Annotated in this window: 55 protein-coding genes, 1 tRNA gene, 1 rRNA gene and 1 riboswitch; of the genes, 39 read left to right on the top strand and 18 right to left on the bottom strand. The window is 45.1% G+C overall.

Annotated elements, in window-relative coordinates:
- The first annotated feature begins 28 nt into the window (after positions 1-28).
- Together rrf and L1D60_RS22845 are read left to right on the top strand one after the other, a co-directional pair.
- Positions 29-144: ribosomal RNA gene (rrf, locus tag L1D60_RS22850) — 5S ribosomal RNA — on the top strand.
- 41 nt (positions 145-185) lie between these two features.
- A tRNA-Asp gene (locus L1D60_RS22845) sits at positions 186-262 on the top strand.
- A 632-nt stretch (positions 263-894) separates the two neighbouring features.
- On the opposite strand, the gene L1D60_RS22840 is transcribed toward L1D60_RS22845, so the two are convergent.
- The 5 genes from L1D60_RS22840 to hemC all read right to left on the bottom strand — a co-directional run bounded on the left by L1D60_RS22840 (position 895) and on the right by hemC (position 5,440).
- Positions 895-1,218 carry a cytochrome c gene (locus tag L1D60_RS22840; protein ID WP_239843113.1) on the bottom strand — a complete coding sequence of 108 codons (324 nt, stop codon included), beginning with the start codon at positions 1,216-1,218 and terminating at the stop codon, positions 895-897.
- A gap of 131 nt (positions 1,219-1,349) precedes the next feature.
- Positions 1,350-2,531, bottom strand: coding sequence for a heme biosynthesis HemY N-terminal domain-containing protein (locus tag L1D60_RS22835; RefSeq protein ID WP_239843112.1), 1,182 nt, complete (start codon positions 2,529-2,531; stop codon positions 1,350-1,352).
- A complete protein-coding gene (locus tag L1D60_RS22830) occupies positions 2,531-3,751 on the bottom strand; it encodes a uroporphyrinogen-III C-methyltransferase (RefSeq protein WP_239843111.1) in 1,221 nt (406 codons plus the stop codon). The genes L1D60_RS22835 and L1D60_RS22830 overlap by 1 nt, the downstream gene beginning before the upstream one ends.
- A 19-nt stretch (positions 3,752-3,770) precedes the next feature.
- Positions 3,771-4,499: a uroporphyrinogen-III synthase gene (locus tag L1D60_RS22825; RefSeq protein ID WP_239843110.1), complete on the bottom strand. Its 729-nt coding sequence runs from the start codon at positions 4,497-4,499 to the stop codon at positions 3,771-3,773.
- A gap of 2 nt (positions 4,500-4,501) precedes the next feature.
- Positions 4,502-5,440 (bottom strand): hydroxymethylbilane synthase, encoded by a 939-nt coding sequence (gene hemC, locus L1D60_RS22820; protein ID WP_032553343.1) that lies wholly within the window; start codon positions 5,438-5,440, stop codon positions 4,502-4,504.
- 342 nt (positions 5,441-5,782) lie between these two features.
- Here hemC and L1D60_RS22815 point away from each other — a divergent pair, with 342 nt between their 5' ends.
- Positions 5,783-8,311: a class I adenylate cyclase gene (locus L1D60_RS22815; RefSeq protein WP_239843109.1), complete on the top strand. Its 2,529-nt coding sequence runs from the start codon at positions 5,783-5,785 to the stop codon at positions 8,309-8,311.
- A 67-nt stretch (positions 8,312-8,378) separates the two neighbouring features.
- Here the strand turns inward: L1D60_RS22815 and cyaY are convergent, their stop codons facing one another.
- A complete protein-coding gene (gene cyaY / locus L1D60_RS22810) occupies positions 8,379-8,693 on the bottom strand; it encodes an iron donor protein CyaY (RefSeq protein WP_239843108.1) in 315 nt (104 codons plus the stop codon).
- On the opposite strand from cyaY, the gene L1D60_RS22805 reads away from it, so the two are divergent.
- From L1D60_RS22805 to L1D60_RS22770, 8 genes are all read left to right on the top strand, one after another.
- Positions 8,673-8,885 (top strand): lipoprotein, encoded by a 213-nt coding sequence (locus L1D60_RS22805; RefSeq protein ID WP_084181926.1) that lies wholly within the window; start codon positions 8,673-8,675, stop codon positions 8,883-8,885. The genes cyaY and L1D60_RS22805 overlap by 21 nt on opposite strands.
- 48 nt (positions 8,886-8,933) lie before the next feature.
- On the top strand, positions 8,934-10,187 hold the full coding sequence (lysA, locus tag L1D60_RS22800) for a diaminopimelate decarboxylase (protein ID WP_239843107.1): 1,254 nt from the start codon (positions 8,934-8,936) through the stop codon (positions 10,185-10,187).
- A gap of 11 nt (positions 10,188-10,198) precedes the next feature.
- A complete protein-coding gene (gene dapF / locus L1D60_RS22795; protein WP_239843106.1) occupies positions 10,199-11,029 on the top strand; it encodes a diaminopimelate epimerase in 831 nt (276 codons plus the stop codon).
- Positions 11,030-11,058: 29 nt separating this feature from the next.
- Positions 11,059-11,757, top strand: coding sequence for a DUF484 family protein (locus L1D60_RS22790; RefSeq protein WP_239843105.1), 699 nt, complete (start codon positions 11,059-11,061; stop codon positions 11,755-11,757).
- A complete protein-coding gene (gene xerC, locus L1D60_RS22785; RefSeq protein ID WP_239843104.1) occupies positions 11,726-12,658 on the top strand; it encodes a tyrosine recombinase XerC in 933 nt (310 codons plus the stop codon). Before L1D60_RS22790 ends, xerC begins: the two co-directional genes overlap by 32 nt.
- A 9-nt stretch (positions 12,659-12,667) precedes the next feature.
- Positions 12,668-13,384: a 5-amino-6-(5-phospho-D-ribitylamino)uracil phosphatase YigB gene (gene yigB / locus L1D60_RS22780; protein ID WP_239843103.1), complete on the top strand. Its 717-nt coding sequence runs from the start codon at positions 12,668-12,670 to the stop codon at positions 13,382-13,384.
- 162 nt (positions 13,385-13,546) lie between these two features.
- Positions 13,547-16,042 (top strand): EAL domain-containing protein, encoded by a 2,496-nt coding sequence (locus L1D60_RS22775; RefSeq protein ID WP_239843102.1) that lies wholly within the window; start codon positions 13,547-13,549, stop codon positions 16,040-16,042.
- Positions 16,043-16,246: 204 nt separating this feature from the next.
- The gene (locus L1D60_RS22770; protein ID WP_239843101.1) at positions 16,247-18,727 is read left to right on the top strand and encodes an EAL domain-containing protein; all 2,481 of its coding nucleotides are present in this window, start codon (positions 16,247-16,249) and stop codon (positions 18,725-18,727) included.
- 64 nt (positions 18,728-18,791) lie between these two features.
- Here L1D60_RS22770 and L1D60_RS22765 read toward each other — a convergent pair whose 3' ends face one another.
- Positions 18,792-19,391, bottom strand: a complete 600-nt coding sequence (locus tag L1D60_RS22765) for a DTW domain-containing protein (RefSeq protein ID WP_239843100.1) — start codon at positions 19,389-19,391, stop codon at positions 18,792-18,794.
- Position 19,392: 1 nt separating this feature from the next.
- Positions 19,393-20,943, bottom strand: coding sequence for a hypothetical protein (locus L1D60_RS22760; RefSeq protein WP_239843099.1), 1,551 nt, complete (start codon positions 20,941-20,943; stop codon positions 19,393-19,395).
- Between the two features lie 39 nt (positions 20,944-20,982).
- Between L1D60_RS22760 and L1D60_RS22755 the strand changes: the two genes are divergently transcribed.
- The gene (locus tag L1D60_RS22755; RefSeq protein ID WP_032553358.1) at positions 20,983-21,450 is read left to right on the top strand and encodes an EVE domain-containing protein; all 468 of its coding nucleotides are present in this window, start codon (positions 20,983-20,985) and stop codon (positions 21,448-21,450) included.
- A 77-nt stretch (positions 21,451-21,527) separates the two neighbouring features.
- On the opposite strand, the gene L1D60_RS22750 is transcribed toward L1D60_RS22755, so the two are convergent.
- A complete protein-coding gene (locus L1D60_RS22750) occupies positions 21,528-22,355 on the bottom strand; it encodes a Cof-type HAD-IIB family hydrolase (RefSeq protein WP_239843098.1) in 828 nt (275 codons plus the stop codon).
- 143 nt (positions 22,356-22,498) lie between these two features.
- Positions 22,499-23,479 carry an alpha/beta fold hydrolase gene (locus L1D60_RS22745; protein WP_239843097.1) on the bottom strand — a complete coding sequence of 327 codons (981 nt, stop codon included), beginning with the start codon at positions 23,477-23,479 and terminating at the stop codon, positions 22,499-22,501.
- 81 nt (positions 23,480-23,560) lie between these two features.
- Here L1D60_RS22745 and rhtB point away from each other — a divergent pair, with 81 nt between their 5' ends.
- The 7 genes from rhtB to L1D60_RS22710 all read left to right on the top strand — a co-directional run bounded on the left by rhtB (position 23,561) and on the right by L1D60_RS22710 (position 29,887).
- Positions 23,561-24,178: a homoserine/homoserine lactone efflux protein gene (gene rhtB, locus L1D60_RS22740; protein WP_239843096.1), complete on the top strand. Its 618-nt coding sequence runs from the start codon at positions 23,561-23,563 to the stop codon at positions 24,176-24,178.
- A 23-nt stretch (positions 24,179-24,201) separates the two neighbouring features.
- Positions 24,202-25,422 carry an EAL and HDOD domain-containing protein gene (locus L1D60_RS22735; protein WP_239843095.1) on the top strand — a complete coding sequence of 407 codons (1,221 nt, stop codon included), beginning with the start codon at positions 24,202-24,204 and terminating at the stop codon, positions 25,420-25,422.
- 100 nt (positions 25,423-25,522) lie between these two features.
- Positions 25,523-25,864 carry a metalloregulator ArsR/SmtB family transcription factor gene (locus tag L1D60_RS22730; RefSeq protein ID WP_239843094.1) on the top strand — a complete coding sequence of 114 codons (342 nt, stop codon included), beginning with the start codon at positions 25,523-25,525 and terminating at the stop codon, positions 25,862-25,864.
- A gap of 41 nt (positions 25,865-25,905) precedes the next feature.
- Positions 25,906-26,910, top strand: a complete 1,005-nt coding sequence (locus L1D60_RS22725; protein ID WP_239843093.1) for an ArsJ-associated glyceraldehyde-3-phosphate dehydrogenase — start codon at positions 25,906-25,908, stop codon at positions 26,908-26,910.
- Between the two features lie 17 nt (positions 26,911-26,927).
- Positions 26,928-27,434: a cyclin-dependent kinase inhibitor 3 family protein gene (locus L1D60_RS22720; protein ID WP_239843092.1), complete on the top strand. Its 507-nt coding sequence runs from the start codon at positions 26,928-26,930 to the stop codon at positions 27,432-27,434.
- 96 nt (positions 27,435-27,530) lie between these two features.
- On the top strand, positions 27,531-28,751 hold the full coding sequence (arsJ, locus tag L1D60_RS22715) for an organoarsenical effux MFS transporter ArsJ (protein WP_239843091.1): 1,221 nt from the start codon (positions 27,531-27,533) through the stop codon (positions 28,749-28,751).
- 122 nt (positions 28,752-28,873) lie between these two features.
- Positions 28,874-29,887 (top strand): acyltransferase, encoded by a 1,014-nt coding sequence (locus L1D60_RS22710; protein ID WP_239843090.1) that lies wholly within the window; start codon positions 28,874-28,876, stop codon positions 29,885-29,887.
- Positions 29,888-29,914: 27 nt separating this feature from the next.
- Here L1D60_RS22710 and L1D60_RS22705 read toward each other — a convergent pair whose 3' ends face one another.
- Complete coding sequence (locus L1D60_RS22705) at positions 29,915-30,244, bottom strand: DUF2500 domain-containing protein (RefSeq protein ID WP_239843089.1); 330 nt, start codon at positions 30,242-30,244, stop codon at positions 29,915-29,917.
- Between the two features lie 244 nt (positions 30,245-30,488).
- Here L1D60_RS22705 and L1D60_RS22700 point away from each other — a divergent pair, with 244 nt between their 5' ends.
- The 4 genes from L1D60_RS22700 to L1D60_RS22685 all read left to right on the top strand — a co-directional run bounded on the left by L1D60_RS22700 (position 30,489) and on the right by L1D60_RS22685 (position 33,465).
- A complete protein-coding gene (locus tag L1D60_RS22700; RefSeq protein WP_239843088.1) occupies positions 30,489-30,863 on the top strand; it encodes a DUF4145 domain-containing protein in 375 nt (124 codons plus the stop codon).
- Positions 30,864-31,795: 932 nt separating this feature from the next.
- Positions 31,796-32,416: a lysoplasmalogenase gene (locus L1D60_RS22695; RefSeq protein ID WP_239843087.1), complete on the top strand. Its 621-nt coding sequence runs from the start codon at positions 31,796-31,798 to the stop codon at positions 32,414-32,416.
- Between the two features lie 91 nt (positions 32,417-32,507).
- On the top strand, positions 32,508-32,744 hold the full coding sequence (locus L1D60_RS22690) for a YecH family metal-binding protein (protein ID WP_239843086.1): 237 nt from the start codon (positions 32,508-32,510) through the stop codon (positions 32,742-32,744).
- 133 nt (positions 32,745-32,877) lie between these two features.
- A complete protein-coding gene (locus L1D60_RS22685; protein ID WP_239843085.1) occupies positions 32,878-33,465 on the top strand; it encodes a YhgN family NAAT transporter in 588 nt (195 codons plus the stop codon).
- 59 nt (positions 33,466-33,524) lie between these two features.
- Here L1D60_RS22685 and L1D60_RS22680 read toward each other — a convergent pair whose 3' ends face one another.
- The gene (locus L1D60_RS22680; protein ID WP_032553377.1) at positions 33,525-33,791 is read right to left on the bottom strand and encodes a DUF1145 domain-containing protein; all 267 of its coding nucleotides are present in this window, start codon (positions 33,789-33,791) and stop codon (positions 33,525-33,527) included.
- A 10-nt stretch (positions 33,792-33,801) separates the two neighbouring features.
- Positions 33,802-34,404 carry a 16S rRNA (guanine(966)-N(2))-methyltransferase RsmD gene (gene rsmD, locus L1D60_RS22675; protein WP_239843084.1) on the bottom strand — a complete coding sequence of 201 codons (603 nt, stop codon included), beginning with the start codon at positions 34,402-34,404 and terminating at the stop codon, positions 33,802-33,804.
- A 231-nt stretch (positions 34,405-34,635) separates the two neighbouring features.
- Between rsmD and ftsY the strand changes: the two genes are divergently transcribed.
- The 6 genes from ftsY to glpG all read left to right on the top strand — a co-directional run bounded on the left by ftsY (position 34,636) and on the right by glpG (position 40,204).
- A complete protein-coding gene (ftsY, locus tag L1D60_RS22670) occupies positions 34,636-35,868 on the top strand; it encodes a signal recognition particle-docking protein FtsY (protein WP_239843083.1) in 1,233 nt (410 codons plus the stop codon).
- 77 nt (positions 35,869-35,945) lie between these two features.
- Positions 35,946-36,620 (top strand): cell division ATP-binding protein FtsE, encoded by a 675-nt coding sequence (ftsE, locus tag L1D60_RS22665; protein ID WP_032553381.1) that lies wholly within the window; start codon positions 35,946-35,948, stop codon positions 36,618-36,620.
- Positions 36,610-37,578, top strand: coding sequence for a permease-like cell division protein FtsX (ftsX, locus tag L1D60_RS22660; RefSeq protein WP_239843082.1), 969 nt, complete (start codon positions 36,610-36,612; stop codon positions 37,576-37,578). The genes ftsE and ftsX overlap by 11 nt, the downstream gene beginning before the upstream one ends.
- 177 nt (positions 37,579-37,755) lie before the next feature.
- Positions 37,756-38,613 carry an RNA polymerase sigma factor RpoH gene (gene rpoH, locus L1D60_RS22655; RefSeq protein WP_032553383.1) on the top strand — a complete coding sequence of 286 codons (858 nt, stop codon included), beginning with the start codon at positions 37,756-37,758 and terminating at the stop codon, positions 38,611-38,613.
- A 397-nt stretch (positions 38,614-39,010) separates the two neighbouring features.
- Complete coding sequence (gene glpE / locus L1D60_RS22650; protein ID WP_239843081.1) at positions 39,011-39,331, top strand: thiosulfate sulfurtransferase GlpE; 321 nt, start codon at positions 39,011-39,013, stop codon at positions 39,329-39,331.
- A gap of 36 nt (positions 39,332-39,367) precedes the next feature.
- Complete coding sequence (glpG, locus tag L1D60_RS22645; RefSeq protein WP_239843080.1) at positions 39,368-40,204, top strand: rhomboid family intramembrane serine protease GlpG; 837 nt, start codon at positions 39,368-39,370, stop codon at positions 40,202-40,204.
- An 81-nt stretch (positions 40,205-40,285) separates the two neighbouring features.
- On the opposite strand, the gene L1D60_RS22640 is transcribed toward glpG, so the two are convergent.
- Complete coding sequence (locus L1D60_RS22640; protein ID WP_032553386.1) at positions 40,286-40,693, bottom strand: flagellar basal body-associated protein FliL; 408 nt, start codon at positions 40,691-40,693, stop codon at positions 40,286-40,288.
- Positions 40,694-40,854: 161 nt separating this feature from the next.
- Between L1D60_RS22640 and L1D60_RS22635 the strand changes: the two genes are divergently transcribed.
- Both L1D60_RS22635 and ubiA read left to right on the top strand, forming a co-directional pair.
- Positions 40,855-41,394 carry a chorismate lyase gene (locus L1D60_RS22635; RefSeq protein WP_239843079.1) on the top strand — a complete coding sequence of 180 codons (540 nt, stop codon included), beginning with the start codon at positions 40,855-40,857 and terminating at the stop codon, positions 41,392-41,394.
- Positions 41,395-42,249 carry a 4-hydroxybenzoate octaprenyltransferase gene (gene ubiA, locus L1D60_RS22630; RefSeq protein ID WP_239843078.1) on the top strand — a complete coding sequence of 285 codons (855 nt, stop codon included), beginning with the start codon at positions 41,395-41,397 and terminating at the stop codon, positions 42,247-42,249.
- Between the two features lie 70 nt (positions 42,250-42,319).
- Here the strand turns inward: ubiA and plsB are convergent, their stop codons facing one another.
- Positions 42,320-44,743, bottom strand: a complete 2,424-nt coding sequence (plsB, locus tag L1D60_RS22625; RefSeq protein WP_239843077.1) for a glycerol-3-phosphate 1-O-acyltransferase PlsB — start codon at positions 44,741-44,743, stop codon at positions 42,320-42,322.
- Between the two features lie 383 nt (positions 44,744-45,126).
- On the opposite strand from plsB, the gene lexA reads away from it, so the two are divergent.
- The 3 genes from lexA (at position 45,127) to dinF (ending at position 48,178) form a co-directional block, all read left to right on the top strand.
- Positions 45,127-45,747: a transcriptional repressor LexA gene (gene lexA / locus L1D60_RS22620; RefSeq protein WP_032553391.1), complete on the top strand. Its 621-nt coding sequence runs from the start codon at positions 45,127-45,129 to the stop codon at positions 45,745-45,747.
- A 97-nt stretch (positions 45,748-45,844) separates the two neighbouring features.
- Complete coding sequence (locus L1D60_RS22615) at positions 45,845-46,720, top strand: class I SAM-dependent methyltransferase (protein WP_239843076.1); 876 nt, start codon at positions 45,845-45,847, stop codon at positions 46,718-46,720.
- 102 nt (positions 46,721-46,822) lie between these two features.
- Complete coding sequence (gene dinF, locus L1D60_RS22610) at positions 46,823-48,178, top strand: MATE family efflux transporter DinF (protein WP_239843075.1); 1,356 nt, start codon at positions 46,823-46,825, stop codon at positions 48,176-48,178.
- A 152-nt stretch (positions 48,179-48,330) separates the two neighbouring features.
- Here dinF and sthA read toward each other — a convergent pair whose 3' ends face one another.
- Entirely contained in the window at positions 48,331-49,731 is a 1,401-nt protein-coding gene (gene sthA, locus L1D60_RS22605) for a Si-specific NAD(P)(+) transhydrogenase (RefSeq protein ID WP_239843073.1), read from the bottom strand.
- Between the two features lie 327 nt (positions 49,732-50,058).
- On the opposite strand from sthA, the gene fabR reads away from it, so the two are divergent.
- Together fabR and L1D60_RS22595 are read left to right on the top strand one after the other, a co-directional pair.
- Positions 50,059-50,700, top strand: a complete 642-nt coding sequence (gene fabR, locus L1D60_RS22600) for an HTH-type transcriptional repressor FabR (protein ID WP_032553397.1) — start codon at positions 50,059-50,061, stop codon at positions 50,698-50,700.
- Positions 50,700-51,071, top strand: coding sequence for a YijD family membrane protein (locus L1D60_RS22595; protein ID WP_032553398.1), 372 nt, complete (start codon positions 50,700-50,702; stop codon positions 51,069-51,071). Before fabR ends, L1D60_RS22595 begins: the two co-directional genes overlap by 1 nt.
- Positions 51,072-51,168: 97 nt before the next feature.
- Here L1D60_RS22595 and trmA read toward each other — a convergent pair whose 3' ends face one another.
- Positions 51,169-52,281 carry a tRNA (uridine(54)-C5)-methyltransferase TrmA gene (trmA, locus tag L1D60_RS22590; protein ID WP_150897424.1) on the bottom strand — a complete coding sequence of 371 codons (1,113 nt, stop codon included), beginning with the start codon at positions 52,279-52,281 and terminating at the stop codon, positions 51,169-51,171.
- Positions 52,282-52,435: 154 nt separating this feature from the next.
- A riboswitch (cobalamin riboswitch) is annotated at positions 52,436-52,641 on the top strand.
- A gap of 39 nt (positions 52,642-52,680) precedes the next feature.
- On the opposite strand from trmA, the gene btuB reads away from it, so the two are divergent.
- Genes btuB through murI form a run of 3 tightly spaced genes read left to right on the top strand, consistent with a single transcriptional unit; the run spans position 52,681 to position 56,100 of the window.
- Entirely contained in the window at positions 52,681-54,519 is a 1,839-nt protein-coding gene (gene btuB, locus L1D60_RS22585; protein WP_239843072.1) for a TonB-dependent vitamin B12 receptor, read from the top strand.
- Positions 54,520-54,568: 49 nt separating this feature from the next.
- Positions 54,569-55,240, top strand: a complete 672-nt coding sequence (locus L1D60_RS22580) for an adenine nucleotide alpha hydrolase (protein WP_239843071.1) — start codon at positions 54,569-54,571, stop codon at positions 55,238-55,240.
- A 59-nt stretch (positions 55,241-55,299) separates the two neighbouring features.
- Complete coding sequence (murI, locus tag L1D60_RS22575; RefSeq protein ID WP_239843070.1) at positions 55,300-56,100, top strand: glutamate racemase; 801 nt, start codon at positions 55,300-55,302, stop codon at positions 56,098-56,100.
- Here murI and L1D60_RS22570 read toward each other — a convergent pair.
- On the bottom strand, positions 56,063-56,515 hold the full coding sequence (locus L1D60_RS22570; protein WP_239843069.1) for an RNA-binding protein: 453 nt from the start codon (positions 56,513-56,515) through the stop codon (positions 56,063-56,065). The genes murI and L1D60_RS22570 overlap by 38 nt on opposite strands.
- Positions 56,516-57,137 lie beyond the last annotated feature (622 nt).

The raw sequence follows: 57,137 nt of genomic DNA, 5'->3' as shown, positions 1-57,137 counted from the left end.
AAACAGCTTTCCAGATTTTAAGAATTTGCTTGGCGACCATAGCGTTGTGGACCCACCTGATTCCATGCCGAACTCAGAAGTGAAACGCAATAGCGCCGATGGTAGTGTGGGGCTTCCCCATGTGAGAGTAGGACATCGCCAGGCTTTAAATTATGGACACTTGCTAAAAGCAAGTACGCCACTGCGGAGTGGTAGTTCAGTTGGTTAGAATACCGGCCTGTCACGCCGGGGGTCGCGGGTTCGAGTCCCGTCCACTCCGCCACTTATCAGAAAGCCTAGTCTTACGACTAGGCTTTCGTCGTTTCTGGGGATAGGTATTTTGGTCTTCAACTAATGAATCCCGGTCGCCTGCGACCCCAACCATTCCGCCACTTGTACTAAGCCCAAGCATAACTGCTTGGGCTTTTTTACGTTTGAACGATAGTATTCGCCCTTCGATCGAAAGAGTCCCGCAAAAGGTTTGCCCGTAGTCCGCAACCCCGACTAAGCGTTCCCGCCATCCGCCACTTATCAGAAAGTCTAGTTTTACGACTAGGCTCTAGTCGTTTATAGGGATCGTTATTTGTGTCTTCGACTAACAAACCTCAGTCGCTAAGGAATTAGATACTAAGACACGCTATTTATTAAGGAACTTCGTCAGAAATAAGAGGAATAGAAGATGGTTGGACGTGCGATAAGTCTTCGTGGTTTCTAAGCTATGAGTCCCTTTTAATGCTCGATATCGCGTTATTGCGTTTCTAGTTATGGCCAAGTCCTCGTCATTCCCTAGGCTGACGAAGGAAGGAGTAGGGAATCTAAATTCCTGCGATATATAGGGCAAATTTTAAAGACAGATTAGTCGGGTAAGAAGTAAAACACCCAGCAATGGCTAGGTACTATACCAAGGGTTATTTGCTATTTATCTTTTCGAGACAGGCAAAGATATCTTTTACATCCTTCCCATTTAAGACGGAGTTCCAAGCTAGCATACCTGTTACCATTTAATACGGTGTCGATGAGTTCTGCTTCGTATTCAAACCAAGAGTTCAATCCATCATAAATGTTCGAGGGCAGCTCCGGTAACGCTTTTCCCGCAATACCATCACCATGACCCAGATCGCCATGGCAGGAGACGCAGAAGCTCTTATAGGAAGCCTCACCAGCTTCTATATTTAGGTTAGCTGCGTATATATTGAAACCAATAAAGCTAGTAAGTAGCAGGATGGCGAACTTTGGCATGATGACTCTCACTCATGATGTTATTTGGGAATAAAGTAAGAGTGCGATGGTTGGTATGAATGTTGTGTGAATAAGATGTACAAAAAAGCCGATGCATATCAGCATCGGCTTTGTGGTGTTGATTTCAGTTTTTATGCCGATTTCACTAAACCTAAGGCCTTACGTGAAACCTCATGTGCCGCTTTGGTTAGGTTTTGTTTCTCTAGCGCATCCGACAAGTAACCATAATCTGAAACGTTAGAACGAAGCTCTAGTGCTTTTTCGAAATGCGCTTGTGCCTCTGTCCACTTTTGCTCTCTCAGATAGAACTGAGCTAGCGCACTGTGAGCCTCTGCATTGTTATCGTCTTTCTTCACAGCTTTCTCTAGCATAACTACAACTGGGTGGTGATCGGCCAGGTTAAGCTCTGGAAGCAGCGTATAAAGCTCGTTTGACTCGCTCTTAGCAATGTTCTCTTTGATGACAGTAAATGCCTCTGAGTCGGCCTTACGAGCAATTAACTGTTTAACAAAACAAGAGACAAGGTGTGTGCTCTGTTTTTGTTTACGAGATAGCTTATTCCAGTGGCTGATCAGCCCTTCACTGCCTTGCTGTTTCGCTACATCATGCAGTAGACCACATTGTGCCTTCTGCTCTAATGCGATTTGTTCTTCTGCAGTAATGATCTTGGCTTTAACCAATTTCGGCGTCAGTTCAATCAGAGGTTGCCACAGCTTAAGCTCAACGTAGGTTGTCTTCAACAAGCCTAAGACAGCTGTATTGCTCGGATAAGTGCCTTTTAACGTCGACAGAGTATCGAAAGCGGCTTCGAAGTTTCTCTCGCTGATCTGCTGCTTAGCTTTCGTTAGCTCAACGGCAAGTTGAGAATTATCTTGTTGGCTAGCTAGCTCGATGTACTTATCTCGCTCATCTTTATTGCCTTGCTCATGTGCTGCCTGTGATGCAACTAGGTAGCACAGTAGCGGCATGTCATGGTGGTTTGCCCAGCGCGTTACTTTTTTCTCTGCGCCTTTCCAGTCACCTTCAAGCAGTTTAACGATGCCTTCATTAGTGTAACGACGTGAGCGTTTTTGTTTGCGAACGCTGAACCAGTTCCACGTAGTTGAACTCGCGTATACCACCTTCTTAAACAGGTACTCAAGGCCAAAGAGTGCGGCCAATAGCGCGATAACAAAAATAACCAATGTGGTTACGCTCATTTCTATTGTTTTATTAGCAATAGAGATCAGAACGTAGCCTTGTTGCCCTGAGAATTGCGTACCGACAAATAGACCAGCACCAAGGACTAAGAAAAGAAAAATCCAACGAATCATTATTTCTCCTCCTTGCTCGTCATCGTGGTCACTTCACGACGTAGGCGCTCACGAATGACATCTGAAAGAGAGCTTTGAGATTCAAGCTTCACAGGGTACTTCACCGTGATGTTTTGTTCGCTCAGCTGTTTGATGGCTTTTTCAAACTCGATGACAGCGTTGTTGTCCTGGTTTAGGTATGCTGTTGACCACTCGTTTGCTGTTTCTAGAGCCGCTGTATAGATATCACCTTGCTCTTTATAAACAGCACGGATTGCCGTCTCAAGCTTACCCTTGATGTTTTCTCTTAGGTAAAAATGTTGCTCTGGAGAAAGTAGAGGTACTACGTCGCCATCACGGCTACGGAAAGTGATGAAGTTGCCTGAGAAATCTTTTAGTGAAGTCATCAGGTTGGTTTGCCAGTCGTTGATGTCTCCAGAAACCACTTCTTTTTTCTGTTCTGGAGCTTCAGGCAAGATCGCGTTCGCCAAAGGCAGAGTATCAACTTGTTGCTGTAGACTGGTTAGGCGTAGTACCAAACCGTCACGATCAATCAGTGGGATCGTGCGAAGCTTAGTAATGTCGTTAGCCATTGATTGGCGTAGTGACACTAGGCTTGGATCGTTCAGCGCAGCAATGCGTTGGTCAGCGCTTTCCATTAACTTAGTTGCGCTAACGGCATCATGTTCCAAGAACAGTTTGCGGCCAGCCAGTTTCACTAGATAATCCGCTTCAGCAAGTAACCAATCATTCGGTCTGCGGCCTTTAACGTCAGCAACAGCAAGCTGTAGGCTTTGGATGCTCTTCTCTTGTTGAGCTTGGACAACCTGTGTTTTTTGAACAGCCTGAGACGCTTCTTGGATTGTCTCTTGTTTAACGGCTTGTAGGTCTTTGTTGACTGCCGATTGGGTGTTTTCCAACTTAGATTGAAGAGCTGCAATTTGCGCTGAATATTCAGCATTCTTTTGCTGCATTTGGAAAGCGATACCACCACTGAAGATAATAGAGATAGCAATCGCAATTGCACCAAACTTAACGCCGCGTTTGCCTTGCTTTTCAGCTTTAGCGATTAGCTCATTTTCTTCCGACGTTGTTTGAGGCTTGGTTGGTTGCTCTTCAGGTTTAGGGGCTTCTGCTTTTGTCTCTTCTGGACTTTCAGAGGTAGCCTCGTCTTGAACTACCGGTTGAGTTTCTGGACTTTTTTCAGGTTCAATATGCTCGTTATTTTTTTTGCTTGTCATGCTTATTTCCTGTTTCTAGCTAAGGCTGGAGAGCAGCCAGTAATATTGGGTTTGTCGCACTTGTCGTATTCGTAACTGTTGAATACCCCAGTTGTTGGGCTCGTTCTGCAATGCGTTGGCTTGGGACAAATAGATGTCTTGTGAAAAGCCAAGTCGAATACTCGTCAGGTGTATTGGAGGTTAAGTATTCCAATTGCTCCTGACTGGTGATGACAATTTTTGAAATCTTTTGTTCAACCCACAGAGGGTAAGTATTGTGGTGGTTTATCGGAATATATTCTCTACGGTAGGTCTCACAATAGGAGACTTGTGCTCCCTGATTGACAAGAGATTCGCGTATTAGCTCGCGACCACCATTTCCACGCAGTATTAAGATCGCCTTATCTCGCACATTTCTTAGCTCTGGCAGCCTGAGAAGGTGCTCACTATCACTCACTTGTGGGTAGTTTACTTTTTGTTTACAAGCTTTGCTTAAAATGTGCGCGGTTTTTTGACCAACGCCAAGATATAGAGTGGAACTGGGCCAACTTTGGTTACTTTGGGCAAGAATTCGTTGAGCCGAGGTAACGGCGTGTTGACTGACAGCAATGATGATATCGCTGCTTTGTAACAGATCAGAAAGAGGTTGGGGCGGAGTGTTGTCAACGATGCGAATCAGTGGGTGATGGAGTGCAGAGACTCCATCATCCACTAGCTGTTGGCAAAGCGCTTGCCCTTCAAGACCTGGGCGAGTTACCAACACTGTCATGGTTAGTCTTGGTCAGCGTAAAGTTTTGTGAGGATTTCACGAGCGCCATCATCAAGGAGCTGGTTAGCAAGCTTAACGCCTAGTGCTTCCGCGTCTTTACGTGGGCCTTTGATCTCACCGCGTACCATTTTCGAGCCGTCTGGTTCACCGACTAAAGCGCGTAGCCAAATGTCATCACCGTCGAGTAGCGAGTAGCTACCGATTGGCACCTGACAACCACCTTCTAGTGTAAGGTTCATTGCGCGCTCACACAGGACACGATCAGCGGTATCTTGGTGATTTAACGGCTCTAGTAGTTTGATTAGTCTTTCGTCATCCAAACGACACTCGATGCCAACGGCACCTTGGCCAACGGCTGGAAGAGATTGTTCTGGCTCAATGAAGCTGCGGATACGCTCCTCTAGCTCTAGACGCTTTAGGCCTGCAGCAGCAAGGATGATTGCGTCGTATTGACCATCATCGAGTTTACCTAAGCGAGTACCTACGTTGCCACGCAGCTCTTTGATTACAAGGTCTGGACGGTACTCCATTAGCTGGCATTGGCGACGCAGACTGCATGTACCAACAACAGCACCTTGAGGTAACTCATCAATGTTGTTGTAGGTGTTGGATACAAAAGCGTCACGCGGGTCTTCACGCTCACAAATCGTAACTAGACCTAAGCCTTCAGGGAAATCGACAGGAACATCTTTCATTGAGTGGACCGCGAGGTCAGCACGACCTTCTAGCATCGCCACCTCAAGCTCTTTAACGAAGAGACCTTTACCGCCCACTTTAGCAAGCGGCGTATCGAGAATGATGTCGCCTTTAGTAACCATGGTCACCAACTCAACCTCTAAACCAGGGTGCGCAGCTTGAAGGGCATCCCTTACAAAGTAGGCTTGCCAAAGAGCAAGTGGGCTTTTTCGAGTAGCGATACGGATTGGAGTTGATTGTGTCATGGTGATTCCGATATGAGTCTGTAATAGCCTAATCCTAACACTCTGGGCAGAAAATTCTTACTGTTAGATCATTGCGAGCTTTGATAGATAAAGGAATTTCATTACTTCACCAAAATAGTGTGATTGGTATCTCATTTGAAACATGGGCTATTATTAGAAATAGTCAATAAAGAGGACACTACCATGCCGTGGATTTAACGTTTTTCCTAGCGGAACAAAGGTGGCAGCATCGCTAGCTTTGCTTTACCATTAACAGTAAAAGTGTTAAATTGATCACGTTTTGTTGTTGCTTTCGTTCAGTAACTAAACAGAAGTGCATTTAATCTCAACCAAGGACTTACCTTGCAGGCATACACTCAGACTTTGATTCAACGGTTGGATAATCTAAATCAACAGCGCATTGATCGTGCGTTGGCGTTGATGGATTTGCAAAGTCAGCGCGTATTCCATCTTATCCCTGCACTGCTTCACTACAACCACCCTATGATGCCTGGTTTCTATGACCAACAAGTTCCTTTTGGAATTCGTAGTTTCACGCCTAATGAATTCCAAAAGCAATTTGTCGAAGATACTGAGCTGACGTTAGGCGGTAAGCTTGCCGAAACGGATTCTCCAGAGATCCTCGGTCTCTACACCATGGGCAGTACTTCCTCTATTGGTCAAAGTACTTCAAGCGATCTTGATATTTGGGTCTGCGTATCACCTGATATGGATGGTGGTGCTCGTGATAGTTTGACTAATAAGTGTCTGCTTATCACTGATTGGGCTCAAACGCTTGGGGTTGAGGCTAACTTCTTCTTGATGGATGAACAGCGTTTCCGCTCGAACCATTCAGAAGAGATGACGGGTGATAACTGTGGCTCTTCGCAGCATCTATTGCTGTTGGACGAGTTTTATCGCTCGGCGGTGCGTTTGGCTGGTCAGCGTCTGCTTTGGCAGATCATTCCTCCAGAAATGGAAGAGTGTTATGACGAGTATGTGCACGATCTGTGTAACAAGGGTTATATCGATTGCTCTCAGTGGATTGATTTCGGCAAATTAAACCGAATTCCAGCGGAAGAGTACTTCGGATCGAACCTTTGGCAGCTATACAAAAGTATCGACTCTCCATACAAATCAGTTTTAAAAGCGATCCTGTTAGAGGCTTACTCGTGGGAGTACCCACATACTCAACTTCTGAGTATTGACACCAAGCGTCGTTTCTTTGCCGATGAACCTGACCTGTACGGGATGGACAGTTACTACTTGATGCTTGAGAAAGTGACTCGCTATCTTGAGCGTATCAACGATGATACGCGTCTTGATCTTGTTCGCCGTTGTTTCTATCTCAAAACTCATGAGAAGTTATCGCGTGAGGCTGGAGTTGGCTCTGTTGCTTGGCGTCGAGAAGCATTAACCGAGATGACTCAATCTTGGAATTGGGATCATGAGACCATCGTTGAGTTGGATAACCGCCGTAACTGGAAGGTTGAACAAGTTAAAGTCGTTCACCATGCTCTATTAGATGCTTTGATGCTCAGCTACCGTAACCTGATTCAGTTTGCGCGTCGTAATGACATCACCTCTGCAATCAGCCCTCAAGACATCAGTATTCTTGCTCGTAAGCTGTATGCAGCGTTTGAGGTGCTACCGGGCAAGGTGACACTTCTTAATCCTCAAATCTCACCGGACCTGCATGAGCCTGATCTGAGCTTTATCGAGGTAAGACAGGGTCAAACTAATAAGGCTGGTTGGTATCTGTATAAGCAGCCTTTGATTGCTCACCGAATTCTTGGTCAACCGTCGCTTGAGCACCATGAGTACTTGAGTAAGTTGGTTGCGTGGTCGTTCTTTAATGGACTGATCACTGAGTCCACACGCCTTCACTCTGTGGTTCGTGACGCACACATTGATATCGATAAGTTCTATCAGATGGTGAGCGATCTGCGTAACACCTTCTCATTGCGCAAGCGCCGTCCGAGTATGCAAGCGCTGGCGAGCCCGTGTGAGATTAGCCAATTGGCAATGTTCATCAACTTTGAGAACGACCCAACCTCAGAGTTGAGTGCTCGCTCTTTAAAAGTTGATTTGAAGAGTGCGGACATTTTTAGTTTTGGCGAAGAAGGTCAGAGCTTAGTGGGCAGTGTCGACTTGGTTTACCGTAACTCTTGGCATGAAGTGCGAACACTGCATTTCCAAGGTGAGACGGCAATGCTCGACGCTTTAAAAACCGTATTGGGTAAAATGCACCAAGATGCGCTACCGCCAGAGTCGGTAGACGTGTTCTGTTACAGCAAAAACCTGCGCGGTGTGATTCGCAATATGGTTTACCAACTGCTTGCTGAGTGTATTGATCTGCGTTTGAAGCCGATTGAGCAAGAGAAGCGTCGTCGATTCAAAGCGATTCGTCTGGCTAACAAGATGTTTGGTCTGTTCTTTGAGCGTCGTGGCGTATCGGTGCAGATGCTAGAAAACTCCGTCGACTTCTATCGCAGCATCTCAACCAATAAGCTGAAGGGCTCACCACTGTTGATGTTGGATAAAGAGCAAGAGTACCAACTACCAGAAGTGGTCGATGGCTTTGCCAGTGAGGGGTTGATTCAGTTCTTCTTTGAGGATACCGATAAGGGTTTCAACATCTACGTATTGGATGAGTCGAATCAGGTTGAGGTTTACCACCAATACAGTGGCCAGAAAGACGAGATGATTGCGAGTGTGAACTCTTTCTACACCTCTGTGAAAGATGATTCCAAGGTGGCGTCGAAGCTGATTAACTTCAATCTTCCTCAGTATTATCAGATTGTTCACCCTGATGATGGGCAATCTTACGTGGTGCCTTATCGTAACGATGCCACGCTCTCTTCGCGTAATTCTAAGATCGCTAACGTTTAGCAACAAAAAAGGAGTGACTGAGTCGCTCCTTTTTTACATTGGTCGCTTTGGGGTATCCATGGATAGATTAAACCCAGTCGATCTCTTCACCGGCGTGTTTCTCACACTCAGCTTTAACCATCTCAAATAGCTCCATGCCTGTCTTTGAGCATGTCCATTTGTCTTCAATCAACTTGAAGTGAAAGCCACCTGACTTAGACGCTAGCCAGATCTCTTTCATTGGCTCTTGGCGGTTAATGATGATTTGGCTGCGGTCTTCAAACTCCAGCGTCATCACGTTGCCAGTCACTTCGTAATCGATGTCAGCCTCTGATTCATCGATCGCTTCTTCGATGTTTTGCATCTGTATATCGACTAGCTGATGAAATTCAGTATCGTTCATCCTTTCTATCCTATTGCTTTTCTTGAGTGTGGTGCGATTATAGGGGGCATTGAGTTAATAATCACGATATGCAAAATGAAAAAGTTAATTACCGCTCTGTTTATGTTGTCTGTTATTGGTCTTTCGGGCTGTGGTCAAACTGGTCCGCTCTACTTACCTGATGATGCGCAGCAAAATGAACAATCGCAATAAGTGAATCAACAATGTAGTAGCAATCGTAACGGATAAGGGATAAGAATTTTGGATTACTTCAACTATCAGGATGATGGCCAGCTTTGGGCTGAAAACGTCGCACTTTCACAACTGGCAGAGCAATACGGCACGCCACTGTACGTATACTCTCGCGCCACTCTAGAACGTCACTGGAACGCGTTCGACTCTTCTGTGGGTGAGCATCCTCACTTGGTTTGCTATGCCGTAAAAGCGAACTCTAACCTAGGTGTACTAAATACACTGGCAAGATTGGGCTCTGGCTTCGATATCGTATCTGGTGGTGAACTGGAGCGTGTTATTGCAGCGGGTGGTGATCCATCTAAGGTTGTGTTCTCTGGTGTCGGCAAAACAGCGGCAGAGATGAAACGTGCGCTTGAGTTGAAGATTAAATGTTTTAACGTGGAATCAGAGCCTGAGTTAGAGCGCCTAAATAAAGTTGCTGGCGAGCTTGGTGTGAAGGCGCCAATTTCTCTGCGTATTAACCCAGACGTTGATGCAAATACTCACCCTTATATCTCTACGGGTCTGCGTGATAACAAATTTGGTATCGCCTTTGACCGTGCACCTGCCGTGTATGCGTTTGCTCAGCAGCTTGAGAACCTCGATATCCACGGTATCGACTGTCATATCGGTTCCCAACTAACTGACATTGAACCGTTCATCGATGCGACTGATCGCTTGTTGGCTCTGATTGACCAACTACGCGCTGATGGTATTAACATCAAACATCTCGATGTGGGTGGTGGTTTAGGGGTGGTTTACCGTGATGAATTACCGCCGCAACCATCCGACTATGCAAAAGCGTTACTAGCTCGACTAGATAATCATGCTGATCTAGAGCTGATTTTCGAACCTGGAAGAGCGATTGCTGCTAACGCTGGTGTATTATTAACAAAAGTCGAATTCCTAAAACCGACTGAACATAAGAACTTTGCCATCATCGATGCTGCGATGAATGACTTGATGCGTCCAGCGCTATACCAAGCATGGCAAGACATTGTCCCTGTTGTTCCACGTGAAGGTGAAGCAGTGACTTATGATTTAGTGGGTCCTATCTGTGAAACCGGTGACTTCTTAGGTAAAGATCGCGCGCTTGTTCTTGAAGAGGGCGATCTCCTAGCGGTGCGTTCTGCAGGTGCTTATGGCTTCGTGATGTCATCAAACTACAACACTCGCTCTCGAGCAGCAGAAGTGATGGTTGATGGCGATAAAACTCATCTTGTTCGTCAGCGTGAAGAGCTAACGAGCTTGTGGGAACTTGAAAACATTCTTCCGGAGTAAGTTTAAGCGTTATGCACTTCCACTTTTCAAAAATGCATGGTTTGGGCAATGATTTCATGGTCGTGGACTGCATTACTCAAAACATCTTCTTCTCTCCAGACCTGATCCGCCGTTTGGCGGATCGTCATACCGGCGTTGGTTTCGACCAACTGCTGGTGGTTGAGGCTCCGTACGACCCAGAAACGGACTTCCACTATCGTATTTTTAATGCCGATGGTAGCGAAGTCGAACAGTGTGGTAACGGTGCTCGTTGCTTTGCTCGCTTCGTGCGAATGAAAGGGCTGACCAACAAATACAGCATCAATGTGAGCACCAAGAAAGGCAAGATGGTTCTTAAGATTGAGGAGAACGATCAGATCACGGTTAATATGGGCGTGCCTGAGTTCGAGCCAAGTAAGATCCCTTTCAAAGCTAAACAGTCAGAGAAAACCTACATTCTGCGTACCGATGAGCACACGCTTTTCTGTGGCGCGGTAAGCATGGGTAACCCTCATGTAGTGACAGTAGTTGATGATGTGGATACCGCAGATGTTGATACCATTGGTCCGCTGCTTGAGTCACACGAGCGTTTCCCTGAGCGTGTGAATGCCGGTTTTATGCAGGTAGTCACTCGTGACGAAGTTCGCCTACGTGTTTACGAACGTGGTGCAGGTGAGACCCAAGCGTGCGGAAGCGGTGCTTGTGGCGCTGTTGCTGTGGGTATTACTCAGGGCTTGCTATCTAATAATGTAAAAGTGCGCCTGCCAGGCGGCGATCTACAGATCAGTTGGCAAGGTCCAGGTAAACCGCTGTTTATGACAGGCCCTGCTACACACGTCTTTGATGGTCAACTCTCTTGCTGATCACCATTAATAATAAATAAGGATAGGTTTTGTCTTACGTAGAAGCCGATGCGCTAACGGCAGAAGTGGTTGCTGAATATTTGCGTGATAACCCAGACTTCTTCCAAGATAGGAGAGAGCTGGTGGATCGCCTTGCGATTAATAATGTAGAGCAGGGTGCTGTCTCTTTAGTCGAAGTGCAATTGAAGCGTCAGCGTCAACGCATTGAAGAGCTTGAAGAAGAGATCACCAGCTTAATGTCACTGGCGGCCAATAACGATAAAACCTTCTATGAGTTTATGGCGCTGCAGGACCAAGTGCTGAAATGTCGTGATTTCATGCAGGTGATTAAAGCGGTAGAGCAGAAAGCGACTGAGCTTGGTCTGAAGGCGTATGTTCGCATTCTGTCTCAAGGTGGTTTTTATCAGCTTAGTGATGAGGGCTATGCTAAATTCTCGTTGAATCATCTCAATGGTAAAGATGCATACCTTGGTCGCTTGAGAAAGAGCGATCGCCAAGACCTATTTGGCGAACAACCTGCTCCTGAGCTAGGATCGTATGTAGTGCTGCCGTTGGCCAAACAGTCTCCGATTGGGTTGTTGGCCTTCTCTAGTGAAGATGGTGGTCACTTTCAGCCCTACATGGATACCCTTTTCTTGCGTCATTTAGCACTTGTTGTTGCTCATATGGCAGAGACCTTACCTTGGCAGATTGATAATGAGCCTAGAGCCCAACACACCTCTTCCTAATAGCCTCCAAAAACCACTTTCTCGTTTCTATGAGTACTTAAGAAGCGAGAAAGGGCTGAGTCTGCATACTCAGCGCAATTACAAACAGCAACTAGAAACTATGGCCGCTCAACTGGTCACCCTAGGTCTTAAAGACTGGCAGCAAGTCGATGCTGCGTGGGTGCGCCAGTTAGCCAGTAAAGGCATGCGTGAAGGGATTAAGGCGAGTAGTTTGGCGACGCGTCTTTCTTCACTGCGCAGCTTCTTTGATTTCTTAGTGCTACGAGGCGAGATTTCAGCAAACCCTGCGAAGGGGGTATCGGCACCGCGTAAGCAGCGTCCGTTGCCAAAGAACCTTGATGTGGATGAAGTAGGTCAGCTGCTTGAGGTTGATGAAAGTGATCCCTTATCGATTCGTGATCGAGCAATGATGGAAGTCATGTACGGTGCAGGCTTGCGTCTGGCTGAACTGGTGGGCATCAACCTGAAAGATATTCAGGCTCGTCAGGGCGAGATTCGAGTGATTGGTAAGGGTGATAAAGAGCGTAAGGCGCCTTTTTCTGGACAAGCCAAAGAATGCGTTGAGAAATGGCTTAAGGTGCGTGGTGAGTTAGCTGCCCCCGGAGAGCCTGCGTTGTTTGTATCTAAATTGGGTACGCGTATCTCCCATAGAAGTGTGCAAAAGCGCATGGAAGAGTGGGGTAAGAAACAGGCGGTGGCCAGTCATATCAGCCCACATAAACTGCGTCACTCATTTGCGACCCATGTATTGGAGTCAAGCCAGAATTTGAGGGCAGTTCAAGAGCTGCTTGGGCATGAGAACATTTCAACAACCCAGATCTATACCCATTTAGATTTCCAACACTTGGCACAAGCGTACGATCAAGCGCACCCAAGAGCTCGTAAAAGAAGCAAAGAATAAGAGGCACTGATGCAACTCTACCGTGGATTGAACCCGATTAAGGCGATGACGTTTGACCTAGATGACACGCTTTATGATAACTGGCCTGTGATCATGAAAGTGGAAAAGGAGATGGCGAAGTGGTTGTTCAGCGAGCACCCAGTGGCGTCATCTTTGTCTCTGGATGAGTGGCACCAAGTAAAGGTTCAAGTCGCGCAGGCAAATCCTGAGTTGAAGCATGATGTGACTTTGTGGCGTGAAACGCAGATCAAACAAGGGCTGATGCAGCTCGGCTATACAGAAGCCGAAGCGACTGCTGCAGCTAAGGCGGGCATTGAGCATGCATTGTGGCTCAGAAACCAAATCGATGTCCCTCAAGAGACGCATCGCGTGATGCAGGCTCTCTGTGAAAAGCTTCCTCTAATAGCGATCACTAACGGTAATGTCGATCCGCACAAAATCGGTTTGGGGGACTATTTTCAATTGATATTGAAAGCGGGACCCGATGGCAGAGCGAAGCCTTATCCTGATATGTTTACTCAAGCACAGCAGCATCTCGATATTCCGGCTCACCATATTTTACACGTTGGTGATCACCTTATCAGCGATGTTTATGGTGCTAAGGTCAATGACTATCAGGCGTGTTGGTTTAATGATAAAAACGTAAATATTCAGCAGGCATCGAAAGTGCGTGTGTTGCCTGATATCGAAATTTCACAATTAAGAGATCTTATGCGACTAATTTAATCGCGACTTTAAGCTTATGTCGCATTTATTATAGGGTCTTGTTACATTGAGTTTCGTTTAAGAAGCAGTGATAGCTTCTCTAATCGACAACGGCTTTCATCGTATTCATATCCATCATTAAAGCTGTTGTCGTCTACTTATATGATTACAACAAGGCTTGGCATGCATACCTACACTTTTCTCGTCAACTCTGAGGAATCCTTAGAAACCTATCTACAACAAAAAGTGTGGCATGCCGATAAACAGTACCTTATTCAGTTACACTCTACGCTTTCTGGCCAATCGGCGAGTCGCTTAGCCGATATCACACTGACGTACCTCAAAGGCGCGACCTTAATCGGTCAGAGCGTTCAGCATATGATTCACAATAATCGTCAGGTAAGCAGCGGCAGTTTGCTGATGATCAGTGAGTTTGAAGAGACGACGCTAAGTTCTACCGTTGTACCATTTAGTGGCAAAACTGGGCTGGATGGATTAGCGCTGGTTAACGCACTCAACTTAACCGAGCACAGCCAAACCGTGATCAGTATTTGCGACCAACTAGAGGGCTGTGATTACCCGATTTATACAGGCTTTGACACGTTGCCTTATTCGGTGCCTGTCGCTGGTGGTTTGTGTCATGAGAATGCGTACGGCCGTTGGGTAATGTATAACGGTCAGGTATATCAACATGCTTGTGTTGCCGTTGCACTGCATAACCCTAATTTAAAGGTATGGTCGGGGGCTTACTCTGAGTGGAACCCTATCGGCATGAAGCTTAGAGTCACTCGTGCTGAAGGGCATCGTCTGTATAGTCTCAACGATAAGCCTGCGATTGATGTATTTAAACACTACTTAGCTGACGGTAAAGATATTCCCTTTAGTCAGCTGATGAGTTTCCCTCTGTATCGTGAATCCGGCAGAAAGAAGGGTATTTCGACGCCGCTGCGAATCAATGATGATGGCAGTATCGAGTTTGATAGTGTTTGGCAAGTCGGTGAAGAGGCTCAATTCTGCTATAACCATCCATCACTGACCGCGGAGAAGGTTCGTCACGGTGCGGAAGTTCTGGCGATGCATCAACCCGAATCAGTGATGATCTACAACTGTGTGTCACGATTAGAGTTCATTGATAGTCGTACAGAGCTTAAGCCGTTTGAAGGCGTTGTTGATGCATGCGGAGCCTACTGCATGGGTGAACTGTATCGAACGGACACACAACAAGAGATTTTGCACCATAGCCTTACCTATGTGGCGATGCGTGAATCCCACGAGTTGATTGAATACAGTCGAACGGATGATCATATCGACTCTATGGTGTCACCGCTGCTTAATCTGGTCAGAAATGCGGTTGCCGACCTTGACCATATGAACAGCCAGATGGAGAAGAAACTTCATCAACAAGCGCGCCGTCTCACGGAAAGTTATCGCGTGGATTCGCGCACCGGTTTACCAAATCGTATCGTGCTCAAAGAGCAGCTCAATAGCATGAAGAGTTCGGAGCATCTGCTCACCTTAAAGCTGACGAACTTCCATCAAGTAAATGAAAAGTATGGCTACCAGGTTGGAGACCAACTGCTCAGAGATCTATCCACTCATTTCGTAGAGCAATTACAAAATAATGCGGATAAAGATTCTCTTGAGCGCGTACAACTGTTTAGTATCGGCGTGGGTGAGTGGGCCATCATCTTTGATGCTCTGGTTCAGAGCGAGCTGATTAAATACCGTTTTGCCCAATTTGCTGATGACATTGAACACATCAATTTTGAACCCTATGGTTTAGCGGATGTAGATTATCTCTCTGTTTCGTTGTGTGGCGGCTTTGCGAGCCGCTGTGACTTTACAGAAGATTCGGGTGAAGAAATTCTATTAAAGGCCATCGAAGCTCGGCGCTATGGGGTGCGTAACAACACCCATATTACTAACGCGAAAGACATTCAGGTAAGTGAGGAAGACCGTAAAGATCAGCTCGGATGGTTGTCTTGTGTAAGCCGCGCCATCTTGAGTCAAAATATCATTACGTACTCACAACCTATCGTTGCAGCTGGAAGTCATGAAGAAGTGAGCCAAGAGTGTCTGGTTCGTATTATGGACGATGGAAATATCGTACCTCCGGGCAAGTTCCTGCCTATCATCGCTGATACTCACCTGTACACGCGCCTCAGTCGTCATATGATTAAAAACACGATTGGTCATTTGGCAGATAAGCAAGGTGCGTTCTCCATAAACTTGTCACCACAAGATCTATTGAGCGATAAAACCTTGATGATACTGGAAACGGCGATTCAAGGGATGAACGATCCGACTAGACTAGGCTTAGAAGTGTTGGAGTCTGAGCAGATTAAAGACTACGGACGAATGATTGAAGTGTGTGATCACTTTAGAGCCTTAGGCGCTCGCATTATCGTTGATGATTTTGGCTCTGGGTATTCCAACATTGATGAGATCATCAAATTAGAACCTCAGATCATCAAGCTAGACGGTAGTCTCATCCGTAACATCGATAGAGACCCAAAACAGCGCAGTATTGCTGCTCAGTTGGTGAAGTTGTGTCAGGTATTTAATGCGAAAACTGTCGCTGAGTTCGTTCACAATCAACAAGTGTGCGAGTTAGCGGAAGATATGGGAATTGATTATCTGCAAGGTTATTACTTTGGCGAACCTAAGCGTTTGTTCTAACTAAAAACGTTTCGCTTAAAGGTGTCTAAAACACAATGTGATGTGCATACAGGTCTCGAGAAATTCGCTGCATATTCTATGATTTATTAAGGAATCATCCCTAACTGAGCTCACAGATCTTACAGGATGATTGTAAGTAATACGTGCAAGGCTTATCGATAATCAGCACAATAACAAATCATTAATGCAGCGATTAATGTGGTTATGCAGTCATTTTCTCTCTTTATACATGATATAGAGCAGCTTGCAGTTGAGCTAGAGACTGTAAGTTTCGCAACGAGCGATACGCTTTTGGTTCAGGTTTTCTCTTCTTTTGAGCAAGAGAGAGTCGAAGCTGCGTGTCAGATTATTCATGCGCGTTTTCCTAACTCTACTTCTATTGGCTGCAGTGCTGAACACTTCATTGATAAGGGCGAGCTTAGACACCAAGGGTTACTGGCGGTCTTTAGCCGTTTCTCTTCGACTACCTTTAGCTCAGCCGTGGTTCCATATAGTGATGATTTGGCTCGAGATAGCGACGATATGTTACGTCAGCTCGATTGCCATGAGGGAACCCAAACGGCGATCTGTTTTGCTGATTGCCTAACGCTGGATAAAACTGATCTCTTTTATGCGTTTGAACGCTCACCTCTGAATATTCCAATCTGTGGTGGCGCATCGACCATCACTCCATCTGGGCGCTGGGTGATGTGCAACGGGTGCTGTTATCAAGAAGCCTATGTCATGGTTGCACTACACAGTGAAAAGCTCGCTGTGAATCGAGGCTACTTCACCGAGTGGAATCCAATTGGCAAAACCTTTCGTGTTACCGCGGCGCAAGGCACTCGTCTTATTGAGTTGGACGAGGTGCCGATTCGAGAGCTTTATAACCGCTACCTTGCTGATGGTCTCGAAGTCCCCTTTGAACAGCTACACAACTTCCCGTTGATGGTTGGTGACCCGAAAAAACAGAATATTCATTTGCCAGTTAAAATGGCGAATAATGGTGAGATTGAGTTCAGCGGAGAGTTTCACGTTGGGGAGGAGGTGCGTTTCTGTTATGACCATCCTTCGCTAACACTGGAACAAGTCAGGTTAGGGGTTGAGCAAGTTGCCTTACACTCTCCAGAGTGCTTCTTTGTCTATAATTGCACTTCTCGCTTGGACTTTATTGAAGGGAACCAAGAGGTCGAGATCTTCCAGAAGCTGACCGACACCTATGGTGTTTACTGTATGGGGGAGTTGTTCCACGAGCAAGGGCAACAACGTCTATTGCACCATAGCTTAACCTATATGGCTCTTAGTGAGGGCAAACATTCAAACTGTCGTCAGTTAAGCAGTCAGCCTGCGAGTAATATATCCCCTCTGTTTTCACTGATTCGCAATGCCTTGATGGACGTTGATGACATGAACAACAGCATGGTCAACAAGATCCAACAACAGGCAACGGCTCTAACCGCCAGTTATCGTGTTGATCGTCGAACGGGTTTACCTAACCGGAGTGTTCTGCGCGAAAGATTGGCTCGAATGGGTGGAGCTAGCCACTTGCTCACGCTCAAGGTCACCACATTTAGCCAAATTAATGAGAAGTATGGCTACCGTGTAGGAGACAAGCTTCTTAACGACTTGAGTGAGCACTTCCAAAGTTCGTTGACTCGTTTTTTCGAACAAGAGTGTCAGCTCTACAGCGTGGGTATCGGTGAGTGGGCGGTGGTCTTTGATAGCTTGTCCAGTGATGAATACATACAACAGCGCTTCTCTGAATTTGCCGATGAGACTGAGCATGTCAACTTTGAGCCGATGGGGCTCCCTGATATTGATTACTTGTCGGTATCAATTGGCGCGGGGATTGCGAGTCGTCGTGATTTTCCGACCACATCGATTGATGATTTATTGCTGAAGTCGATTGATGCTCGTCGTAGTGCGGTCAGTCAAAACAAACATCTCGTTAACGCAAAGACCTTGGTTCAGCTAGAAAAACAGCGCCAAGAGCAGCTGCGTTGGTTGTCTTGTGTTAGCCGAGCGGTCATGAACAAGAATGTGGTCGCTTGTGCTCAACCCATAGTGTCGACTCATTCTCATCAAGTGGAGAGTTATGAGTGTTTAGTTCGCATCGAGGAAGAAGGAGAGCTAATCACTCCGGGGCGTTTCTTACCGATTATTGAAGGCACTCATCTTTACACTCGATTAAGTCGCCAAATGATCTCGCGTACCTTTGATTTTATGAGCACCCGAACCGACTCATTCAGTATTAACCTGGCACCACAAGATTTCACCAACGAGAAAACGGTACTCCACCTTGAGCAGGCAATTAAAAGCATCAGTCATCCACAGCGTATCGGCTTAGAGGTGCTAGAGACGGAACAAATCAAGGATTACGGTCGCTTAATCGAAATCTGTAATCACTTCAGAGAGCTGGGTGTGAACATCATTGTCGATGATTTTGGTTCTGGATATTCCAACATAGATGAGATCCTTAAGCTGGAGCCGCAGATAATTAAGCTCGATGGTAGTTTGATTCGCAATATTGATCAGGATATGAAGCAGCGTAAGATAGCGCAACAGCTGGTCAGCCTGTGTCAGATACTGAATGCTAAAACTGTGGCCGAATTTGTTCATAATCAAGAGGTGTGCAGGATCGCTGAGGACATGGGCGTCGATTACCTACAAGGCTATTTCGTCGGAGAGCCTAAGCGCCTGTTCTGATTTCTGAGTGACTACTGTTTCACGTGAAACGTAAAGAGCGAGCTAAGTCTCGCTCTTTGGTTTTTTACCTTAACGCATGGCCACTTTTATCGGCTTGGAAGACTTTCAAGTAGTGATGGAAGTACTGGTTGAGCTGTTGAGCTTGCTCCGTTTCACCCAATTGACTCAGTAGTAGGCTACCAACCTCACAAGTACATAAGTGCCCTGAGTCTTGATTGCGCCTCAAGGTATAGGCTGAATCCAAATTAGGAGTGAGGTGTACCTGTGGAATGTCTTTTAACCATGGGCTTTTGTTCATCATCTTCTTCGCTTCTTGCCATGTCGCATCGAGCACAATAAACAATAATTTGTGGCTTTCTACTGGATAATCTTTAGTGACCTCACTGACTTCAACACTCTGCTCACTTGGAAATAAGAGCAAAGCTTGTATCGCATCATCATTGATCATCGCCATTAAGTCTGTGGGTGCAGACTTACGCTGCCAAACATAGCTGTGACAGTTGGGCAGTGTTTGTTGCAGTAGTTTTCCAGTGTTGGTATCACGGTGGAGTTCGTTCTCGTGAGTAAGCAGTGCAATGTTTACAGAGCTTTCAAGAGTGGGGATCAACGAGCAAATACATTGATGAGTGAAGCCACATCGTTGGCAAGCGACAGCCTTTTCCATATTAGAGTTTAACTCCTTTTTGCATCGGAGATGTTTCGTCGGTAAACAGAATGACTTGGCTCACTTTGTCGCTGGTGGTTGTAGGCGCGACGCTTGGGTTGAGTGGATAACTGACACCTGAATACTGCAACACATGTTGTGCTGGTGTAGCACCGCCACCACTGACATTAAAGACGAGATCTTGCCAACCGTTATGTTGTTCGGCACCTAAATGAATCGCTCCCTGTACTAAGGTGATACGACTGTTGAAGCGCCACTGTTGTTGATGGTTTTCAAAGATAAGCAGAGTGCATCCTCCAGAACCACACCAATTAAGCTGAGCCAGTAGTTCCTCTTGGCCATCACCATTGAGGTCATAGGTCAGCCAACGATATTGGGTATCGTCAGTTGAGGTCTTGTGGATCTTAAAATAATCACGGATCGCACGGTCGACCTTGGGATCAAGTTGATCCCTACCATCGATTTTCTGAGGTGTAAGATCGGCGGATGATTCCGTCACTGTGGTCAGATCTTGTTGCTCTTTGGTTTTAAAGAGAACCAGACCACCATCGGCTATTGGATACACAACATTGCCCACACGCTCTTTTTTCGCCCTCAACTGGTTGCCTTCACGAGTAAAAATACGCTCTGAGATAAGATATTGTTGCTGGTGGCGCGTCATGACCACTTGAACTTGGTTGGTATTGAGTTGCTGCCAAAACCCTTGCTCAATAATAGGATCATCACCGTTGCTGTATGAGTAAGTGGTGATTGCGCTATGGTCATCATTCAATTCAAGAGTCACTGAGAAGCCGGCATTTTGTGTTGAGCTAGCAAAGTAGCGATCTGCCCATTCTAGGGTTGGGTCTTGATTAGAGAGCGTAGCGCAACCTTTGTGGGTCTTATCATTGAGGGTGAGCTCGGCATTCCAGCCGTACAAGCTATCACTCATGGTATCGTTACAACGGCTCTTAGTGAGGTTCAGTTCGCCATCACCTTGGTCGCTACTTAACTGATACTGACGCTGTTCGCTGCTCATACGGCTTGACTGAATCTCAAAAGCTTGTGGTGTCTCACCCATTTGTGAGTAGGTAATGTTGCTCTTATCGAATTGCGCCGACCAGGAAGGTTCATTACCAAAGACACGTGTTGGTTTAAGCGGTTGGTTGCAGCGGTTTGGGTTTTCTGCCGTCAGAATGTTTACTTGGTCGACAACAAAGCGTGCTGTGAAGTCGGCGTTGTATCCAGTTTGGCTAGGTACGGTCAGGTGGCCAATAAGCTCGCCATACATTGGTTGGTAGGGGGTATTAGAGAGTCCTTGAGCCTCCAGTGCCAGCTCTGGTGATAAATCTAGCCAGTATTGCTCTTGGCTACCACAAGGAGTAAAAGTGCGGCTCTCATGGCCGACAATCACTTGACCACGCATAATAAAGGTTTGTGGCTGAATGGTACTCGGCGCATCTAAGCTGGCAGTGGGCGACTTCTCTGATTCTGAAGGGGATAGTTGGGTTTGACTACAACCCGTCAGAGCGATGGCCGTCAGCCACACGGCTGGGTTTTTAAGTACCTTCATGTTATATCTTCCTCGGAGCAACCGTTAATTGGATTTATTATGGCATATTGGTTATTTAAAACAGAACCCGACACCTTCTCTATTCATACCCTGCGTGTGCAAAACACCTCTTGCTGGGAGGGCGTTCGTAACTATCAAGCTCGTAATATGATGCGTGATCAGGTCAAATTGGGTGACCTAGTGATGATTTACCATTCGTCTTGCAAAAAAGTCGGTGTTGCCGGTATCGCTAAAGTGACACGAGAAGCCTATCCGGATCATTTTCAGTTTGATCCAGAGAGTGATTACTACGATGCTAAATCGTCACCAGACAATCCTCGCTGGGTGATGGTCGATGTCGAGTATGTTCGAACCACAGAACGTTTGATTCCTTTAGCGACGCTGAAAGCGATGCCTGAGCTTGAAAATATGCCGTTAGTAAAGCGAGGCAATCGCTTATCCATCATGCCAGTGACGGAGCAAGAGTGGCAGGCTATTTTAAGCAAAGAGGTACTGGGTTCTCGATAGCATTAGAGCTTATGAGAACGTGAAGGTTCAAAAAAGGCAGCGATTGGCTGCCTTTTTAGTGTTTAGGGGAGAGATAGTTACAACAGATGATCTTCAAGGTAGTGAGCTACGGCATCATCCGCGTTGCTACCGATTACTTCGTTGTTTGGCAATGCTTGCATCACTTTCTCATGTGATGTGCCCATCACTAGGCCTTTACCTGCCATCGCTAACATTTCGGCATCGTTCATACCATCACCAAAGGCAATGCAGTTATCTAGAGTGAGGTCTAGTGATTTTGCAACGGCTTCGAGCGCGTGGCCTTTTGATACCTCTGCAGCCATGATTTCCAAACACCAAGGGGTAGAGAAGGATATGTTCAGCTTATCGCCAAAGGTGTCTCGCAACTTCTGCTCGAACGTCACTAGGTATTCATGATCATGTTCAGGGTGAGTAAAGAATACCTTCGCGATACCATCAGTGGGTGCCTGTTCAGCCTCAAAGCGTTTGTAGCTAAAGCCAGACTCGCTATGGAACTTGGCTAGCATCTCATCTTCACGATCCAGCAACCAATCTTCGTTTTGGTACATATGGATGAAAATATTCGTATCTTGACGAACGATGTCGAGTATTGGTTGAACAAGCTCTTGAGGTACGTTCTGGCTGTACATCAATTGATCGTTTTGGTCATGCACGCGAGCACCGTTAGAGGTGATCATATACGCTGGGATACCAACTTGCTGACGAATACCCGCAACGTCAACATGGTGTCGACCAGTGGCAAAGATAAAGGTGAAGCCTTGCTGGTGTAATTTCTTCAACGTCTGCTTGGTAAAATCACTCAACTTGTGGTTAGGGGCAAGCAGTGTGCCATCAAGATCAGAGGCAACAATATTGATGGAATCTTTCAGTGCAGGAATCGTCATTTAACCCTCGATACAGCGTACTTGATTAATAGAGACACCAAGCAGAGGTTGGTGTCCAATGTTGTAAGACAAATTGTACGTGAAATCAGTACAACAAAAGAGGGCAAAGCTCTATTACTTGTCTTCCTCTTTAGCGAACCCCTCTAACGAAAAAACGCAATAATCGAATCCAGAGTTTGATTTCGATATTGGTCAATTTCAAACAGCACTTCATGTCTTGCGTCATTAATGGTGACCATCTTGCTGTCGGCGTTTGTTTTGCGCAGTTTATTGATGAAGTTCTGTTGAGCTTGGTTGCAAACGATCTGCTCATTACCTGCTTGAATCAACAAAAGGGGAATTTTAATTTGGCGAGTTTGCTGAATGGCTTGTTTCGCCGCCATTAAGCCTTGCCATACCCAACGCGTGCTTGGTCCGCCAACTTGAATCGCTGGATTGTCGTCATAGAGCTTTCTGAACCACTGGTAGCGAACTTTGCTCTGACTGAGCAGGTTGTTTTCAAAAGGTTTAGCGTAATACGCTTTATGTCCCGGCGCATAAGTTGGCTTGGCGTACAGCCCCGTTAGCAGTTGTGCAACGAACATGGCGATAGGTTTAAGGTACCAATCCGTATTGACGCCAAACATAGGCGCACATAAGGCGACCTTTTCAAAGCGGTGGTCTGGAGTTGTTTGTAAGTAGCGAGTCGCGATGGTACTGCCCATCGAATGAGCGAGTAAGTAGCGTTGCTGGTACTTATCGAGTGGGAAGTGTTGGAGAATCTCACGCATATCACGGATGTAATCATCAAACTCATGAATATGACCAATGTCAGAGTCTTGCACACTGCGTTGTGAACGCCCTTGACCTTGATGATCAAAAGAGTAAATGTCATAACCTTGATGGTAGAGATCGTAAAAAAGCTCTTGGTATTTTTCGCAGCACTCTATGCGCCCATTCGAGATCACAATTGCTTTGCTATGCTGTGGTGAAGTAAAGCTCGACCAATAGAGTTTTTTCTTGCTCGATGAGGTGACATAACCTTCATTTCTTTGTTGCCAAAAGGCTGAGATCGGGTGTTTAATCGCTTCCTCAAATTGAGGCTCTTGAGTGAAATAAGAAGGTGCGGCAGCGCTGTTTGCCATGAGAAGTTACCTGAAAGAATACTGATGAGAGCTTTTATCGCTATTGATGTTGTTAGATTAAAGTACTGCTAAGGAAATGCAATGGATACTCATGTTTGGCTCGCTTATGTCGTGACCGCAATTCTGTTTAGTTTAGCGCCGGGCTCAGGTACCGTGAATTCGATCAGCAATGGTCTAAGCTATGGTACTCGTAAATCATTGGCTTCTATTGCAGGCCTGCAAATTGGTTTGGCATTTCATATTTTATTGGTGGGAGCTGGGATTGGCGCGCTGGTGGCCAAATCGGCGTTCGCGTTCACATTAATTAAATGGGTTGGTGTGGTCTATCTTATCTGGCTTGGTATTCAAAAGTGGCGTGACACGTCGAGCATGGTGGCTACCGAAGAGGGTGTATCGCAGTCAAGTTGGGCACTTTTGCGCAATGCGGTCTTAATTAATCTTACAAATCCGAAATCTATTGTATTTTTGGTTGCATTGTTCCCGCAATTTATAGACCCTTCACAGCCTCAAGCTCCGCAGCTTTTGGTACTTGGTGTGACTACGGTATTCATTGATAGCGTTGTTATGTTGGGTTACACCTCATTGGCATCACAAATGGGACGTTTTATTCGCTCAGATCGCGTAATGGGTAAGATAAATAAAATTTTTGGTGGTATGTTCATGGGATGCGGTGCATTGCTTGCTGCTGCCAAGGCTTAACCAATCATAGAGTTAGAAAATAGATGACCGCTACATACGTCGCTCGACAACCTATCTTTAATCGAAAAAAGCACACCCTTGGTTATGAGTTGCTGTTTCGTGATGGGGAAAATAATGCCTACCCTGCGCATGTTGAGTCGAATCGAGCTACGTATCGTTTGATTGTTGAAAATTTCTTATCGGTGGGTCTCAACCCATCGATCCCTTCATCTCGCTGTTTCATTAACTTTCCATATCAAAGCCTACTGCGTCGTCTTCCTCAAAGCCTGCCCAAAGACAAAGTGGTTATTGAGATTTTGGAGACCTGTCCACCGACACCCGAGCTATTGGAGGCGGTTAAAGATCTCTACCAACAGGGTTATATGATCGCATTGGACGACTTTACATCGACACCAGAGTGGGAAGCGTTTCTGAGGTATACGCACATTGTAAAGCTCGACATTATGCAGATGGGTTTAGATGCGGCGTGTGAATTGGTGCAAAAGCATCAAGGCAAGAAATACAGCTTTTTGGCGGAACGTGTTGAAACGGAAGAGGAGTTTCAACAAGCAAAGAAGGCGGGTTTTAAATTTTTTCAAGGGTACTTCTTCAGTAAGCCAGAAATGGTTAAAACGAAATACATCAGCCCTGAGCATGTGATTGCGATGGAGTTGTTTCAAGAAGTCTGTAAACCTAACGTCGACTTTCAGCGTGTGGAAAGTATTGTGGCAAAAGACGTGGCACTTTCTTACAAGCTACTCCGATTTGTGAACACCATGTCGCCGCGCTTAGAGGTCAGTATCTCTTCATTTCGTCAGGCATTGGTGTATTTGGGGCAAGATAACCTCAAGATGTTTGTCTCACTGGCGGTTGCCTCTTATGTCTCTGATAAGAAGCCAAAAGAGTTATACAGCTTATCTTTGCAACGTGCCCAGTTCTGTCAGCGGATGTCTCGTTACCAACCCTTTGAAGGGCATACTGAGCAAGCCTTTATGATTGGGCTATTCTCGTTGTTGGATGCGTTACTCGATCTGTCGCTGGAGCACTTAGTTGAACAACTGCCACTATGCGAGATCATTAAGTTAGCGCTGTTGCGTCGAGAGGGGCCGTATGGTCAGCTTTTGGCTTTGGAAGAGAGCTTTGAACATGCTGATTGGCGCCAGATAGAAGAGTACTGTAATAGGTTAGGGTTGAGTGTCGACCAAGTTAAAGCTGAGCTTACCGAGGCGCAGCGTTGGAGCCACAGTGTGACTAGTCAAACCTAACGGTACAAGTATTAAACTTTTATGACAGTGGAAACGCACGCCTTGACGTGCGTTTTTTTATAACTAATATATACGCATATCCATATATGAGAATACAAGTATGCTTCCTCACCAGTTTTTTAAATTATTGTCCGATGAAACGCGCGTACGCTGCTTAATGCTGATTGTGCGCCAAGAGTGTTTATCTGTTGGTGAGCTAACTGAAGCGCTACAAGAGAGTCAGCCGAAGGTGTCTCGTCACTTAGCGCAATTGCGCTCAAATGGGATCCTCACGGATGTTCGTCAAGGGCAGTGGGTGTTCTATCGCCTGTCCAAAGATTTACCAGGTTGGATGCTAAAGTTAATTGATGACCTCATCGCATCCGACTGTTTGAAAACTGAATATCAGCAAGACATTGAGCGTCTAGAATCCATGACTTCTCGCCCTCAATGTTGTGTTTAATGGAATATTTTTAGATTCACCACTGACTGAGAGAAAACACGATGACAGTTAAAGTAGGTATTAACGGTTTTGGTCGTATCGGCCGTCTAGCACTTCGCGCAGCATTCGATTGGGAAGAGCTAGAGTTTGTGCAAATTAATGATGTAGCGGGCGATACAGCAACGCTTGCCCATCTTCTAGAGTTCGATTCGGTTCAGGGTCGCTTTCACCATGAAGTAACCACTGAAGGCGATGAGATGATCATTAATGGTCAGCGTATCAAGACGACTCAAGAGCGTGATATCGATGCGATTGATTGGTCTGGTTGTGATGTTGTGATTGAAGCAACAGGTGTCCACCGTGCTGGTAAGTTCCTAAATAAATACCTAGAGCAAGGCGTGAAGCGCGTTGTGGTTTCTGCACCAGTGAAAGAAGAAGGCGTAGCGAACATCGTGGTTGGTATCAACGATGATATCTTCGATCCAGCAGTACACAAGATCGTGACGGCAGCGTCTTGTACAACAAACTGTATTGCACCTGTAGTGAAAGTGATCAACGAGAAGCTGGGTATCGAAAACGCGTCATTCACCACGATTCACGATCTTACCAATACACAAACGATTTTAGACGCGCCGCACAAAGACCTACGTCGTGCACGTGCTTGTGGTATGAGCCTAATCCCAACAACCACGGGCTCTGCTAAGGCGATTGTTGAGATTTTCCCTGAACTAGAAAACCGCATCAATGGCCACGCAGTGCGAGTACCGCTAGCGAACGCATCTCTGACTGACATCATCTTCGAAGTGAAACAAGACACAACAGCAGAAGAAGTAAACGCTCTGCTAAAAGAAGCATCTGAGAACGAACTACAAGGCATTCTAGGCTTTGAGGAGCGTCCACTGGTGTCTATCGACTACAAAGGCGACCAACGCTCTACCATCGTAGATGCACTATCAACTATGTTAGTTGGTAAGCGCATGGTGAAGATCTACGCTTGGTACGACAACGAAATGGGTTACGCGACACGTACTGCTGAGCTGGTACGCAACGTTGGTCTAGCAAAGTAAGTATTTGAGGAATAAAAATGACACATCCTGCTCATATCCACCCGACTTGGCAACTAGACCTTGAGAAAGGTGCACTTATCCTAACTCCGTGCCCAGGTACGAAAGAGGCTGATCTTGACTCATCTCTTGCTCAACTGAAAGAGCAAGGCGTTGAGGCCATTGTAACGGCACTGGACGATGCAGAGCTTGCAAGCAAAGACGTTGCCGCACTTGGCGAGAAAACTCGTGCTCTAGGCATGCAGTGGTTCCAAATTGAAATTGAAGACGACTGCGCACCGGAAGCTGACTTCGCTGCGAAGTGGCAAGCGGCGAGTCCAGAGTTACACAAAATCGTTGATAGCGGTGCGAAAGTTGCTCTGCATTGCATGGGTGGCTCAGGTCGCACAGGTTTGTTTGCGGCGCACCTACTGCTAGAGAAAGGCTGGGACCTTGATAAGATTGTTCAAGAAGTTCAAGCATTGCGCCCAGGTGCTTTCACAAAACCTATCCAGGTTGAGTACATTAATGGTGTAGCGAATAGCTAACAACCATCGATGTTAGACAAGGAGCTTTTGGTATCTTGAGTGTTTAGCATATCGTGATCCAAAAGCTCTTTTTGTTTAGATTGTAGAGAGAGCGTTATGTTTTCAAATCTAAGTAAGAGCGTTCGCCAATATATGTTGGTGACCTTCAATTACTGGAACTTCACCATTACTGATGGTGCACTTCGCATGCTGGTGGTTCTGTATTTCTATGACCTTGGCTACAGTTCATTAGAAATCGCTTCGCTGTTTCTTTTCTATGAATTCTTTGGCGTAGTGACCAATCTTATTGGTGGTTGGTTGGGCGCTCGTCTCGGTCTTAATAAAACCATGAACATTGGCCTTGGGATGCAAGTTGTCGCCTTGGGTATGCTCGCACTACCATCGGCCATGTTAACCATACCTTGGGTGATGGCGGCGCAGGCCTTGTCGGGTATCGCCAAAGATCTCAATAAGATGAGCGCTAAGAGTTCAATTAAGACCTTAGTGCCGGATGAACAGCAAGGCGCATTGTATAAGTGGATTGCGATTCTTACTGGTTCTAAGAATGCGCTGAAAGGTGCAGGCTTCTTTATTGGCGGTTTGCTGCTCTCAACCATTGGGTTCCAATATGCGGTGTTGGCGATGGCGGTTGTGCTGACTCTCGTCTTCGTTGGCAGCTTAGTGAGTTTAGAGGCAGACATGGGCAAGGCGAAAACCAAGCCTAAGTTCAAACAGATTTTCTCTAAGTCTGAATCGATCAACATCCTGTCTGCGGCACGCATGTTCTTGTTTGGTGCTCGTGACGTGTGGTTCGTGATTGCTCTGCCAATTTATCTTGGTAGTGTATTTGGTTGGGATCACTCTTGGGTAGGTGGCTTCTTAGCGGCTTGGACGATTGCTTACGGCTTTGTTCAGGGCATAGCACCTAAGATTACCGGTAAAGCGCAAGGTAAGGTACCTGATGGACACGCTGCACTACTGTGGGCTGGTGTACTGGCGATAGTGACGGCGGGTATTGCCTATGCGGTGCAAATCGGTTGGCAGCCTGAGTTAGTGATTATCGCGGGTTTAATGGTGTTTGGTGCTATTTTCGCGGTCAACTCATCACTGCACTCATACCTGATTGTAAGCTACGCAAAAGGCGATGGTGTATCGCTTGATGTTGGTTTCTACTACATGGCGAACGCGATGGGCCGTTTGATTGGCACAATTCTGTCAGGCTTGGTATTCCAAATGGGTGGATTGTCGGCCTGTTTGTGGGTGTCGTTTACTTTCTTAGCGTTCACAACGCTTATCTCTCTAAAGTTACCGAAAGTGCCACAAACAGAGACCGCATAATCGAAAATAGTGTGTTTTGTTCGTGAGCATAGCTTGCTTTAACAATAAGCTGACTTGGTTACCATACCAGTCAGCTTTTTTGTTGCTATAGTAGAATGATTGAATATTAATCAGGCATTTAGATGAAGCAGCGAATTCTCTTCTTTGATTTAGCACGATGTGTAGCGGCAGTGGCCGTGATCGCAATTCATGTGCTGGCACCCTATCGCAATGAGCTCAATATGATTCCATTCAATGAGTGGCTGACAGCGATTACGGTGAATGGGTTTAGCCGATGGGCAGTTCCTGTGTTCATTTTGATTACCGGCGCATTGATGCTCAGTGATCAACGCCCGTTTGATGCCAAATACTATTTAAAACGACGTTTAGGTAAGGTTCTGATTCCATTTCTTGTATGGTCTCTGTTCTATACCTATCTCTCTGGTTGGTCTGCGTCAGGCTATGATGCCTCGGTCAGTTGGGATGTGCTGAGTAACAGCTATCACCACTATACCTACTACCACTTAGGGTTCTTCTACTACTTCATACCGCTCTATTTTGTGATTCCGTTTATGCAGATTGGACTGCGTAAGTATGGTGATGCGTTCATCTACAGTTTCACTGCGGTCTGGTTGTTCACCACGTTACTGTTCTTGTTTAAGGTAGATGGACCATGGAGTCATGAATTGTGGCTATATACAGGTTATTTACCTCTGGGCTATATCTTGTATAAGAAGCTACCTCTAACCACACCTGTGGTCATAGGGACGACGATATTGGGTGCTTTGGCACTGTTTACCACGGTTTATATGGTCGTTGATGCGAGTCTCGCGGCAGAGAAATACACAGTAGGGCGCTGGCTGTCTTACAAAACGCTAAATACAGTCTTGGCTGCAAGTATGGTGTTTATGCTGTGTCGCTACTTTGGGGAAGGGCTATCGGATAAGTCGAATAAAGTGGTGGGCTTCATCAGTAAGCACAGCTTAGGTATCTATCTGTTGCACCCTATCTTCTTATGGCCAATGAAAGAGTTTGGTTGGTATCAAGGCCATCCAGCTTGGGTGATACCATTGTGGGTCGTGATCAGTGGTGCAGGCGCACTGTGGATGAGTTGGTTGATGGCAAAATCAGCGAAAACACGCTGGTTGTTGCCATAACTTAAGAATCTAAAAGCAAAAAAGGAATTAGCGCTTGAGGGCAAAGTGCAAAAATTTATCACCCTGATAAGTCAATGTACCTTTGTCCCCAGGATTTAGAGCATGGAAGTAATGGATCCCTACTTGGAACTCACGTTTGGGGCCAACCAGCCCACGTTGAACGTAGATCCAATACTCTTGGTCTTCTTGACCAGGTTGCGCATCAGGAAGGTCAATGGATTGTTTGTCGAGTACCGTGACATCTACCTTTTTCTCTGGCGCGTTTTCTCCTTGCATATGCTTTCGGTAAAAGCTAACAAAAACCCAGCCTGCTAGGGCGACAAGTACAATAATCGCAAGAAAAAGTGAATTAGGCATACAACCTCCATATAGTCCTGAGGGCTATTCTAGTCGGTCGATTGGATGGGATATGTGTTTAAAGCCGCTATTCGTGAATTGATGTAAGTTGAGCGAGTTGTTTTTCGGCTGATATCACATTTCATTGTCATTTGTGGATAAGACGTTGTTATTTATTGTCTCTTTCTCACGTAAATCGTGATCAAATTGTATAAGAATAGGGTAAAGCTCGACTAAAATTAAAGTGTGGAGTGGGAGGGTCAATATGACGGACATTGAAAAAGTAGTCACAAGGACTCGTAATATAGAGAAGTTATTGCGGCTTCAGTATCACGCTGAGGGAGAAGGGCTGCATGAACTAGTCACGAGTTGTGAAGAGAGATTGCCACACGATATGGTGGTAAAGCTACGCTACATTGCCACTTGCCGAAACAAGGTGGTCAACGAGCATGATGCGAAATTAGAAGATCAGCATCAGTTCATCATGATGTGTAATGATTGTGAGAAAGAGTTGACCCCAAGAAGTGGGCGCTTTATTTGGCGTGTTGCTATTCTCTTGATGATGGTAATGACTCTGGCTGCGGCTGGATTCTATTATGCCAACTGGGATGTACTGACGTTACATCTATTCTCAAAGTAGCCAGATTTAGATAAAAGAAAAGGGACGCCTCGGCGTCCCTTTTCTCTTTTTTGGTACTTGATTAGTACATCATCGGTAGTGTCATAAGGCCAACAACTACTGCGATCATTACAAGTCCTTGTTTCTGCGAAGATGAAATCATAACACTACTCCTAAATCTGGTTAACTATCGCTATGTGATTAAGAATAGCACTACTTTCGGCTTTAGATCAAGAATTAGTTTTGAAATCCCTAAAAACATAAGAAAACTTCCTTATTATTGGTGTTATTGGTCGAGTTTATGTTTGTTTTTGTGTTGTTTTAATTTTGTTCTTTATGGTTTTTGTTTGCTCGTTTGCTGTTTAAGTTGTTGTTTTTAAGGATTTAATTAATGTAATCATAGTTGTTAAAACTTGTTAAAGTGTATTAATGCTTGTTGGTGTGCTCTGTGGTTTTGCAATGTGCATTATTAAGATAATTTGGCTTTTATTGGGAGCTCTTATTGTGAGGTTGGTTACTTACCGTGCAGTGGGGCTTCATAATTTGGCACTGTTTCTAGCTTTTTATAAGAAATGAAACCCTGACGTTTTTTAAACATGTAAAGTGGCTTATTTTCTAGTTAAGTTTTTGTTTTTAATTAATTTATATTTTATGTTTTTGGGTGTTTAATTATAGATATAGGGTGTTTCAGGTGCCTTTAAAGAGGTGGGTTCTTATAGAAAATGGGGTTAGATCTGATAGATAGAGTCTAAAGTTTACTTTGATAGGTATTGAGCGATATAAGCCCTGCATAATTAGCGTGGGATACTCATGCTGGATATTTTGGTTCATTTTAAGCAACGATCACATTTTTAGTGGAAGCGTAAGCAAGATCCAATTTTGAGTGGCTAGCGCTTTACATCACTATTGAGGTGCCTAGACTGGCGACGATTTGAGGTAATAGGGTAGATGTTATGTGGAGTTGGTTAGCGGTTTCGTTATCTGGTATCGGAGCGATAGCAGGAGCTAAGCATGGGCATGTTACTCAAACCTTAATGTACAAAGTGTTCACTTTTGTACTCTTGGCAATTATTGCTTTAAGCCAACCTGAGCTTACCGTTTACAGTTATTGGATCGTCGGTGGCTTGGTTGTGTCTGCTTTGGCGGACATTCTACATACTCTATCCAAGAGAAAACCGCTGCACTTTATCTGCTTTCTGGTCGCACAACTTTGTTATAGCAAAGCGTTCTGGCTACAACTTTCTGGTCAGGTCGTTTGGTGGCTGTTTGCCCTATTGCTTGCCGCATGCGTAGTGGCTTTTTTCTTATTGTTACCTCGCCTTGATAAACTGGTGTTCCCGGTTGTGATTATGGGTATCGTCCTTATTCAGCTCGCATGGGCGTCGGGTGAGGTATGGTTACTCGAGCCTCATATATCCCATGGGGTAGGATTCATTGGTTGTTGTGTCTTATTGCTGTCTGCTCTGGCCTACGCATTGAATTTTTATCGAAGCCCTATCAAAGGTGCTTATGTTTGGGTGACGGGTAGCTACTTCCTGGCTCACTCTTTAATCGTGGCATCACTAACCCTTTAGTCGAAAACTGAACTGAGGCTGCGTTATATCAAAGTGCGCTTAAAGCAATTCGTTATGCTTGGCGAGATATGACAGACAGAGGAACCTTGGAATGACGACTGAAATTCATGCTCACAATGTACTTAACCTATTAAATGAACAAGCGATGACTCGTGAAGAGTTGGCTGAAAAATTGGCGCAAGAGTACGGTTCAGAAGCACGCTTTCATACTTGCAAGCTCAGTGGTTTGGACTTGGACGCATTGCTGACTTTCTTTGTGAAGATGGAGAAGGTGGTGCTAGAGGGCGATAAGCTGAGAACCAATATGGCACGAGTATGTAGCCACTAATTCGGTTGTTTTGGGAGGCGGATTCCTGCTTCCCTTTAAATCATAGATTTAACACATAATCCTTCCTACTAGGTTCGAAAAGCCGGATTGAGGCTGCTATACTCCGCGCACCTTCGCTTTTCAGGACTTATTCATGGAAATCCTATCTGCAGCCACCATGCTGTTTCTTATTATGGATCCGTTAGGCAACTTGCCGATTGTGCTCTCCATACTTAAACACATCGATCCAAAGCGACGCCGAACTGTTTTGATTCGTGAGCTTATGTTCGCGCTGATTATCCTATTACTGTTCTTGTTTGCCGGTCAGAGCATTCTCAACTTTTTGCACGTTCAGCCAGAAACCTTGAGTATTTCGGGCGGTATCATCCTGTTTATTATCGCGATTAAGATGATTTTCCCAAGTGCCGGGAGTATTACTGGGTTAGCGGCGGGTGAAGAACCTTTTATTGTACCTATGGCGATCCCTATGATTGCGGGGCCATCGGTGATTGCAGCTTTGATTCTGCTGTCGACCCAACACCCAGACAATATGTTGGAGCTGTCTGCGGCGGTATTACTGGCTTGGGGCGCAACCTTCTTTATTCTGATGTTTAATGGCTTCTTCTTGCGTATCCTCGGGGAACGTGGCCTGAAAGCGGTGGAGCGATTGATGGGTCTATTGCTTATTATGATATCGACCCAGATGTTCCTTGATGGTATCAAGGCTTACATCGTCTCTTAGCTTTAGTTGGTTCAGCTACATTAAAAAAGCCGCTCAATTCAAAATTGAGCGGCTTTTTTTTACATCATGTATTTGCGTCGGATATCGAGCAGAGCAAAGATACCAAAGATCAAAATTGACCATTTCTCCCAGCGCGTCATTGAAATCTTATCGCCAAACGCACCAATGAAAATCAGCATTTGTAGGCCATGCATAAAGAACAAGAATGCTGTCATGATATATAGGGCAATCGCTGCATTTCCTGGGAATGGATGGAAAATGTTAACGATGAGAACAAACCAAACGAAAGCAATAGCCGCTTTGGCAACGGGAATCAGTACATTCATTATTTAAATCCTATTCTGCAATGGTTCTGTGGAAAAGTCGGTAGCTTGACTGCCCTGTGGTTTTATCACGATAGAGTTCCCAGTTCTCCGGCATGCCTTCTAGCTTAAGTTCTTTTTCGGTCTCGACATACACCACGGCATCTTCAGCCAACCAACCATTAGATTCTAGTAGGTTTACAGTTTCAGCAAGCAAGCCCTTACGGAAAGGAGGATCCAAGAAAACCACATCATAAGGTGTGCCTGGCTTACTTAGATAAGAGATAGCATCGATGTTCTCTACCTTAATGTTATCGGCTTTCAGCTCTTTAGCGTTGTCCGATAGCTGTTTAGCTGCCTTTTGGTTCATCTCTAAAAGCGTCACCATCTTAGCTTGGCGAGACGCTGCTTCAAAACCGAGCCCGCCAGAGCCTGCAAAAACATCCAGACATGTCGCATTTGGGATATCTTGAGCCACCCAGTTAAAGAGTGTCTCTTTTACTCGGTCAATGGTTGGGCGTAATCCCTCTAAGTCGTGAACTGGGAGCTTTCTGCCTCTCCATGAGCCACTAATGATTCTAACAAAGCCTCCAGATGGCTTTTTTTGTGATGTGTTTTGCTGGCGACGTCTTACCATAGATTTTTTGACCGCTAATAAAGTGATACTATATCGAGCCCAATTTAATTTGGTTCGAGTATTAAATAAATTTTGCAATGACAAAGTGTATCAAGCAAACAGCAAGCATATCACTGCTTTGTCATTTTTCTTTACTATTCGTGTCTACAAGTTTGTATTGTAGAACAATAGCAAAGAGTCGACGTGCATTAAGTCAATACAGTTAATTAGTAGATCTAGGAAACTCCTCTGATGGCGGAAAAAAAGAAGCGCGGATTATTATCGTGGCTTGGCTTTGGTGAAGAAGAACAGAGCCCACAAACGCAGACTGACTCTAAAGTAGAGCAGCAAACGGAAGAGCAGCCTCAAGCTGAGGTTGAGCAACCGGTAGAAAAGGAAGAATCTGCACAAGAGGCGGAGTTACAAGAAGAGCTTGAACAGCCAAGTGCTGAACTTCAACCTGAACAAGCAGAAGCAGAAGCAGAAGCAGAAGCAGAAGCAGAAGCAGAGCCTGAAGTGGTTGCGGAAGAGCCACAAGTTGAAGAAGTTCAAGAGAAACCAACCGAGAGCTTCTTTGCGCGCTTAAAGCGCAGCCTAAGCCGCACCAAAGCCAACATTGGCGCAGGCTTCTTCGGTTTGTTCAAAGGTAAGCAAATCGATGAAGATCTATTTGAAGAGCTTGAAGAACAACTGTTGATTGCTGACGTGGGCATGAACACCACAGTCAAAATCATTGATAACCTAACAGAAAAAGCATCTCGTAATGACCTGAAAGATGGTGAAGCGCTGTATGGTCTCTTAAAAGAAGAGATGGCAGATATCCTAAGTCAGGTAGAACAGCCATTGGTGGTTGATACAACCAAAACGCCTTACGTTATTTTAATGGTAGGCGTGAATGGTGTCGGTAAAACAACGACTATCGGTAAGCTTGCGAAGCAGTTCCAGAATGAAGGCAAGAAGGTGATGCTAGCGGCGGGTGATACCTTCCGTGCTGCTGCGGTTGAACAGCTTCAAGTATGGGGTAAGCGCAACGACGTACCTGTAATTGCTCAGCATACTGGCGCAGACAGTGCCTCTGTTATCTATGATGCTATCGAAGCTGCTAAGGCTCGTGGTGTGGATGTGGTTATCGCTGATACCGCAGGTCGTCTACAGAACAAGAGCAACTTGATGGAAGAGCTGCGTAAGATTGTTCGTGTAATGAAGAAGATTGATGACTCTGCGCCTCATGAAATCATGCTAACGTTAGATGCAGGTACCGGTCAGAATGCGATCAGCCAAGCGAAACTATTCAGTGAAGTCGCGCCGGTTACAGGTATTACTCTGACTAAATTAGATGGTACTGCCAAAGGCGGTGTGATTTTCTCTATCGCTGATCAATTCCAGATTCCAATTCGCTTTATTGGCGTTGGTGAAGGCATTGACGATCTACGTCCATTCGAGTCAAAAGACTTTATTGAAGCGTTGTTTAGTCGCGAAGAGTAATCTGGGTAGCAATTTGGTTTGTGTTTAACCTGCTACCTTTTTAAATTTGATAAGAGTGATCGTAAGAGGAATTTTCGGTGATCAAATTTCAGCAAGTGAGCAAGGCCTACCGAGGTGGACGCCAAGCATTACAAAAAGTGGACTTTCATCTTAAGCGAGGTGAAATGGCTTTTTTGGGTGGGCATTCAGGTGCGGGTAAAAGCACACTGCTGAAATTGATCTGTGCGATTGAGCGCCCGACCGACGGGCGCGTTTGGTTCAACGATCACGACATTACTCGAATTCCGAGTAAAGACATTCCTTTTTTGCGTCGTAACATTGGTATCGTCTTTCAAGATCACCGTTTGTTAATGGACCGCTCTATTTATGACAATGTGGCACTGCCGATGCGTATCGAGTCGATCTCTGAAAATGAGATCAAGCGACGCGTTGGTGCTGCATTGGATAAAACGGGTCTGCTCGATAAAGCGCGCTGCCTACCAAGCCAATTATCGGGTGGTGAACAGCAACGTGTCGGTATTGCACGCGCTGTGGTCAACCGACCAACCCTACTATTGGCCGATGAGCCGACGGGTAACCTTGACCCAGAATTATCGAATAGAGTTTTAAGACTGTTCGAAGAATTTAATCGAGCAGGCGTGACTATCCTTTTAGCTACGCATGATGTGGGGTTAGTAAATACTCGCCCACAATATCGTCATTTCGAGTTAAACCAAGGCTTCTTAAGTGAGGTAGAAGACTATGGCCGTTAATAAGCGTCTTAAAAAGGCGAAACCAAAGCGCGCCAACAATCGTGCGGCAAGCGATGGTTTTTTGGTGGTTCACTGGAAACAGGCGAAGTCTTCTCTGTCAGACTTGTGGCAGCGTCCTCTGGGTAACTTACTGACGTTAGCTGTAATTTCTATGGCACTGGCGATGCCTGCGTGTTTATACCTACTTGGTAAAAACGTGGGTGAAGCTGCGCAAGATGTTGCTAGCCCTTCTCAGGTGAGTGCTTATATAGAAGAGGGCATCCCAGAGCCTAGAGTGATGGTGATGAAGGATGAGATTGAAAGCTGGCCACAAGTTGATTTAGTAGAGTACATCTCGCCACAACAAGGCCTTGCAGACCTCAGCCAGTACTCAGGTTTTAATGACGCACTGACCATTCTTGATGATTACTCACTACCCGGTGTACTGATCATTACACCGAGTGTTGAAACTGACACGGAAATTAAAGCACTCGCACAGCAAGTCAAAGAGCAGCCTTCTGTAACAGACGTTCGCCTTGACGAAGATTGGTTAGCAAGGCTTGATGCTATCAAAGCGCTGGCGACTGTCATCGTAGTGACATTAACCTTCCTTATGCTTGGGGCGGTATTTTTAATTATTGGTAATACTCTGCGCTTTAACGTGCTTGCTCATAAAGAAGAGATCCAAACCATGAAGTTAATCGGTGCGACTGATAGCTTCATCCTGCGCCCTTATCTCTACACAGGTATGTGGTTTGGTGTGTTGGGCTCTGTCAGTGCGTGGATCATGACTGCCCTGATTACGGTATTACTTAACAGTGCAGTAGATGACTTGGCGCAATTGTACGACAGTCATTTCCGCTTAATTGGCTTAAGCTGGGATGAATCACTACTGCTTTTAATCGTTGGAACCTTGCTTGGTAGCGTGGCAGCAAAACTTTCTGCCCAAAGACACCTAAAAGAAATTGAACCAGTTTAGGTGAATTGAGTCATATTTAGACGAGAAATAGACACATGTTAGTCAGTTTTCGCCTTGTATAGACGAATTGATTATGCATAATTACTTCCCCCTTCTTGAATCCTGTTCATTTTAGGTTCAAGATTAGCGGGTTCTAATAGAAAGACTACTCCAGATCAGAGATTGATGAGGAACCGAATGGCAAACCAAGCGTATCAAATGGCTTTAGTTACACAAGATAGCCTAGACAGCTATATCCGCTCAGCAAACAGCTACCCAATGCTAACTGCTGAAGAGGAACGTGGACTTGCAGAGCGATTACATTACAAAGGTGAGATCGAAGCGGCGAAAGGCTTGATCCTTTCACATCTACGATTCGTGGTTCATGTAGCGAGAGGTTACTCTGGTTACGGCCTGCCTATGGCTGACCTTGTTCAGGAAGGTAATATTGGTCTAATGAAAGCAGTAAAACGCTTTAACCCTGAAGTTGGGGTAAGACTGGTATCTTTCGCTGTTCACTGGATCAAAGCTGAAATCCATGAGTACGTACTTCGTAACTGGCGTATCGTTAAGATTGCGACAACGAAGGCACAGCGTAAGTTGTTTTTCAACCTACGTAAATCTAAAAAGCGTTTAGGTTGGTTTAACAACGGTGAAGTTGAAACAGTTGCTCGTGAGCTGGGCGTTGAACCTTCAGAAGTTCGAGAAATGGAATCTCGCTTAGCGGCACAAGACGCGACGTTTGAAGCCCCTATGGACGATGACGACGGTGGTTCTGCTTACACAGCTCCAGTTTACTACCTAGAAGATAAAGCGTCAGACGTTGCAGAAACGGTTGAGGCTGCAAACTGGGAAACGCATACCAATAATCGTCTTGGTCATGCACTAGCAAGCCTAGATGACCGTAGCCAACACATTGTTCGTTCGCGTTGGTTAGATGACGACAAGGCAACATTGCAAGATCTTGCTGAAACCTACAACATCTCAGCAGAACGTGTTCGTCAGCTAGAAAAGAACGCAATGAAGAAGTTAAAGCAAGCTGTCGGCGACTTCTAAGCGCACACATAATTTTTATGAAAAGGCCGAGATCGAGAGATCTCGGCCTTTTTATTTGGATCGCATTTTAGTGTTGTTGCGATCGAAATGACTAAGTGTGGATTGTGGATAACTCTGTGAGGAGTTTCTTCGTCAGTTGTCAAAAAGCAGGGTGTAGTAAGGCTTTCAAGCGGTTTTGTTGGTGGGGATAGTTTCAAGTTAACCCACAGATAGATCAGGATCATTACTACATCTTGTGGATCCATTTTTCAAAAAACACTTTATTCACGCAATTCACAGATTTATCCACATATGGTGTAAAAGTGATCGCTGGTGGATAACCTTATTAAGTCGGTGTAAATGTTAGCCTTGGGATAGGTTACAATGGCACCAAAGTAAATTAGTACAAGAGAAAGTCATGGACCAGTTTAAACATATTGATGTGCAAGGTGCTCAAACACTCATTAAGCAGGGCGATGCACGCCTAGTAGATATCCGCGATCCACAATCATTTGCCGTTGCACACCCAGAAACCGCGTATCATTTGACGAATGACACCATGGTCGCGTTTATGGATGAGGTAGAATTTGAACAACCGATCCTTGTGATGTGTTATCACGGTATTAGCAGCCAAGGTGCCGCACAGTACCTAGTCAACCAAGGTTTCGAAGACGTATATAGTGTGGATGGAGGCTTTGAAGCTTGGCATCGTGCCCAGCTCCCTGTAGTGACAGGCTAGCTTGCTTCCCAAGAAAAATTTAAGCAGGAAACTCCAATGGTAAGATTGATGGTATTGAATAATGCGCGTGTTGCGCAGGCTTTCATTGATTATATGGCGTCGCGCCATATCTCAATTCAGATGTCTCCAGAGGGAGAAGGGCGCGTCGCACTATGGTTGATTGATGCCCAACATCAAGTTGAGACAGAAGCGGAGCTCAACCGTTTTTTGTCTGAACCTACCCATAAACGTTATCAAGCGGCCTCTTGGGATGTGGCAGAAACGCGTAAAAACCAGTTTCATTACCATACTCCGAGTTTTTTAAGCATGCTTAAGTCTAAAGCTGGCCCAGTAACACTCAGTATTATGCTGCTGTGTGTGGTGATTTTTATTCTTCAGCAGCTTGGTTTTAATCAGCAAATCTTTCAAATGCTGCATTTTCCTGCTTTGGATGGACAGCAGTGGCAGTTGTGGCGTTGGCTAAGCCATGCCGTGCTTCACTTTTCCGTTATGCATATTGCGTTCAATATACTGTGGTGGTGGCAGTTAGGTGGCGATATCGAAAAGAAACTCGGTGGCCTTAAGTTGTTGCAGATCTTCGCTATTTCATCCGCGTTATCTGGCGCTGGGCAGTATTGGGTTGAGGGGGCTAACTTTGGCGGTCTATCAGGGGTGGTTTACGCGTTAGTTGGTTACCTGTGGGTCGTGAGCACCAAAGCTCCGCAAATGGGGTTAACCATACCTCGCCAGATCGTCGGCTTCATGCTGATTTGGTTAGTTCTGGGGTATATGCAGCCATTTATGGCCATTGCCAATACAGCGCACCTCGCAGGTTTGATTGCTGGCGTGGGAATCGGCTGGGTAGACTCGATGAAAGCAAAACATATCGCTTAACGATACCTCAATCGGTTTCCTTCTAAATACGAAAAAGCGGCTCGATGGAGCCGCTTTTTTGATCTCGATTTTGTCATTGCTCTATTGGTACAAGTACTTGGTAAACAATAGGTCAGCAATAATGGTCTTGCCTGTTTCAGGCAATAGGATTTCATTGAGTCGATCCACTAAGGTTTTGCGTAAGTCTTCTCGGCCAGATAGCGATTTAATCGTCTCTTCATTCTGCTTACCAAGTAGCTCGATCACTGCATCACGAATAAGAGGCTGATGCAGTTCAATCGCTGGAAGGTCGGTTGAGTTCGCAACCATAATGTCGATGCGCACTTGAATGTAACCCAGCTTCTTACCTTTAGTATAAAAGTTAGTAGTGAGATCCGGTTCTAGCGTGAAGTACGCCAGCTTGGGTGCAGATTCCTCCTCCGCCAATGAAGGCAAAGAAAAAAGTAGGGTGATTGCTAGAAATATTTGGGCTACATAACGTTTGTGCATATTTGTGACTTTTCTTTAGTTTAATCGCGATATTCGAAACGCGTTTGTCTTGTTACAATGAGCGGTCTAAATCTAAATACGTTTATAACACAGCTTGCGGTTAAAACAGCTCGGAAGTTGATGCTTTATTGTACGTGTAAAGTCACCTATTGAATACCAGTATGAATCAGCCAATATCGCTGTATCTTAATTCGTTAATGAATGTAGATTGGCAAAATACAGAAAAATTTGATTTTCCGAATCAAACCATCAAAGGGTGGTTAATGGAGCAAGGCTCGTTATCTCGTCGTTTAGGTGAGTGCTGCGAGCACTTATCGGTCGAGTTACTTCATAATCAAGTCGTGGAACGCTCAACACTACAACACGACGAAGAGACCTTGCTTTCATCATCAGATTGCTTACTTCGTAAGGTTATTCTGAAGGGAGACGGCGAGCCTTGGGTACTTGGCCGCACGTTAATTCCACGCCTTACTTTGGATGACCAACACTCAGATCTATCTCAACAGGGCAATGTACCACTCGGGTTGACGGTGTTTAGCGCAGAAAACGTTAAGCGTGATGCACTGCAAGTCGGTTGGGTTATGATAGGCGAAGAGCGTCTGCTTGCTCGCCGCTCACGTTTATGGATGAACCATAAGCCAATGTTAGTGGCGGAACTTTTTTTACCAACTTCACCCATTTACTCTAAGGAGAGTGTGTAAATGCTCGCCACAAAAGCGAAGGCGTATTGGCAGTTAACGCGAATGGATCGCCCAATTGGAACCTTATTGTTGCTTTGGCCAACCTTGTGGGCTTTAGTGATTGCCGCGAATGGCTTGCCAGATCTGTCGGTATTGGTGGTGTTTGTGTTGGGTGTCGTGTTGATGCGCTCGGCAGGGTGTGTGATTAATGATTTCGCCGATCGTAAGGTTGATGGCCATGTTAAGCGGACTAAGCAGCGACCTTTACCTTCGGGCATCGTCACCAGTAAAGAGGCGATCGCTCTGTTCTTGGTTCTGGCTATAGTCTCGTTTCTACTGGTCTTAACCATGAACACACTGACGATCCAGTTGTCGTTTATTGGTGTTGGGTTAGCGTTTATTTATCCTTTTATGAAGCGCTTCACTCACTTGCCTCAGTTATTCCTAGGCTTAGCCTTTAGTTGGGCTATCCCAATGGCGTGGGCAGCGCAAACCAATGAGCTACCGGGCGTAGTATGGTTTGTATTTGCGATTAACGCTCTGTGGACCATCGCTTATGACACTCAGTATGCGATGGTTGATCGAGATGATGACCTTAAGATTGGTATTAAGTCGACTGCGATTCTGTTCGGGCGCCAAGATAAGCTAGTGATTGGTGTTCTGCAGTTAATTACCTTGGTGATGTTGATTGCACTGGGTATGCACTATCAGTTGGGCGGGAGCTTTTACTGGAGCCTACTTGTTGTTGGCGGGTTGTTTGTCTATCAGCAGCATCTCATTCGTCATCGTGACCGAGACCTCTGCTTCCAAGCCTTCTTAAATAACAACTATGTTGGAATGGCAGTAACCGCAGGCTTGCTTATCGCATTCTGGTAAAAAACTAGAAAAAAAAACAGATAAATATAAAAAAGGCACCCATTGGGTGCCTTTACTGTATCTCGCGTTGTTATTCCGCTTGATGGATGCTCTCTTGAATCGTCAAGCGTACTTCTGGGTAAAGCATTGAGTAAAGCAGCTTAGCGAAAACAGTGGTCTTCTCTAAGTCGCAGTTACCATCGCTATCTAGGTACGCTTGCTGTTTTAGCGTCGCGAACATAGATGCGAATACACCCTTATCGAAAAACTCCGGAGCGTTAATACCGTGCAGACGACCTAGACGCTGAGCGATATCTTGGCTCTTCTGCTCAAGCTCGGATTTGTCTAGATCTGGGTTCTCTACCAGAAGGTTCAATGCGATAGAGTAGCGCTGTAGCGTTTCAGAGATTGTGCGACCTAATAGCATCAGAGGTTGGCTATTCGATTGGTTGATCGTGACTTCGTTGTCTTTCACCATGATCATACCCTGGCGTTCCAGTTCAGAGATGATGTTAGCGACCACTTCCTCTAACGTATCCTTTGGGTAGCTAAGGAATAGCTCTTTCTTAAGGAACGGGTAGATAATCGCCACGTTCTTTTGAATATCTGTAATCGACAGCTCGCGTTGACGAATCAGCATCTGCGCAACCAGTGATGGCAGTGCGAATAGGTGAATGATGTTGTTACGGTAGTAAGTCATCAGGATCGACTGGTGACGGTCGAGCGAAATAATGTCGCCCATCGTGTCTGATTCAATGAGGAACTTATTCAAAGACTCAGCGTGTTTCACTAAATCTTCTGCGCTGTCTTTTGGTACCGTGAATGTCTCAGAGTAAGGCACATTCTTCAGTATCGATAAGTAACAATCGATCTGTGATACCAGTGAGTCACGAGATAGTGCGCGTTGACGTGAAGCTAGTAGAGCTGTCGCACACAGAGTCAGCGCGTTGGTTGCCGCTGCATCATTAATGTGAGTCATCATCTTAGTCGCCAGGTCGTTCACAACTGGAGTCATCCATTGTGGCTTGCTAGTGCCAATCGGATCGATGTCTTTAGTCCATTCTGGAGAATGCTCATTCAGGTATTGGTTTAGCTGAATTGGCTCACCGAAGTTAACGTAGCCTTTACCAAAGTTGCGTAGCTTGCGAATCGTACGAAGCACTAAGCCAGCATTCTCTTTCTCTTTGCGCTTACCACGTAGCTCTTTGGCGTAAGTTGCCACTTCCATTACGTGCTCGTAGCCAATGTAAACAGGCACTAACGTTACGGGACGATTCATACCACGCAACATTGCCTGAATAGTCATCGCCAGCATGCCAGTTTTCGCCTGCAGTAGACGACCAGTACGAGAGCGACCACCTTCACTGAAGTACTCAACGGAATAACCTTTCGCGAATAGCTCGGCTAGATACTCACGGAAAATCGTAGAGTACAGTTTGTTGCCTTTAAAGCTACGACGAATGAAGAAAGCACCGCCGTGACGGAAGATTGGTCCCGCTGGGAAGAAGTTAAGGTTAATACCGGCTGCGATGTGTGGCGGAACCATGCCTTCATGGTAAAGCACATAAGAGAGCAGTAGGTAATCCATGTGGCTACGGTGACATGGTACATAGACGATCTCGTGACCATCTTGTGCCAGTTTACGAACCGTAGACGCATTGTTGATGTGCAGGCCTTGGTACAGTTTGTTCCATAGCCAGCCTAGTATTTTCTCACCACGCTTAATTAGTGAGTAAGAGAAGTTAGCCGCAATCTCATCCATGATGTCTTGCGCTTCTTCACTGGCTTTCTCAATTGAGATGTTCTTTGACTTCGCTTCATCTTCAATCGCTTTCTTGATCGCTTCTGATTTTAGTAAGCGATCGAACAGCGCTTGGCGACTTGGAAGGTTCGGGCCCGACGCTGCCAATTTTTGGCGCGAGAAGTGGATACGTGCTACGCGTGCGAGCTTGTGTGCAATCGTGCTATCAGTACCGTGTGAGTTTGCCATGTAGCGTAGTGATACTACTGGGCTGAAACGGACTAAACAGTCGCGACCTGCTAATAGAACCGCTTTCGATTTCTCTAGGCCGTTCATCGCTTGTAGATAAGGTTTTTGGGTATTTTCTTTACCCGGTTTGCGCCCCCACAATACTGTGGCTGGGATAACCTGAACGTCTAGCTCTGAGTCAGACTCGTGAAGCTGAAGCAGCTCCGTGAATACTGCGATCGATGAGCTTGGTACGTGGTCGTCATCTTGAACTAGGGTTTTGCGTGACGCGATAAACACGTAGCGTTGCAGTGATTTACCATTAATCTCAAGTGGGCTCAGTGGATCAGGAAGACCAAGCTCTAGTGCATGTTTTTGTAGCGTTAGGAGGTCGACACTCGAGCGGAAAGGTAACGCATATACAATTGGTTTGCCTAAATCAATGTTCAAATCTTCAATTGGGTTTGAAGGAATCGATGTGCCTTTTACCAATACGGATAAAGGAAGCTTCATTATTGAACGTGAAAAAGATTGTCCAGAAGACATATAGGTTCACTGCCTCAGTAGTTTTTTGTCATGCTCAAGCGTATCTCTATTTTCAGTTAGTGAAGCTCACTCGGTTTAAAATAGGGATAGGCCTAGGCGTAAATTTAATCGATGCAAGAATACCAGAAACTGGTCTAACCTTTTAATGGAATTAGTCATAATGGCGTTAAGTTTGCGGAAAATCATTCATCGACTGATTGAGTATAGGTTTAATTGTCACCAGTTTTTAAAGGCTTTGATTAAAACAATGGCTTAGCTGACTGTTTACAAAGCCATAAAAAGTAGCTGGTTGTTTAAAAATGAACTAAAAACAACCAATTGCTTTGCTTTTGTTCAGTTACTGGATATACTCACAGTCAACTGTATAAAAAGACAGGTGACTCATGAAGCCGTTAACGCCCCGCCAACAACAAGTCTTCGACCTGATTAAAAACAAGATCGAAGAGTCCGGTATGCCACCGACACGTGCTGAAATCGCGCGTGAACTAGGCTTTCGCTCTGCTAATGCGGCAGAGGAACATTTAAAAGCTCTAGCTCGAAAAGAAGCTATTGAGATCATTCCGGGTGCGTCTCGTGGTATTCGCATCTTGCTTGATGACGCAGCCAATGACGAAGAAGGTTTGCCTTTGATCGGTCAAGTGGCAGCGGGTGAGCCTATCCTTGCACAAGAGCATGTAGAAACGCATTACCAAGTTGACCCTGGTATGTTCAAGCCACAAGCAGACTTCCTACTGCGCGTTAATGGCGAAAGTATGAAAGACATCGGTATTATGGATGGCGATCTACTGGCTGTGCACAAGACGCAAGATGTACGCGATGGTCAGGTTGTTGTAGCTCGTGTCGATGATGATGTAACAGTTAAACGTCTAGAGCGCAAAGGCTCAACGGTGCTGCTACATGCTGAAAATGAAGAGTTTTCTCCAATCCAAGTGGATCTTGAAACCCAACACTTAGCCATTGAAGGCTTGGCGGTTGGTATCATTCGCAACACTGATTGGATGTAATATCACACAATGAGTTATTGATATTTATTCTCAATAACTTGCCATTGTAATTGATATTCATTATCATCTTCCTTGTTGAGTTACAAGGAAGATGAACATGTCTAATCAAAACAAACCTCAGTTAACACCGCTTTCCTCCAAGCGCAGCGCTGCTCGTCGACCGATGGCGCAGCAAGACATGTCTCATTCTGAATTTCATGTTCCCAGTAATCTTATTCAACCGCTTTGGTTTCGCAGTCGAGAAAGTTTAGCTGATGACGGCCTTGTGTATGATCCAATCGCTGCACAAGCGTGCACCCGTTGTCGTCTTGCTCCTGAATGTTTAACCGGTGAACTCGATCAGCAACAGCTTCTATACGCGACGCTCACTCAGCTTTGTGATAATCAAATCCAACAATATTTATCGCATAACCCTGACGCTTGGATAATTAACGTCGGGGCAGGGCTTGATACACGCTTCTACCGTTTAGATAACGGTCGCTGTCATTGGGTTGAATTGGATGTCACTGAAAACTTGGTATGGCGCCAGCGTCTATTCCACAAGAATGAACGCTATCGCTTAGAGTGTGGTTCGGTCAATGATCTGACGTGGCTTGATGAGCTGAACATCCCAGAACAAGCTCCCGTGATGATTGTTTGTGAGCACGCATTGCTTGATTGTGATGAACAAACCACGGCGCATTTTATTCAAGTATTGAGTCGTCAATTTACTCATGCTCACGCTTGTTTAGTATTGGCTGGCGACAAGAGTTCAAGCAAGCTTGGACAAAAACTGGGTTCAGGCGAATACGCTCATGGTTTGGCTTCCCCAATGGATAGCGTATTAAATTGGCTCCCGTGGACTCAATGGATCAAAGCTTTCTCTCCATTGGATCAGCAATGTAACCGCTGGAAGCTTTGGCAAAGAATGGTGAGTAAGTTAACGCAATTTAAGAAACGACTGACCCCACAGCTTATCGTGATGAAGTGGTAGATCTATTTCCTGCTACTTCTAGTTCTTTATTCGGCTCTCGTCATCACGTAGTGAATCTCTATCCCCTAGGTTAAACTATCACCTCAAATCAAAGAGGTGATCGTGAAGCTATTTCTTCCCCAATCAATTGTTCAAACTTTAACGAATTTATCGGTTCACCAGCGAGTATTAATGCTCGCGATACCTATGGTTCTCTCCAACATTACCGTTCCTCTGCTTGGCTTGGTTGATGCAGCTGTTATTGGTCACCTAGAGCATGCTTGGTATCTGGGAGGCGTTGCGCTTGGTGGCACCATGATCAGCGTGACCTTCTGGCTCCTTGGCTTTCTTCGAATGTCGACCACAGGTTTGGCGGCGCAATCATACGGTGCCAGTGATAGTCAGCAACTGGGTTTAGTGTTCGTGCAGGGTATTACGATGAGCTTAGGCTTTGCTGCACTGTTCTTGCTGCTGCATGGCATGATCGCCGATGTGGTGTTCTCTTTGAGTAGTGCCAGTGACCAGGTGAAGTTTTATGGTGAACAGTATTTTTCGATTCGTGCTTGGAGCGCTCCCGCAGCACTGAGTAACTTTGTGATTCTTGGATGGCTGCTGGGAACGCAAAATGCCAAAGCGCCGATGTGGATGGTGATCATCACCAACGTCACGAATATTGTTTTTGATGTGGTGTTCGTAATTGGACTAGGTTGGCAAGTCGAAGGAGCAGCTTATGCTTCGGTGCTTGCAGACTATATGGGTCTACTGTTTGGTTTGACATGCGTGGCTCGCGTTTGGTCAAAGAAACAGCTGCCTAGCATTTTGTCTTTGGCAAAACAAACTACTCAAGGGCTATCTCGCTTTGTAAAACTCAATCGCGATATCTTTTTACGCTCTCTGTGCCTACAGGCTACGTTTACCTTTATGACCTTCCAAGGTGCCAGCTTTGGTGATGACGTGGTTGCTGCCAATGCGGTGTTAATGAGCTTCTTGATGATCATCTCTTACGGCATGGATGGTTTCGCTTATGCGATGGAGGCTATGGTAGGTAAAGCCATCGGTGCTAAAGATAAGCAAGAGCTGAATCAGTCGCTGATTGGTACTTTTTTCTGGAGCTTAATCATTTGTCTTGGTTTGACCTTAGTGTTCATGACGCTAGGCAGCAACATGATAAATATGATCACAACCATACCTGAGGTAAAAGCGCAGGCGGTGATTTACTTGCCTTGGTTAGTGGCAATGCCGCTGGTGTCGATGTGGTGCTTCTTATTGGATGGCATTTTTATCGGGGCGACCAAGGGGAAAGAGATGCGCAATAGCATGTTTGTTGCGACCTGCACTTTCTTCCTTATCTTCTTTTTAGCTTCATCCTTAGAGAACCATGCACTCTGGTTTGCAATGATTTGTTTCATGGGTATGCGTGGGGTAGGGCTAGCGGTGTTGTTCGTTAAGCAGTGGAAACGTAATGAGTTCTTAGCTTAGTGTACAGTTCGATAAGCATTTAGAACATCATGATCTAATTACTGCATTTTGTAGCTAAGTGATTGAATTTTAATAAAGCAGCAAGCGTGAAGGCTTGCTGCTTTAGTATTTGGCCTATGGGTGGTCAAATGCTTGCTAAGCTGTACACAAACTTAGAATAAACGGTTTAAACCATTTAGGGCGGCAACACGATAAGCTTCCGCCATAGTCGGATAGTTGAACGTCGTGTTCACGAAATACTCGATGGTATTCGCTTCGCCTTTCTGTTCCATAATTGCTTGGCCGATGTGAATGATTTCTGCGGCACGCTCACCAAAGACGTGGATGCCTAAGATCTCTTTGGTTTCACGATGGAATAGAATCTTCAAGCTACCGATGTCTTTACCTGCAATTTGTGCACGGGCTAGGTGTTTGAATGAAGAGCGTCCGACCTCGTAAGGTACTTTTGCTGCGGTTAGCTCTTGTTCTGTTTTACCAACCGAACTGATCTCTGGAATTGTGTAGATACCTGTTGGAATATCTTCGATCAGATGGCTTTCTGCTTCACCTTTTACAATCGCTTGTGCCACAAATCGACCTTGGTCATACGCTGCACTTGCTAAGCTAGGGTAACCAATCACATCACCCACCGCGTATACGTGACTCACATTGGTTTGATAGTTTGCGTTTACAGAAACTTGACCACGTGAATCGGCTTCTAAACCAACGGCACCGAGGTTGAGTTTGTCGGTGTTACCCGTTCGGCCATTGGCGTAAAGCAAACAGTCGGCACGCATTTTTTTGCCTGATTCCAGATGAATAATGACGCCATCGTCTGTGCCTTCAATTCGATCAAATGTTTCATCATTGCGAATCACCACACCGCTATTCCAGAAGTGATATGACAGAGCATCAGATGTCTCGTTATCAAGGAAAGAGAGTAGGCGGTCTCGCGTGTTGATAAGATCTGTCTTCACACCCAATCCACGGAAGATAGAAGCGTACTCACACCCAATAACCCCAGCACCGTATATGATGATGTGTTGCGGATCGTGTTTTAGTGACAAGATTGAGTCGCTGTCGTAGATACGTTCATGTAAGAAGTCGACATTGTCCGGTTGATAAGGTCTTGAGCCGGTCGCAATAACAAATTTATCGGCAGAGTAGAGCTCTTCCGTACCGTCGCTTTGCATAACAGAAACCGTGTTGCTATCGATAAAGCGTGCAGTACCAAAGACTAACGTGCATTGGTTGCGGTCATAGAAACCTTGGCGAAGTCGTGTCTGTTTGTCGATAACGGATTTGGCGTGACCAAGAATGTCTGAGAAGGTGGCGTGGAGGCTTTTATTGTTTTGGCAAAAGAGTGGGTTGTTATTAAATTCGATAATACGGCTTACTGCATGTCGTAGTGCCTTTGATGGGATAGTACCCCAGTGTGTACACCCGCCACCAACACTGCTCTCTTTCTCAATGATGGCAACATTCAACCCGGCTTTGGTTAATCCCATCGCTGCCCCTTCACCGCCAGGGCCACTACCAATCACGATCACATCAAAGTGGTTCGAATGCGACATAGAAATCTTCCTTGTTATATTTGTTTAACATTGCTTTAGCGAGATTTTAACTGATTCCGTTATTTGGTACATCAAAAGGACATCAGAGAGTCGAGCTGATCACGCAGTGTTACAGAAAAAGTCATATTTGGTATGTTGTATGTCTCCAAATTACAGCTCCGAGATTGAAATTTTGTTCTCGAACGTATTTACTTCGGTACGTGAACAAAGAGGTGTGTCTGATGTCATATATAGCGAGAATGCCTTATAAATTAGAGCGATTCGCGTTATATTTATCTGAGTATTAGGCATGCCTGTTTAGGCTGTAAAAGAAGAATTTAATAAAGTATGAAACCAATGGGAATTCGCGCACAGCAAAAAGAAAAAACTCGTCGAAGCTTAATTGATGCTGCGTTTAGTCAGCTGAGCGCTGATCGTAGTTTTTCAAACCTGAGCTTAAGAGAGGTCGCTCGCGAAGCCGGCATTGCTCCAACTTCTTTTTATCGTCACTTCAAAGATATGGATGAACTCGGTTTGACCATGGTCGATGAGGGCGGCTTGTTGTTGCGTCAATTGATGCGTCAGGCAAGGCAACGTATCGTAAAAGAAGGCAGTGTTATCCGCACCTCGGTTGAAACCTTTATGGAGTTCATCGAAAGCAGCCCAAACGTATTCAGACTGTTATTGCGCGAACGTTCGGGAACCTCATTTGAGTTTCGAACAGCCGTCGCAAGAGAAATGCAGCACTTTGTTGCGGAAATGACGGAATATCTAATAGGTACGGGGATGACTCGTGAAGAGGCTTTTACCCAAGCAGAAGCATCAGTCACCTTGGTATTTAGTTCCGGCGCAGAAGCTTTGGATTTAAATAGCCGTGAGCGAGATGAACTTGCAGAGCGGTTGATTATGCAATTGCGAATGATAGCCAAAGGGGCTTATTGGTATCGCAAAGAACGTGAACGTAACCGACTAAAAGGCGGGATTGAATAATGTCGAATGAAAAGAATACTGTGAACCGCGGTTCAGAAAGAAAAACACTAGTACTGGCTCTTGTTGCGGGTGTTTGTGGTGACGCATTGTTATCTTGGGTAACGATGAGCGAAGTTGGTTTCTCTATTTTCCCTCTTATTGCACTAGTACTGGCTGTTCAAGCTCTATACCAAGAGTACCTAGCAAACCCAGTATCTGAAGATATTCCACTAGTAGGCCTAGCGTGTTTCTTCGTTGGTGCATTTGGCCACTCGGCGTTTGTGAAGGCACAGCACCCAGAAGCGGGCTCTAACTTCTTTGCTATTATCGTGGCAATGCTGCTACTCGCATGGGTAGGCAAGAAACTAGGATTCATGTCTAAATCAGCGTAAGTTAAGTTGAATAGATAATAAAAAACGAGCCGCGTGGCTCGTTTTTTTTGATTCAAAGAATCGATCGTCAAAACCGATTCTTTTGTATTCGTTGTTTCTATTTAGCTTTACGCTCTAAGAATACACCGGCTTCCATGTGGTGAGTGTATGGGAACTGATCGAACAGAGCAAAACGCGTGATGTTGTGAGTTTCGCTTAGAATGTCTAAGTTCTCTTTAAGCGTGTCTGGGTTACAAGAGATGTACATGATGCGTTCATAGCCTTGTACCATTTTACACGTATCAACATCCATACCTGATCGCGGCGGATCAACAAAGATCGTGTTGCAGTTGTAGCTCTTTAGGTCGACATTCGCTTGTTTTAGACGACGGAACTCGCGCTTACCTTCCATTGCTTCAGTAAAATCTTCCGCCGACATACGAATGATCTGTACGTTGTCGATGTTGTTTGCCGCAATATTGTATTGCGCAGAATCTACTGATGGCTTAGCCAGTTCTGTTGCTAGAACTCGCTCAAAGTTTTGAGCCAGTGCCAATGAGAAGTTACCGTTACCACAGTACAGTTCAAGCAGATCACCTTTGCTTTCCTGAGTACAGTCTACCGCCCATTCCAACATTTTTTCTGCAATCTTGCCGTTCGGCTGCGTGAAGCTGTTCTCTACTTGTTGGTAAATGTAGCTGTCGCCATTCACGTTCAGCTTTTCAATTACGTAGTCTTGGTCTAGCACAATCTTCATCTTACGTGCGCGGCCAATCAGGTTGAGATTGAAACCTTCGTCATTAAGCTGTTGCTTAAGTGCTTTCGCATTTTCAATCCACTCTTCATCAAGCTGACGGTGGTACAGAAGCGATACCAGTACTTCACCACTTAACGTTGAAAGGAAGTCTACTTGAAAAAGTTTATGGCGCAGTGATGGGTTACCCTTCATTGCTTCCATTAGTAGTGGCATTAAATCGTTAATAAGGCGGCTTGCCGCTGGGAACTGATCAACGCGGTATTTTTCTTTGGTTTCTTGATTGAACATCACGTAGTACATGTCATCACCTTCATGCCATACGCGGAACTCTGCACGCATACGGTAGTGCTGTTCTGGTGATTCATACACTTCTAGTTCAGGCACATTGTATTGTGAGAACATCTCAGTCAGACGCTCGGTCTTTTCTGTTAGTTGTTCTTGGTAGCGTTGCGGGTTTACATCTAAAGTCGCCATTGTTATGCCTTTTGCTGTGGTGCGTTCAAATCAAGAGCGCAGATTTTATTCAATCACAGCCTCTTGTCCAGTGTTGAGAGCCATTACCTGTAAATTGGCCATGAAAACTATAGCTTATAACTATCTTAGACTAGACAAATTATCCATAGGGCAATACTATCCTTCGCAAGCTGGTGCCATTTAGATGTATAGATGGCTGAAAAGGGAATCTGGTGTGAATCCAGAACTGACGCGCAGCGGTAAAAGAGAACGAGTATTCACTAAGACACTGCATATAGGATTGTGTGGGAAGTCGAATATTAGGTAACCATTGGGTTGAGCTCTTGAGTCCGAATACCTGCCAGCAGCTAAGTCACAGCTGTTGGCTTGGTAGGAATTTACGCGATTTAGGATCACAATATGAACAAATCCCTTTTAGCGATAGCTGTAGCGTCGCTGCTTTCACCTATCTCCAATTTACACGCCCAAGAAGCCTCTGCCGATGAAACCATGGTGGTTACGGCGAACCGTTTTGAGCAATCTGCAGCTTCAACGCTAGCCGATGTTGAAGTGGTAACTCGTCAAGACTTTCAAAGAACACAAGCTAAAACAATTCCTGATGTACTTCGTCGTCTGACAGGGATTCAAATTACGCAAAATGGTGGTAGAGGTCAGCTAGCTTCTATATTCGTTCGTGGTACAAGCTCCGATCAGGTACTGGTTTTGGTTGATGGGGTTCGATTTGCTAGAGCAGCAAAGGGTGCAGTTGACTTCAACCAAATTCCTTTAAGTTACGTTCAACGTATCGAGTACGTTCGAGGAGCTCGAGCATCTTTATACGGTTCGGAAGCAATCGGTGGTGTAATTAATATCATTACTATTGCTCGTGCGACTGAAGAGTCAACAACATTGAGTGCGGGCTTGGGTAGCTTAGATTACCAAGAACTAAGCTTAGCATCAGGTGTCGCAACGTCTGAAAATGGTCAGCTAAATCTAGCACTCAGCCATGAAAGCGACGAAGGTTATAACGTTAAACCTGTTCCTGGTGTTAATGATGGTGACCGACATGGTTTCGAAACATTAAATGGCTTAGTCGGTTATACCCACAACTTGAATGAGCAGTTTAGCGTTTTTGGAAATGTTCGCGCGTACGAAAACATCTATCAGTATGACAATACATATAGTGGGACGCGCAGTTACATGGAGTCTGAAAAGGACGACTTATCAGTATCTATTGGTGGTGTTTACCAAGGCTCTATGCTTCGTTCAGAGCTACAAGCTACTGTTCAAAGCCAAGACTCATGGAACTACGAGTATGGCAAAAGCAAAACTTCAGGCAGCCAAGATGAACTTGAACAAACTAATGTTCAATGGACTAACAGCTATCGACTAAACAAAAATGTAGTTCTTGCTGGTGGCGCAGACTGGCGTGATGAATCTTACGTTGATAAGAATGCAAACAAAACCTTCGATCGTTCGAACCTAGCTCTGTTTGGTTTGTCATCAGTGACTGTAGAGTCAGCGACTCTAGAAGCTAGCGCTAGGGTTGATGATAACGAAGAGTTTGGAACTGAGACTACCTATAACCTAGGTGCTGGTTATCAGTTCATTCCTGAATTTGGCATCAAAACATCCTATGGTACAGCGTTTAAAGCGCCGAACCTTTATCAACAGTATGACCCTTCATACGGAACTCAAGATCTTAAGCCTGAAGAATCTGACGCGATTGAGTTCGGTTTTTATGGCGTAGTGAAAGAAGTATATTGGACGCTAACAGGATATGATTACAAGATAACGAACCTGATTGACTATCACCCAACAACTTACAAGTATATTAACGTTGATGGTGAGACTCATATTCAAGGAGTGGAACTTACTGCTGAGTTTGATACAGGCATAGTGCAACACCAATTAAGTGCAGATTATAAAGATGCCGAGGGTGATGACGGTAAGCAATTACAACGTAGAGCCAAAGAGCTATACAAGTGGAATGCGCTTGTAGCCTTTGATGTTGTTGATTGGTCGATAAGCTATCAATATGTTGGAAAACGACCTGATGTTAATTATGGAACATGGCCTTATAGTGATGTAACTCTACCGTCTTACTCATTGGTTGATACAGCCGTTAGCTATTATGCAAATGAAAATACAACAATCAGTGCTCGTGTAGATAACTTATTCGATGAAGAGTATGAAACGGCTCTAGGTTATCCTGCTGCTGAAAGAGCGTATTACCTTAACTTGGCATACCAATTCTAATTACCTAAACCGCCTTCGGGCGGTTTTTTCTTATCGATAGATATCCAATATGAAAAAGAAAGTCATCATCAGTTGGTCTTCTGGTAAAGACTCCACGTTAACCCTCGAGCGACTAGTAGAAAGTCATGACTGTGAAGTGGTTGGTCTATACACAACTTATGTCGGCGACGAAGTCCCTTTTCAAGCAACCCCAAAAGAAGTAGTCGCCATGCAGGCGGAACTGCTCGGTTTACCTATCATCATGATTGAGCTGCCGGAAGTGTTCCCATCAAACGAGATTTATCAGGACACTATTGTTAATGCATTGAAGCAATCGAATCTAGTCATTGATGCCGTGGCATTTGGCGACATGTTCTGTAATGGCATTGCTGATTATCGTCGAAGTTATATTGAACCTGCTGGTTGGGAGTGTGTATTCCCACTGCTTGGAGAAGATAGTGACAAGCTAGCCAATGAGATAATAGATCGAGGTATCGAAACCTTTTTAGTGACCATTGATACCAACGCTTTGTCAGCAGAGTATTGTGGCCGCGCCTATACAAAATCATTGGTGGAGAATCTTCCAAATAATATCGATCCTTGCGGAGAGGATGGAGAGTTCCACACTCTAGTAACTAAAGCGCCATCGTTTAATGGAGAAATAAAGATCTCGTTACTTGATATAGACAGAGGAGAGCGCTTTGTTCATCAACGTTACTTGGCTAACATAAGTCGTGACTAAGTTGGCGATTAATAAGTGAAGGGGTATGATTGCTGCGAACTTTCTTATAGGTAGATGCAGTGTTAGGCGAGCAACTAAAAAACATACTGGTGTTTGATTCGGGAGTGGGGGGCTTATCTGTCTACAAAGAGATAAACAAGCTACTGCCTAATCATAACTATATCTATGCCTTCGATAACGAAGCGTACCCTTATGGCGAACTAGATCAGCAGGTTCTGATTGAGCGAGTTCAGCGAATAGTGACTAGTTTTGTTGAAAGCCATGCTATCGATATCGTTGTGATTGCATGCAATACCGCAAGTACCATTGTTCTTCCCACCTTACGTGCTAGTCATACCATTCCTATCGTTGGTGTAGTTCCGGCAATTAAACCAGCCTCTCTTCTGGCAAACAAAGCCGTTGGTCTGATTGCAACGCCTGCAACCATTACCCGTCAATATACACACGACCTAATTAAAAGCTTTTCTAGTGATAAACACGTTGAACTCTTGGGGTCGACAAAGCTTGTGGATATGGCTGAAGAGAAATTACGTGGAGAGCAGATTAATCTCGAGGAATTGGCTCAAATCCTCAGTCCAATGATTAACCTTGTTGATGTCGCTGTATTAGGGTGTACACATTTCCCGTTGATCAAAGAAGAGATCCAAAGCGTCATGGGAAAAGAAGTCATGCTGGTGGACTCAGGCAATGCGATCGCCAATCGTGTACAAAGCTTATTAGAAGTGGAAAGTGAAGATAAAGTAGCTGGAAAAAGAGAAGTATATTGTAGTGCACCCCTAAGAAAAGAAGGTGCACTTAATAGAACATTAAAAGGAATGGGTTTTACGCCTGTTCAGATCCGTCCGCTTCAGGGTGCTTAGGGTCATTCGCAATACGTACTTTCAATGTACGCTGCATATAATCTTTATCATTTAAGCTAGCAATGGCGTTATTGACATCGTTGCTGGCCATCACGACAAAACCAAATCCTCTTCTTTTACCTGTGCGCTTATCTTTCATTAGTCTGACGGCAAAAACTTCACCGTGTTCAGAGAAAAGTTCGCGAACGTGTGATTCATTGGCTTTATATGGAAGGTTACCTACGTATAGGGTTTGAGTTGAAGCTTTAGGTTCTGAATCTGATTTTGTGTCTGAGCTTGAAAGGTTAAGAATAAAAGCAGAAGCCAAGACACCGAGAACGAAAGTAATTGCAGGCGATATATCAACCTGTGAAAACACAATGCCGCCTAATACAGCCAGTGCGACAATTAACAACATCGATTTTTTTGAATTCATATCGGATTACTACATATTAATAAACGAAATAGACGCATCTACTATTAACAAAATAGACACATGAATCTTACGTTCATGGTTTGTATTTTTCCAATGTATTGCTGTGATGCGTCTCAAATGTTTAGTTTTTATTCAAAATAAGCGCTTTTGATGGCTTTTTAGTCGAACGAAATTTTTATTTAAAAAAGCCCTTGCGCTCCATTCGAATCTCTCTATAATGCCGCCTCACCGACACGGAGTGAGACGGAAGTCACACACTGAAATCGGTAGAGAAAAAAGAGTTTGAAAATAACGCTTGACTCTCAAAACGGTGCGAGTATAGTACGCACCCCTAGCAAGTGAGATATGAATCACAAAACGCTAGAAGCTCTTTAAAAATTAGAACCTATCAATCTGTGTGGGCACTCGTTGATGAATATCACTAAGTTTGTTTTCGCTTTTATTAAGCAAAGGCAAACAGATACTTCGGTATCAAATGATTTCAATGAACTGAGTGACCAATCGATAATTTATTATCGGCACAGTCAATTCACAGTCACTATTCGTAAGAATAGGGAATGTAATCAGTATTCATTGAGTCACAAAATCTTAAATTGAAGAGTTTGATCATGGCTCAGATTGA

The organism is Vibrio sp. Isolate30 (assembly GCF_022397975.1).
In the GTDB taxonomy this organism is placed as follows: Bacteria; Pseudomonadota; Gammaproteobacteria; order Enterobacterales; family Vibrionaceae; genus Vibrio; species Vibrio fortis.
The sequence above is the reverse complement of the archived record's forward strand: the minus strand, read 5'-3'. Positions and strand labels throughout refer to the sequence as shown.

What these genes read in the sequence shown, in the direction of transcription:
- L1D60_RS22760 (WP_239843099.1), bottom strand. Translation starts at nt 20,943, where the DNA reads ATGAAGGTACTTAAAAACCCAGCCGTGTGGCTGACGGCCATCGCTCTG.
- L1D60_RS22695 (WP_239843087.1), top strand. Translation starts at nt 31,796, where the DNA reads ATGTGGAGTTGGTTAGCGGTTTCGTTATCTGGTATCGGAGCGATAGCA.
- rhtB (WP_239843096.1), top strand. Translation starts at nt 23,561, where the DNA reads ATGGATACTCATGTTTGGCTCGCTTATGTCGTGACCGCAATTCTGTTT.
- rpoH (WP_032553383.1), top strand. Translation starts at nt 37,756, where the DNA reads ATGGCAAACCAAGCGTATCAAATGGCTTTAGTTACACAAGATAGCCTA.
- ubiA (WP_239843078.1), top strand. Translation starts at nt 41,395, where the DNA reads ATGCTCGCCACAAAAGCGAAGGCGTATTGGCAGTTAACGCGAATGGAT.
- L1D60_RS22750 (WP_239843098.1), bottom strand. Translation starts at nt 22,355, where the DNA reads ATGACGATTCCTGCACTGAAAGATTCCATCAATATTGTTGCCTCTGAT.
- xerC (WP_239843104.1), top strand. Translation starts at nt 11,726, where the DNA reads ATGAGCCTAGAGCCCAACACACCTCTTCCTAATAGCCTCCAAAAACCA.
- L1D60_RS22830 (WP_239843111.1), bottom strand. Translation starts at nt 3,751, where the DNA reads ATGACAAGCAAAAAAAATAACGAGCATATTGAACCTGAAAAAAGTCCA.
- rsmD (WP_239843084.1), bottom strand. Translation starts at nt 34,404, where the DNA reads ATGGTAAGACGTCGCCAGCAAAACACATCACAAAAAAAGCCATCTGGA.
- plsB (WP_239843077.1), bottom strand. Translation starts at nt 44,743, where the DNA reads ATGTCTTCTGGACAATCTTTTTCACGTTCAATAATGAAGCTTCCTTTA.
- L1D60_RS22765 (WP_239843100.1), bottom strand. Translation starts at nt 19,391, where the DNA reads ATGGAAAAGGCTGTCGCTTGCCAACGATGTGGCTTCACTCATCAATGT.
- lexA (WP_032553391.1), top strand. Translation starts at nt 45,127, where the DNA reads ATGAAGCCGTTAACGCCCCGCCAACAACAAGTCTTCGACCTGATTAAA.
- yigB (WP_239843103.1), top strand. Translation starts at nt 12,668, where the DNA reads ATGCAACTCTACCGTGGATTGAACCCGATTAAGGCGATGACGTTTGAC.
- L1D60_RS22640 (WP_032553386.1), bottom strand. Translation starts at nt 40,693, where the DNA reads ATGCACAAACGTTATGTAGCCCAAATATTTCTAGCAATCACCCTACTT.
- ftsX (WP_239843082.1), top strand. Translation starts at nt 36,610, where the DNA reads ATGGCCGTTAATAAGCGTCTTAAAAAGGCGAAACCAAAGCGCGCCAAC.
- L1D60_RS22580 (WP_239843071.1), top strand. Translation starts at nt 54,569, where the DNA reads ATGAAAAAGAAAGTCATCATCAGTTGGTCTTCTGGTAAAGACTCCACG.
- L1D60_RS22840 (WP_239843113.1), bottom strand. Translation starts at nt 1,218, where the DNA reads ATGCCAAAGTTCGCCATCCTGCTACTTACTAGCTTTATTGGTTTCAAT.
- sthA (WP_239843073.1), bottom strand. Translation starts at nt 49,731, where the DNA reads ATGTCGCATTCGAACCACTTTGATGTGATCGTGATTGGTAGTGGCCCT.
- glpG (WP_239843080.1), top strand. Translation starts at nt 39,368, where the DNA reads ATGGTAAGATTGATGGTATTGAATAATGCGCGTGTTGCGCAGGCTTTC.
- L1D60_RS22805 (WP_084181926.1), top strand. Translation starts at nt 8,673, where the DNA reads ATGAAATTCAGTATCGTTCATCCTTTCTATCCTATTGCTTTTCTTGAG.
- L1D60_RS22615 (WP_239843076.1), top strand. Translation starts at nt 45,845, where the DNA reads ATGTCTAATCAAAACAAACCTCAGTTAACACCGCTTTCCTCCAAGCGC.
- hemC (WP_032553343.1), bottom strand. Translation starts at nt 5,440, where the DNA reads ATGACACAATCAACTCCAATCCGTATCGCTACTCGAAAAAGCCCACTT.
- btuB (WP_239843072.1), top strand. Translation starts at nt 52,681, where the DNA reads ATGAACAAATCCCTTTTAGCGATAGCTGTAGCGTCGCTGCTTTCACCT.
- L1D60_RS22685 (WP_239843085.1), top strand. Translation starts at nt 32,878, where the DNA reads ATGGAAATCCTATCTGCAGCCACCATGCTGTTTCTTATTATGGATCCG.
- L1D60_RS22570 (WP_239843069.1), bottom strand. Translation starts at nt 56,515, where the DNA reads ATGAATTCAAAAAAATCGATGTTGTTAATTGTCGCACTGGCTGTATTA.
- L1D60_RS22700 (WP_239843088.1), top strand. Translation starts at nt 30,489, where the DNA reads ATGACGGACATTGAAAAAGTAGTCACAAGGACTCGTAATATAGAGAAG.
- L1D60_RS22755 (WP_032553358.1), top strand. Translation starts at nt 20,983, where the DNA reads ATGGCATATTGGTTATTTAAAACAGAACCCGACACCTTCTCTATTCAT.
- L1D60_RS22710 (WP_239843090.1), top strand. Translation starts at nt 28,874, where the DNA reads ATGAAGCAGCGAATTCTCTTCTTTGATTTAGCACGATGTGTAGCGGCA.
- fabR (WP_032553397.1), top strand. Translation starts at nt 50,059, where the DNA reads ATGAAACCAATGGGAATTCGCGCACAGCAAAAAGAAAAAACTCGTCGA.
- L1D60_RS22730 (WP_239843094.1), top strand. Translation starts at nt 25,523, where the DNA reads ATGCTTCCTCACCAGTTTTTTAAATTATTGTCCGATGAAACGCGCGTA.
- L1D60_RS22725 (WP_239843093.1), top strand. Translation starts at nt 25,906, where the DNA reads ATGACAGTTAAAGTAGGTATTAACGGTTTTGGTCGTATCGGCCGTCTA.
- L1D60_RS22680 (WP_032553377.1), bottom strand. Translation starts at nt 33,791, where the DNA reads ATGAATGTACTGATTCCCGTTGCCAAAGCGGCTATTGCTTTCGTTTGG.
- L1D60_RS22835 (WP_239843112.1), bottom strand. Translation starts at nt 2,531, where the DNA reads ATGATTCGTTGGATTTTTCTTTTCTTAGTCCTTGGTGCTGGTCTATTT.
- L1D60_RS22735 (WP_239843095.1), top strand. Translation starts at nt 24,202, where the DNA reads ATGACCGCTACATACGTCGCTCGACAACCTATCTTTAATCGAAAAAAG.
- cyaY (WP_239843108.1), bottom strand. Translation starts at nt 8,693, where the DNA reads ATGAACGATACTGAATTTCATCAGCTAGTCGATATACAGATGCAAAAC.
- L1D60_RS22595 (WP_032553398.1), top strand. Translation starts at nt 50,700, where the DNA reads ATGTCGAATGAAAAGAATACTGTGAACCGCGGTTCAGAAAGAAAAACA.
- trmA (WP_150897424.1), bottom strand. Translation starts at nt 52,281, where the DNA reads ATGGCGACTTTAGATGTAAACCCGCAACGCTACCAAGAACAACTAACA.
- L1D60_RS22635 (WP_239843079.1), top strand. Translation starts at nt 40,855, where the DNA reads ATGAATCAGCCAATATCGCTGTATCTTAATTCGTTAATGAATGTAGAT.
- ftsY (WP_239843083.1), top strand. Translation starts at nt 34,636, where the DNA reads ATGGCGGAAAAAAAGAAGCGCGGATTATTATCGTGGCTTGGCTTTGGT.
- L1D60_RS22825 (WP_239843110.1), bottom strand. Translation starts at nt 4,499, where the DNA reads ATGACAGTGTTGGTAACTCGCCCAGGTCTTGAAGGGCAAGCGCTTTGC.
- L1D60_RS22705 (WP_239843089.1), bottom strand. Translation starts at nt 30,244, where the DNA reads ATGCCTAATTCACTTTTTCTTGCGATTATTGTACTTGTCGCCCTAGCA.
- L1D60_RS22745 (WP_239843097.1), bottom strand. Translation starts at nt 23,479, where the DNA reads ATGGCAAACAGCGCTGCCGCACCTTCTTATTTCACTCAAGAGCCTCAA.
- L1D60_RS22720 (WP_239843092.1), top strand. Translation starts at nt 26,928, where the DNA reads ATGACACATCCTGCTCATATCCACCCGACTTGGCAACTAGACCTTGAG.
- L1D60_RS22775 (WP_239843102.1), top strand. Translation starts at nt 13,547, where the DNA reads ATGCATACCTACACTTTTCTCGTCAACTCTGAGGAATCCTTAGAAACC.
- arsJ (WP_239843091.1), top strand. Translation starts at nt 27,531, where the DNA reads ATGTTTTCAAATCTAAGTAAGAGCGTTCGCCAATATATGTTGGTGACC.
- glpE (WP_239843081.1), top strand. Translation starts at nt 39,011, where the DNA reads ATGGACCAGTTTAAACATATTGATGTGCAAGGTGCTCAAACACTCATT.
- dapF (WP_239843106.1), top strand. Translation starts at nt 10,199, where the DNA reads ATGCACTTCCACTTTTCAAAAATGCATGGTTTGGGCAATGATTTCATG.
- L1D60_RS22770 (WP_239843101.1), top strand. Translation starts at nt 16,247, where the DNA reads ATGCAGTCATTTTCTCTCTTTATACATGATATAGAGCAGCTTGCAGTT.
- L1D60_RS22690 (WP_239843086.1), top strand. Translation starts at nt 32,508, where the DNA reads ATGACGACTGAAATTCATGCTCACAATGTACTTAACCTATTAAATGAA.